Source organism: Psychrobacillus sp. AK 1817, from assembly GCF_008807035.1.
GTDB lineage: Bacteria > Bacillota > Bacilli > Bacillales_A > Planococcaceae > Psychrobacillus > Psychrobacillus faecigallinarum.
Map to the genome: position 1 here is coordinate 2,076,174 of NZ_CP031739.1, position 57,671 is coordinate 2,133,844.

Sequence of the window (57,671 nt, forward strand, 5' to 3'; positions counted from 1 at the left end):
TCCCGCAATCCATGAAGCAAGAGGTTATATAGAACAAGTAGAAGTGGCTAAGCGAATGCTCCAATGGTTGGAGGGAAGCAAACTCGTCACTAAGCAAGGGGAGGAACGAGTGCAGGATGCTTATTCGTTAAGATGTATCCCCCAAATCCACGGAGCTACATGGCAGGTTCTTTCCTATGTGAAGGAAAAGTTAGAGATTGAAATGAATGCGGCTACAGATAATCCGTTAATTGTTGAAGACGGACGTTCTGTTATTTCGGGAGGAAATTTTCATGGGCAACCCATCGCGTTTGCTATGGACTTTTTAAAAGTGGGTATGGCAGAGCTCGCAAATGTTTCGGAGCGTCGTATTGAACGATTAGTAAATCCACAGTTAAACAATGGGCTTCCTCCCTTTTTAAGTCCTGAGCCTGGCCTACAATCTGGAGTCATGATTATACAATATGCAGCCGCAAGTCTTGTTTCAGAAAACAAAACACTTGCCCACCCTGCTTCTGTCGATTCCATTCCATCTTCAGCAAACCAAGAGGATCATGTAAGCATGGGAACAATAGGTGCAAGACACGCTTTTCAAATTATCCAAAATACTCGTCATGTTATTGCTATCGAGGCTATTTGTGCTATTCAAGGTACTGAATATCGCGGGAAGGATCTTATGTCTCCAAGACTACTGAAGAAGTGGCAAGAACTCCGTTCATTCATCCCATCTATAAAAGAAGATCGCGTCTTTAGTAATGACATAAAACTTATGCAAGCATATTTAAAAGAAGAAACTATAAAAAGCAAAGTGCTTAATCATAGTTAAAATAATCTCTTGTATAGAATTGTGAAAAGGCATCCTCTACAGTGTTCCTTCTAGTCGCTAGTAGAAAAGCCTTTTCACTTTATTCAATCCTCTTGAACCATATTCGATTTATGGAATAACTCGCCCCCCTTAGACAGGGACCATGCATTCATCCTTCTCTTCTTTAAACGTTTCCTAGCCATTCACATATAATAAGATGAATAACATTTTAGGAGAGTGGTTCTTTGACACTTTGGATTGATGTGTCTGTTAGCAAGCGTCAGCTAAAGCTTTATGATGCAAGCAAATTACTTAAAACATACCCCATTGCAGTTGGAAAAATTTTAACTCCTACCCCTACAGGCAACTATATAATTATTAATAAAGAAATTGACCCTGGAGGTCCTTATGGAGCGTTGTGGATGGGTCTCTCAAAGCCCCATTATGGCATTCATGGAACTAACGACCCTAGCTCCATTGGTAAAGAGGTTTCGTTAGGTTGTATAAGGATGTACAACGATGATGTTATAGAACTTTCTTCTATGGTCCCTATTCAAACAAATGTATACATTCATAAATGAAAATTTCCAAGTAACTCGCTATATGTTACTAATTACAGACGAAGTGTAAGCCGTATATTAATAAAATTATATCTTCCAATTCACTATGCTAATTAAGTTCCCCTGTACAAATGATCCTACACTTTCCACTTCGTCCAATTTCTAAATATATTTTGTAAGTTTCTTCCCTACTTTTGACTTTCAACCCTTTTACCCTATTCCAATTCGTTTTAGCGATTCATATTAGCATATGACTTCTTGTTCCTACTGTTCCTTCTTATTTGTTCCTCTATGATTGTCTACATATCTTTGTTAAATTAACTTTTTCAGTTGTAATGCTTCCTAAATTTTTTTGATAAACCATAGATCACATCACTGTATGTATTTTGTACCTATTACTCCTTTTTAAGTTTACCTCTTGAAAAGAGAGGTAAGTAAATAAGAAAACTCATTTTAGGGATGACGTTTGTTAATTAAGAAAAAATTTCGGAGGTAATATATATGTTTGCTAAAAATAAACGCGCTAAAATCGGCGCTTTTTCATTGATTTCATTAGGCCTGCTTGGTGCATGTGACAATGATTCAACCAATAAAAACGATGAAGGTCCTGAAGATATCAACGTAGAGGAACAAAATATGGAACAAGAAGTGGATAAATAAAAGGTAGAGATAACAGACGAAGAGATAATGGATATGGATAAAGAATATTTTTTAAAAAATTCAATTAATTGGTTTAAGTTTATTCTTTATGGGTATTTAATAAAAGGAAATATTTTGTTTATCCACAGGATTAAATGAATAAAAAGAACAAAAAGTTATTGAATATACTTGAAAAATATTTAAAACATATAATATGTTTCATTTTTTTCAATTAGAAGTAAAAAAAATGTTTTTACATTAAAATGTTTCGACAAAATCCGCCTTTTTTTCTTACTGTGGATAAAATTACACACAGAACTCACACTAGAAGAGTAAGCATTTGAAATTCTTATAAACAGTTTATACACAACTTATCCATACATTACTGTGGATAAAAAGAACGATTGTTCTATCTGAGATTATTTGGTAAAGTATCTATTATAATAATTATTTAATAAGAAGAACTTTTCTCATATATTACTATTTAACTAACAGGAGGAAAAAACATGAGTAAAATGTCAGATGATTTATTATTAGAATCATATTTTACTGCTAAGGAACTAGAACTTTGCCCCGACTTTTTAGCTCTATTAGAAAGCGAAATTCAACGTCGCTCACTCAAGGTTGATTTATAGTTTTTATCTAAAAGTGAAACTTTCTTTCCATTCCTTCGTATATAGTATAAGGTAATACAGTAGACCCATACTATATCAGCTATTACTATTCAACGGAGGTTAATACATTGAAAAAATTGCTCGTCGCTTTACTTACCATCACACTTGTCTTTTCATCTGTCGGTAGCTTCGTCTTCCAAGATGATATTACTGCTGAAGCAAAAAAGTATAAATCCGGAAAAAAAGGATTTAACTCAAATAACAACTCTAATAACACTAATTCAAATATTCAAAAGGATAAAAAAGATGATACAACAGCAACAAACAAAACTACTAACAACACTACTCCTAAAGGAGGATTTTCTGCAGGGGGACTAATGAAGGGTCTTTTTGTTGGTGGTTTAGCTGGATTACTTTTTGGTAGTCTATTTGCTAATATGGGTATCCTAGGATCTGTATTAGGCTTCTTAATAAATGCAGTGGCAATCATTGTTATTATTGTGCTTGCACTTAAAATCTTCAACATGTTTAAAGACAAGAAGAAAAAAGAGGATCCACACACATGGAGAAACTAGTTATACCAGAACAAAATATTATTAATGCTATTTGCGTCCATTTTGGTCGTAAATTTAATACTACTCCTGAAGAGGTTGAAGTAGAACTAATCTTTGATGATGAGGTTGGTTTTTCCGCAGAAGCTTATATAAATAATCAGCAACATAACTTAAGCACATTAGACATTATCGAATCTCTTCGCCAAACAATGAGAGAATTTTTAAATCTAGATCCTATTACTACAGGAATCGAGCTTGTTTTTGATGAAGAAGAGGGAATTATCGCTATAGTAAGCTAAGAAAAAACCGAAGAATCTTTCTTCGGTTTTTTTCTTGGCTTATTTTTCCTAGCACTTATGTTTTTCATTGCACATTAAAAACCGATGGCTAAAATAGCCATCGGCCGTAAAGTTTAATTATTTTTGTGATCCGTTCATTTGTCCTTGAGCTTGAGCTACTAAACGCTTAGTAATTTCTCCGCCAACGGAACCGTTAGCACGCGCTGTAGATTCTCCTCCAAGTTGCACACCGAATTCTTGAGCGATTTCATATTTCATTTGATCAAGAGCTTGTTTAACACCTGGTACAAGTAGTTTATTGTTGTTGTTTGACATTTTTCTCACCTCCTTGTGAGATTAGATTGTGCCATTTGACTTTATTTATACCAACGAAAATAAGAGGAAATTATTGTTATTTTATAAACCACCGAAACAGAAATTTTTTCTTTTTTAAAGAACAGCTTTAATCAAGCATTATTTATTTATTTTTGGTTAAGCTTTTTATAGAAGTCAATCAATTTAATAATTCCTGTTTTTATGAAAAAGTACGAACTATCAAGATAGGAACAATGATATACAGATGCTTTTTTAAGAATATAATAATTGATTTCCACTCTAGACGGAGGCTTTCCGTGGGGTGATCGATAAGCCATCACCGTCGCATACACTCCTGTTGTGATGGTTTTTCTGCCTCACTCATCCCTCCGGAGTCGCCGCCTGGCGCTACTATCAACAAGTATGAAATGTACGTATTTAACTGGTAAAGTGCTATTAAAGTAATTAAATTATTCAATCTGATTTAAGAATGATTTTTATTTAAACGCACTAATTCGCAAGCTACTTATCTGTTTCTAAACTATTTTTAATTCACTCTTAGTACACTTTATATTCTTACATCATGAATTTCCTGCTCCGCCCATAAATCCCCACTATCAGGTAGAAGTTAAAGAAAACAATAGTTTTTAAAGGTTTTTGTAGCTAAAATAACAAAGCATTACCTTTTTAACTTTCCCCTACTATAAGAAGTATATGAGGTGTAAAAGCATATTTAGCAAACTTATTTAGTAATAATGCACGCTTTGTCACCCTATTTCATAACTTGTAGGGAAACGTTAAAAGGAGTGGGTATTAACATGATTAAAGTACAACCAATAGAAATAGAGGGCAATACTTTTATAGCTGTTTCAGTTGAACTTCCTAAAACTAACTTACTTACCGTGTCCAATGATAAAGGTTATATTATGTGTGGGGCACTAGACATAGGATTGCTCAATGAAAAATTGAAGGATCGTCAAATTATTGCAGGTCGCGCAGTTGGAGTTAAAACAATTGACCAGCTTTTAAACGCTCCATTAGAATCAGTTACATTAGAAGCAATAGAAATGGGAATCACTACTGGAATGGTAGGAAAAGACGCATTATTAAGAATGGTCTAGATAGGAAAATGACTTCGAGTAATTAGTAGGACCGGCAAAATGAATCACTTTTTCTTTCAAATAAAAATTGAACAGAATTTATCACTTCCATACCCTAAGGAAGTCGACGCCTTTTTATAAATTTCATTCATTTTTTGGTGTATCACCGATAATAGAAAAAGTGTCAGCAAGGAAATTCCTTACTGACACTCTTTTAAATTTTGCCGAATTAGTTTGTTAATAAGTTATCAATTTCTTCTTTCTTATCTTCGTTTCCTTTTGCTGGCTCCTCTACATCAGCAGGTTTTTCCACTGACGGCTGTGAAGTCGGTGCATCTACGTTAACATACAGTTTACCTGCTGCTTTTTGACGTGTTTCATTCGCAAAGCCATCAACTGTAATAACCTCAATTACCGCTCCATTAGCTACAGTATCAGCTGGTACTGTCCAATAACCTACATAATGTCCATTTCCAGTTTCCATCATTGGAAGTTCTGTAGCATTTTGTACATTACCCACATTTGTAAGCGGCATATGAATAACAAATGTAGATTTTAATCCTGGTTCACTGTCAAATTCAATTTTAACACTACGACCAGTTTTAAGGTTTAAATCAGTCGCTGGTTTCAGATTAGAAATCTCTGGAGCTATGGAGTCAGCAGTAACTTTAATTGTTTTTGTTTCTATGTTTCCTGCTCTGTCCTTCGCTTCTACAGTGATTTCATTTAATCCTTCCTCTAAAAGGACACGTTTAGAGAACTTACCGTTAGTTACTGTTGCAGGTTGTCCATTTACATGAACATACTCTAAATTAGCATCTGCAATTGTACCTTCAACAGTAACACTCTCACGATTTGTTTTCTCGCCATCAACTGGTTTAGTAATAGCTAGTTCAGGCTTTTGAGTGTCTAAAATAACAGTTACAGGAGCAGACTCTCCAGTTTCACGATCATCCAAATTAGAGACAACTGTAAATTCATTTTCACCTTCTGTTAATACTGCATCAATAGCAAATTTACCGTCAGTTCCAACTTCTGTAGATTCTACTACTTCACCATTTTGCTTCAACTCGATTGTTGTAGTTGGTGATGCAGATCCCTCTATTGTAATTTCTTCTTCATTAGTCACTAATCCTTCTTGAGGAGAAGTGATAACTGGGCCAACTACCTCGTAGCTTACACGAGCTCGTATCATGTAGTTACCCTCTGCGGTAGGTGAAGGCGACCATGCACCAGAAACTCCTTGATAGCTTCTGCCAGCATTTGTACCATTTTCATCTGTTCCTAAGCCTGGAGAATTTGGATTTGCAGTCGTTTGACGATAAACCATATAGAAATCTCCAGTTACTACGATGTTGTGTTCTGTTAGGTCAACAACAGTCCATTCACCATTTCGAAGTGCTGTCGCGTCTACAGGACCAGCTAGCATTTTACCTGGTGTACCATCAGCTCCACTTGCATCCCAAACTTCCACTGCAAATGCAGTTCCACCCGGTACAGGCCATTCAGTAGTCCAGAATTTAAACACACCATCTGTTACAATTCCACTTTCTTTTCCTTCAGGAAGTGACATTTTTACAGCCCATGCATTTCCAGCTGCATTAAATGCTCTAGCATTTTCTGCTGTTCCGTCATCATAACCAATTTCCCCACCTGGGTAAGTGTAGAAAGGCTCTAATGCGATATCTTTTGTAATTGGTTCACCGTCAATACTTACTGGAAGTTCTTGACCATGATATCCACGAGCGATAACTTTAAGAGTGTAGTCTCCTACATAAGCAGTGATAGAGTAGTTACCATTCTCATCCGTTACTACAGGAGTAATATTAGCATCCTCTACAAGCAATATAGTTGCTCCAGCGATTCCTTCGCCTGTAGCAGAATCTGTAATAGTACCACTAACAGTATTTTGCTCTACTTCGTCTAAAGTGAAGTTAGCTGTTGCAGTTCCATCTGCTTCAATCACAACTGATTTTTGCTCAGATGTGAAACCGTAAGCTTCAGCTTTCGCCGTAAATGTTCCAGCTCCATGAGTCATTGAGTAAGAACCATTTGCCGGATCTGTATATACAGAGCGACCCGATTCAAGAACACTTACTTGAGCACCCAGAGGTAGCAATGTTGGTACAGCTACATCTTCGACTATTGGTGGAGCATCTTTTACTTCAGGTAGGACTGGTTTGATCTTTTTAGGATCTACTGGTTCTTTTTTAACATCAATATCTTTTTGACTTTCTCCTTTATTTCCTGCATTTCCTGCATTACCTTTGTTTCCAGCATTGCCTTTTGATACTTTACCTGTTTGAGATACATCAGTTAAAGCGACATCATCAATGTACCAACCGTCTCTTTGTACACTTCCATCTGAAAATGCATTAAATCCGATATAGATACGTTGACCAGCATATGCAGATAAATCAACTTCCGCATCTTCCCAAGCAGTGGAAATTCCCGTAACCATTAATAATTGTTCCCAGTTTACTTGGTCAGTAGAAACAAATACATGGCCATAATCCCAAGCTCTTCCAGAAGATGCTTGTTCAAAGTTATGCCAATGCTTGAACTGAAGATAAGAGTTTCCTTCAGGTAAATCGATTGGCGGTGCTACAAGCGTGGCATTCATACTGTTTGCATAAAGACCATCTAGATTAGTAGCATATACTTTTTCACCAGATGCAGCATTTCCAGGGCCAGATGTTGGTACTCCCCATTCCCAGCTATCTTGGTTTCCAAAAGAATACCATCCAGTTGGTTGTGATTCAAAATTTTCTGAGTAACCAACAGTAATCCCTGGTTTTACTTGTACAGTATATTCATCACTAGTTACTTCGTTATTTCCAAAATCAGTTACAGTCCAAGTATATTTGAAGGCAGTACCTGTGATTAAATCTCCAGGAATCACTACTGAGTATACTCCAGACTTATAGTCTCCAGATGTGCGACCAGCTTCAATTTCTTGCCATGCACCATTAGCATCTTGGTAATTTAAAACTACAGAAGAAACACTAATATTATCTGTAACATTAGCAGTTAATGTTAAACTCATTCCTTCATAAGTTTCAGTAGGAGCAGAATGTTCAAGTACTGGCGCTTCGTTGTCATCGCCTTCTTGAGTTACTTGTCCTTTTAAAGTTCCAAGACCTGTAAGGATCGAGGAAACAGCTGCTTCAGCATCAACTAATCCATAGCCATAGCCATGGTTTGGAACTGCCGTATATTGGGTATCAGTTAATGGAATAGCTGTATTTAATAAAATTTCTTCCATTTCATCTACAGTCAGGTTTGCATTAACTTGTTTAAGCAATGCAGCTACACCAGATACCGCTGGTCCTGACATAGATGTTCCATTCCAACCACCTTCATAGCCACCACCTGGAATGGATGAACGAATGTTCACACCAGGTGCAGAGATATCAGGTTTAATCTCTGCGTATGGAGATGGACCACGAAGAGAGAAATTTGCAACTTTATTATTAATGTCGATTGCTCCAGTAGCAAAAGACTCAGGATAGTTAGCAGGTGCTGCTACAGAGCCTGCTCCTCCTGGATTTGTAAGAGTAGTATTACCCGCAGAAAACTCAGGGAAAATTTCTGCAGCACGCCAGTTATTTACAACGTCTCGATACCACTCGTCAAGTCCTGGTCCGCCGCCCCAAGAGTTATTTACCACATCCGGAGCTAAATCTACACGTGTATTTCCATTAGCATCAGTTGGGGCTAAAATCCATTGTGCTGCTTCTAAAAGGTCCGCGTCAGACCCACCAGATGAGGTAAACGCTTTAACAGCAATGTATTTAGCACCTGGGGCAACCCCAATTTGGTTTGAGCCATTTGGTTCGCTACCTACCATTGTTCCAGTTACATGCGTACCATGTTCCAAGTCATCATACGGTGTAGCACGAGCTGCTGAGGTTGCATCAAACCAGTTAAAGTCATGGGACACTTGTCCAGTAGCTTTGTTATAGCCACGGTACTTTTCTTTTAGAGCTGGATGATCCCATTGAACTCCAGTATCAATACTCGCAACAACAGTACCTGCTCCATCAATACCCATTTCCCAAACCTCTGGAGCCTTGACCCGTTCAATACTCCACTCTACATTTGCAATTTCTGCCTTAGGGATTACCGCATTTTCTGTTTTAGTGGTAAATAACTGTCGGGTTTCATTAGGAAGTATTTTCTCTACCTCAGGAAAAGTAGCTATTTTTTCGGCAATTTCTTTCGTTGTTGTTACCGACATACCATTAACGATGTAATAGGATTCTAAGTCACTAGCGTTTCCTTTTTCAACTTCCTTCTCAAGAAAATCCATCACAGTTTCTTGAGATTCCATAGAAGTAGACTTTAACTCTGAAACAACCGCTGAGCGCTGAACAAGCTTCGTATTATGAGCGGAAAGGTTTTTACCTTCGGCATTTTCCCTAGCCTCCGCTGCCACTCCTGCCGTATCAGCCTTTTCTTTAAATTTAATCAAAAAGGTTACTTTTTCATCCTGTTTAAAGCTTTCTAGCAATCTACTACTCAGTTTGTCCTGAACAGATATATTACTAGGACTCGACTCTCTCATAGATTGGTGCAGTTTGCTATTAGCCTCTGCACTAGCCACGTTTGGAGCGATCAGTGAAAATGTCATAAGTATAGATGCTGCGATACTAACGGCTTTAGTACGTTTAGTTCGACTATTTTTTCTACTACTCAACTTCCATTCCTCCTCTGATTTTTACTTCATGTCTTTCCCTGCCCGAATAAGTGTCTATACTTTTCTAAAAACACAAAAACACCCTTTCCCCCCTTCCTAATTAATTTAGGCAGAATTCCATGGTGTCTACGAAAGCTCTTGATGTAATTAAAACTATAAAGCAGTAAATATAAATATATTGTCGAAATTTGACACGAATTAGTACATTTTTTCTAATTTGATTGATTAAGACTACTTACAACTTAATTTAATTAGGTATAAAGAACTTTTTTATTTCTTTGAATTTTCAATGCAGGCTGTACTAATCCTTTGATATGTAAGAATTACCCTTTTATTGAAAATTTACATAAAATCTCTATTAACTAAAAAATAATTAAATACTACTATATTATTCTAAATATTTAAAATATTTTAAGCGGTAATTTTACTTAAAGGAAAAAAGAACTACTTAACTGTTCAAAGGAAACCCTTTTAGAATATAGCTTTACAGTTTCATAAAAAAGTACAACGATTATTAAGCACTATTTATTAAGAAGTTCTAAATACCTGTAACTCTTAAGATGTTTTATTATAGCTACCATTTCAACAGGATTCTCCATTCCATAATTTTAAGAAGAGCATCTATCTTTCAGAAAATCTGACAAATAATATTTCTCTTAGAAAAATCAAAAAGCGTTAAATACAAGGAATCTCCCTTGAATCTAACGCACTTCTAATATTATTCTACCTTTCAAACGGATTTACTAACGGCCACATACGTACCTTCTTCTTTTTAGAGAAATGTAAAATAGGTTTATCGGACTCGACTGGAATACCTTGAGATGAAAGCATTGTGTTTAAGCTAATATTTGCTTCTGCTTTCTGAAGTAACCAGGGCTGATGCAGAATATCACAGCGACGTAATTCTCCCCTCTTATTGACTGTATATAAGCAATAGCGTTCAGCCATCCATTTTTCAAATGAACTCGCTGGAGCATTATAAGGATCTGAAATTGGTCTGTAGCTACAATTTAATGCCGCTCCACAATTATCTAATCTGTTACTTTTATACTTAATAAAAGGATGATTGTAATCCACTTTCATCTCTGAAGTTACATAAGGTAGATGGTATAACGTCCTTGCCCCTCCTACCACAAGAATATTGCTAGCATCCATACTTAAGAAGTAAACACCAGGTTTTTCATCAATAGTTACATAAGTTCTCACATTAATTTCAGGAAAGTTCGCCATTCCTGGTAAAGGTGGGACACCTCTCACTCTACTCCCGGTAATACGAAAAGCTACAATACCCACCCAACCTGTTCCATTATAAGTATCTAATGTTAATTTATCAGGTATTAAGCTTTGAAGGACTTTTAAATCTACTGGATAATGAGCAAACAAAAGATTATTCCAAGTTTGTGTTATTATCCAAGGTATATCGGGCAAAGGCCAAAGACGATGACTTTCATCCCATTGAGCTGATTTATCGCTCAAGAAATTTCCCATGTCTTCTATCCTCTTTTCTTTTTAATTAATATATACCCAATATATAAATGGTTATACAAATTCCCATTTTTCTATGTATTATTAAGAATAAGATGCTATTTTTGTAAAATAAATTTACGCAAAAAAATAGCCCCACTTCTTCAACAGTGGGGCCCGATTTCACTTATGGAAACCAGATGAGAAAAACGAAGGGAGATCTTCTTCAGTGATTAACTGTTTCTCATATCGGTATTATACACCTCTAGGTGAATTTTTAAACCGCTAGTTATTTACATAGAAACCAAAATATTAAAGATAAAAAAATATTGAGATTTTCAATGTAAAAATTATGAATGATATAACGATTTTTTCATTAGTGACTGCCTATAACATCCATTTTTTTGTCCAAAACGACTATAGGCCTTTTTATTAATCAGAAAAGTTTTATTTTAATATTTTTACTGTAACTGTCTTGCGTCCCCAATTAATAGCATCTTCATAGGAAGGCATATATATATCAATTGTATTTCCTTTAATAGCTCCACCAGTGTCCCCAGCAATAGCCTCTCCATAGCCTTCAACCCAAACTTTTGAACCTAAAGGAATAACAGAAGGATCAACTGAAATAACCTTTTGATTTGGATTGGCATTTAAATCGATTCCAGTGGAAGTAATTCCGGAACACCCTTTACAGGAAGCAGTATATGCAGTAGAAGTTACTGTTATCTCTTTTTCAGAGGTTGACGCCACTGGTTTACTTGAACTAGTAGACGTTGAAGCCACTGGTTTACTTGAACTAGTAGAGGTTGAAGCCGCTGGTTTACTTGAATTAGTAGTGTTTGAGTTGCTGCTTGCAGGACTTTGAGCTGCACTTACCTGTGATTGTACTTTGCCTGCACTAACAACTAACTTGTCTCCAGGATATATTAAATCGTCTATTAGCTGGTTACTAGTCATTAGTTCAGTCACACTCATCTCATGTTTGCTGGCAATTCCAGAGATAGTGTCCCCTGAAACAACTGTATAAGTATCAGTGGATTCCCCTAATTTTAATTGTTGAGCTGGGTATATAAGTGTTGTATCGAGATCGTTCCATGCTTGTAAATTTTCCACACTAACATTATTATCTTGTGAAATGGACCAAAGTGTATCGCCTTTTTCTACCGTATGGACACTTGATGCAAAAGCTTGTCCTGCTGTCCCTACTGATAGTGCTGCTATAGCTGTTAGTGCTACAATGTGTTTTTTCATAAAATGAATTTCCTCCTTTTCACTAACGACTCCTAGCATAACACTTAAAGATGTCAAAGCTATTTCAGAATAGTGTTAAAGAGATAATAAATACATGACAGAACCCAAAGGAGTATTACAAATGGTTCCTTACATGAAATCTTTCTAAAAATTTCTAAAAATTATTTTATAAAGAAAAGCGCAAGCGCCTATGTCTGCCCCGACAAGCAAATGGGGTTATGCCATATGATTTATGAGAAAATCCTAAAAAACATTTCTATACAAAAAAGCACCTTCCCTTAAAAGGGAAGATGCTTGGCTAGAAAGTTTTATTGAAACTATACTTTAATGGTAAAAGCCGCCTTTGCCGTATCTTATATGAAAGTTTTAAACCACCACTCCTCAAAGTGGGTGTTCGCAGAAACCTTCTATGCATGTCTTCATTGTCTAAAAAGAGAACGAAGCTTGTCATTCCGGCTCTATATAAAACTCCCTGTTACAGCATAAAGGTTAAAACTTAATATTCATACGAACAATGCAGCTTATAGTCATATAATAAACCCCTTTTGCCTTAATTTCAAGTGAAATAATTTCTAGTCTTGCCAATTAAGTAAATGTGCTTAGTTAACATTTATGTATAATGGTAATACATACTTGGTTGCGAGGAAGTGAATAAAGATGCCTTATAGTCGCAAAAGAGAAGAATGGGAAGAGGACATAGATGATGAGGAATTGCAGCGCTTGGTTTTAGAAGCTCAAGCCGAAGCTCTTCAAAAGGCTGCGAGAGAAAAAAATAATCCAACTCGAAAGCGTCCTTTTCCAAAATGGATCTTTTACGTAATGGCTGCTGTATTATTCGTGAATACTTTTGGTCTTATTTTTCAAATATACTCCATTCCTGCAATTGAATTTTTAAAAACATCTGCGCGCCTTTCAGCTCAAGATGAAGTTTCGGCAGATAAAAAGGCTGTTGTAGTTGTTTTAACAGATGACAGTAAAGGTACTGGTTTTTCTGTTTCAAGTGAGGGAAAAATTATTACAAATAATCATGTAGTAGAAGGAAATAAAAATGTGACAGTTGGCTTCCCTGAGGCAGGCCGTTTTAAAGCAGAAGTTATCCAAACTTTCCCTGAAATCGATTTAGCAGTTTTACAAATCCCTGACGAAGTTGGTCTTCCATATTTAGACTTGGCAGATAGTATGTCGGCTAAGAAAGACGATCATATTACATTCATTGGAAACCCTCTTCGATTTACAAGTATTGCAAATGAAGGAACGCTTATTGAACCTTATCAATTAGTTGACTGGGAAGTGCCGGTCATGATGATGAAGGCACCAGTTTATAGAGGTAATAGCGGAAGTCCTGTATTCAATGAAAATGGCCTAGTAATTGGTGTAGTTTTTGCTACATTAAATCACGAGGAGCATGGAAAAGTCGGACTTTTTATACCTATAGATGAGTATTACAAGGTAACTAAATAAAGTGAAAAAATATTTTTATGTGAGTTAATCTCGCAAATCCCTTACCATAGGCAAACGACGCGAATGCGACGATGATGGCTTATCGCTCACCACGCGGAAGAAGGTGTCCACCTAAAGTGGAAATCGATTATACTTTATTCATTGTAAATATATAGATACCATTATTCACTTTTCTATTGTTCGTTTTTACATAAATAGAAATTATGAAATTGATTCAAAAAGAGAAGCCCACCACATAAGGTGAGCTTCTCTCTTTAGTTCAAATATTTTTTTCTCCAGTTCAATCGTTCTTTTTCATTTAACTGTTCTTCTAGAACTTCATCCCACCGATCCGTAAGCGTGTTCCATACTCTTGCAAAGAATAGGTCATCACTTTCGTTATAAACGATGTATTCTAAGCATGGGATGTCATCAATATACAATTCAGAAGATGTAATAATTTCGGAAATGATAATCAGCGGAGCGTCTCCTTCTGTCACTTCAACTTTAGATTCTTCAACCGCTTCTAATAACAACCTATCTTCTAATAGTAATTTCTTTTTTTCTTCTTTCGCATATCTATATACTTCAAGCAGCTCCTCGCCCTCAGAAGCAGGCTTAATTTCTCCTTTTAAAAAAGCTTCGTGGCTAGGACTATACAGGATATTTTGTGTGCCAGGTTCCTGCTCTTCTTCAAAGATCCCCTGTTCCAGCTGCTGGATTCCCTTGCTCGTTAAAGTAATAGAATCCTCTTCCTTCTCTATCAAACCTGATTTCTTCATGACATCTATTAAATCATCGATGAATAAATTCTCTACAAGTAATAGCTCACTAAGCTGCATAGAAGATGTGATATCTGTCTTTTGAAAGGAAATCAGCATTATTTTCATCAGGACATCCATCTTCGTACGCTTAATACGTTTGTACTCAACCTCAATTGTATGAATTGGAACACACCATAGAAAAGATTCCATTATTTTTAGTTTTGAATTCTGTTGAATTTCCTGCTTTAAACGATTTTGTAATGATTGCATCATTTAACTCCTACTCGGCTCCCTTGATCGATCATTTCAGGATTACGGAAGCCTTCCTTCTCTTTTACAATTCTTTTCAGACGGCCGTACATTTCTCTAGAGCTTTTTTGTTTAGCCCGTTTCGTGAACATTTCTACACTACCTACTAGGATTAACAGCTCTCTAGCCCTTGATAAAGCTACATTTAGTCGTCGGTAATCGTTGGCGAACCCGATATCTCCACTCTTATCTTGGTTGTTTCGTACCATACTCAATATGATGACGTCCATTTCCATTCCTTGAAATTTATCGACTGTTCCTGTTCTAAAATTTAAATGCTTTAAGTTCAATTCCTGTTGGATGAGACGATCAATTCTTTTTACCTGTTCCCCATAAAAACTAATGACTCCAATGCTTTTCTTTTCATGTTGCTCCATTTTTCCCTCTTGCTTAGCGGTTTCTGTTGCTTTATTCAAATCAATAAGAATTTTTCTAATGGAATCGAGCTCCGCCTGATTGAAGCGACTCTTACCGTTTTTCATACGTTCTTCAAAGTATCGCTTCTCATTAGGCATGTCCACCCAAAGAAGATGGTCTTTTCTTTTAACTATATTTGAATCCAGCAAATGATCGCGCATTGCATCTGAATCAGATAGACCGCATTGTAATCGGTAATTTTCTTCTTCATAGAATGGAGTAATAGTTTCCATAATACTCTCATGCATTCGATATTGAATGGCAAGCATGGTTTTATTGCTTTTAGGCAGGTTTTTGAACAATCGTTCGAATAGAGACTCCTTCAACAGCTTTTTCAATTCCTCTTTTTCTTCCAAGCTGTCACTCTCTTCCAAAATAGCCTGAAGAGTCTCATCCAATGTATCCTCCCCAACAAGTGGTGGTAGCTGATGATGGTCGCCAACTAGAATAATCTTCTTGCCCTTGAGCATAGGCAGTAGCAATTCCGGCGGGGTCGCTTTCGAAACCTCGTCAATAATCACTACATCGAAGGTTGGGTAGTTTTCCATGAATTCCTTACGTGCCGAAGCTACACAAGTTGTACCAATTACATTTGCATGACGGACATATAATTTACGGATTTCCTCTAAATCATGGTCATTCGCATCCTGTAGCAAGGAGTACCATTCGGCTTGAAGAGCTTGTGTAACCGGCAGACTATCCAATTGCTGTTTAAGCTTTCCTGCCTCTTGGACTAGTTCTACCATCTTTTCTTTAGATTTTTTTAAAGCCGTTTCTGGATTTTGTAGAATAATTTCATCCAAAGCCTTTAAATGTCTTTCTTGCTCCAAGCCCTGTGCATTCACTTTCTTGCTTTCTAATTCTTTTTCTTGGAGAATTGTTTCCTTCTCTATAACTTGAGTGTTTATGTTCTCCCAGTCACTCTTTTTATGAACGAGTTGTTCCATATAGGATGAAATCTTTTCAAATGTACTGGTAAGTATTTCTCGCTTCTTCTCCATGTCTGATAAGCTAGAACTCAATATGGCTAACATTGGAATATTTTCATACATCTCTATATCTTTATAAGTTTGTTGAATTTTTTGTTCTAACATTGCAAGACGATTCTTTTGAGTTGATCCCATATCGATTAATGTATTTGTCTGTTTTTGTAGAATGATTAATGCATTGTCCAATTCGCTACCTACTTGTGTTTTAATAGCTTGATACTTAGAAATAGAATTGTTTTTTGAAAATTGTACATTTGCTTGCTGCTTCAATACGTATTTTTCTCGAACGTACAAGCCCTCAAGTAAAATAGCTAATTTTTCAGTAGTAAGCTCATCCTCATCTGATGTCATAATATGCTTCAGTCGGTTCATAAATTGATGAATCTCTTTCACTGTATAGGTTGAATCAAATACGACTCCACTTCTTCCCATATTATTTTTTACATTTTCAACAGGGAACTTATACTTTCTTAACAGTTTTTCGATAAACTCGATTGCTGATCGCAATCGAGCATATAAATCTTGCCAATCCGCAGAAGATTTAATATTCTCAATCAACACATCTAGTTCTTCTATCTGTCGTTTTACAAGAGATGAAGGTGTAATTTCACAAAGCTCTATTCTCTCTTTCAATTCATCAACCTTACGAATTGTCTCAATTTCTTTCCTAAAAGTTTCTAAAGCCCCCAATTTCTTATGGAGCAGGTGATATTGTTCTCTCGTTTCTTCTATTTCTTTTTGTGTTCTCTGTAAGGAATCCATTGTCTCTTTAAACAAGATTTTTTCATGTGCATTTTCTATTTCTTTTGTCAGCTGACCTATTAGCTCAGTTACCTCTTGGGCAGTTGGATTTTCTTCTACGAATTTATCCATTTTTTCTATTTCTTCAGCCAGCTGTTCCGAGCGAGTACGAAGAGGTAGCAAGGAAGCCTCTATTTCTTCTCGTTCCTTTTTTAACAATACCAATGCTTTTTTTAGCTTTCTTATTTCATTATTATGTTCATCGTGCTTAGCCTGTGCTATGACTTTTCTTTCGATAGCTTCCTCTAAGCGTAGTTGCTCTTCTTTAATACTTTTCTCTTCTGAATAAATGTCGGCTAGTTGTTGCTTTAGAGTTTCCTCTTTAGAAGCTTGTTTCTCTAGTTCAGCCTTCAGTGTGGCTAGCGTTTGCTCTTTCCAATACTGGCCAACATTTTCTTCTATAAATCTTTTCCCTTCCTCTTCTATACTTTCCGTTCGGCCAAAACGCAAGATACGTATCTCTTTATTGGAAAGCAGTCTACTCAGAGCATTGTCTACTGCTAAGTTGGACTGTGATGCTACAAGTGTGCGAAGCCCTGCTTTAGCATTTTGCTGACATATTTCGGAGATAACTGTTGTTTTACCCGTCCCTGGAGGACCTTGTATCACGTAAAGATCCTCTGCTGACATTGCCCCAACAACTGCTTCCTGTTGAAACTCATTTAGGCGGTTATGAAATTCAAGTTCCTTTTGTTTATTTGTAATCCTAATAGTAGGGCGGTCCTCAAACAGAATTTTTTCAAGATTAGCATTTGCTGCCAAACCATTTTGCAGGTCTTCAAAACCCTTTCGCAGTCTACGTATTTGACTTAAAGTCGCAAAATTACTAAAGACCACTTCCTTGATCTTAGGGTGTAAACTATTTTTTCTTGCCATTTCTCTATATTTCGGTCTTAGCTCTATCTCAATTATATTCTTGCCACGGTCTGCCTTTAGAACATCACCTATATCATTTTGATAACCTTTAAAGCTAATACTTAGACCTTTTATTTTGTTCCATTCGTCCCCATTCACTTCACTGCCCATTAAAGAAACTCTACTAAAGTCTTCATTAAACTGAATTCTAGAAAAACTAGCAGTAATATCGGCAATATCGGCGTTTCGTTCCTGTATTTTTAAATAGCCTTCCCAGCTCGAGATCCGCTTTTTAACATATTCGGAGCGTTCTTCTGCCACAGGCAGCTCCCTTATTCTTGTATGTAGTTGTATAGGGAGTCCTGCACCATTATTTTTTCCGGTGACAAATGTAAGGCTTACCGGTAGTCTTCTATTCGTTTGGATAGGAACTCGAGCACCTCTTAAATGGAATCCAGTCGCCAAAAAACCATTATTCTGTAGCACACAGTCCATTACAGCTACTTTTCCACCAAGTTTTTCTGTAAGTGCGACATTCTCTATGTTGTCAAAATATAATGTAATAGATATATTTCCTTGATTATTAACTGGACGTTTCTCAATATAAACACGAAACTCTCTTTGTATATTAAAAAAGTCATGTTCATCAGTTGACCATTCCTGGATTCCTTTGCGAGCATTATTCGTTATCATCAGGTTGCAGCGCATTGTTTTTTCTAGGGTTGAAGCATTACTCATGAACAGACCTCCTTGGTTATTTTTTTAGTCCAACTTATATATGTTAGCATTTTTTAAGGAAATCTTAAATTATCATTTACCAATTTAATTTGGTGATATTTAGAAATAAACATTTTAGTAAAAAATTATTTTAAATAAATCCTTCTCAAAAATACCGCTATGCCCAATAACCTGAGGTTCAATCCTTTCCAAGGAAAGGTGGAATTAATAAACTAATTTTAGAGCAACAATTAAATTTAAAGCTTTAAATATTATATAAATATATTTTTAGAAAAATGTAAATTTTGTGAATTTTTTATTGATATTTAGATTATTTTTCCCTATCATTAAATATACAGTTTTCTAACTTAATATTCGGAAAACTAATAAAGTTATAGGAGGAAGGAAAATGCCAAAGAAAGCTGGAAGTGTATTAGACCCTGCTAGTCCTCAAAAAAACTCTAAAAAAATGAAGAAAAGTGGAACTGAGCCACCACTTTACAACTATGAAGCTATCGCACAAAGCCCGGATTTTAAAGCTTTAAAAAAGAAAAAAAGAAACTTTATTATTCCTATCGCCGCTTTCTTTCTGCTATTTTATATTTCTTTACCCATTCTGACTTCTTATACAACGATATTGAATAAGCCAGCCATTGGAGATATTACATGGGTTTGGGTGTTTGCCCTCGCTCAGTTCATAATGACTTGGGCTTTATGTATGATTTACGTGAGCAAAGCTAATGGATTTGATAAAGATGCTGAAGCAATAATTGAGAAAGAAAAGGCTGGTGACTATGTATGAATATGAGTGGAGTTGGTCTAATATTTTTTGTAGGAATTGTAGCTTTAACCTTATTTGTAACATATATTGCCTCCAAAAGAACAAACTCTGCAAGTGAATTTTACACAGCAGGTGGAGGATTGACTGGCTGGCAAAACGGTATAGCCATTGCTGGAGATTACCTCTCCGCTGCATCGTTTCTTGGGATCGCTGGTGCTATTGCTCTCTTTGGATTTGACGGTTTCTTCTACAGTATAGGTTACTTAGTAGCATACTTAGTAGTTCTTTATATTGTTGCCGAGCCACTTCGAAACCTTGGACGCTACACGCTTGCAGATATGATTACAGCACGCTTCAACCAAAAGAAAGTTCGAGGGGCCGCAGCGATAAGTACAATTACGATTGTTTTGTTTTATATGATTGCACAGCTTGTTGGTGCAGGGGCACTTATACAATTATTACTAGGCATTGACTATTGGGTTGCTGTATTAATCGTAGGTACTATGATGACAATCTATGTTCTTTGGGGTGGAATGGCAGCTACGAGTTGGGTACAAATTATCAAAGCAGTTCTGTTAATGATTGGGACGGTTGTCATTTCATTTTTAGTATTATTGGAGTTCAACTTTAATATATTTGGAATGTTCACCGAAATGAAAACGGTTACAGCGCAAGGTGAAAATTACTTAAATCCTGGTGTCAAATATACGAATGGCTTGGATACCATTTCTATGATGATTGCTTTAGTTTTAGGTACTGCTGGCTTGCCGCATATCCTTATGCGCTTCTTCACTGTAAAAGATGCTAAGACAGCTCGCTCTTCTGTTGTATATGCCACTTGGATTGTAGGTATCTTCTATGTGCTTACTATTTTCTTAGGCTTCGGGGCTGCGTATTTTGTAGGTGCTAGTGACATTATGGCAGCAAACTCGGCAGGAAACATGGCAGCGCCATTACTAGCAAAAGCACTTGGCGGAGACTTTCTCATGTCCTTCGTGTCTGCAGTAGCCTTCGCAACCATTCTTGCTGTTGTAGCAGGCCTTGTTTTGTCAGGGGCATCTGCATTTGCTCATGATATTTATGGACAAATTATCAAAAAAGGTAAAGCAACAGAAAAAGAGCAAATGAAAGCCGCTCGTCTTGCATCTGTTGGAGTTTCTGTACTTTCTATTATACTAGCTTTAGGTGCGCAGACGATGAACGTAGCATTTCTAGTTTCTCTTGCTTTCTGTATTGCGGCGAGTGCTAATTTACCTGTTATCATCTACACCATCTATTGGAAAAAATTTAACACTACTGGTGCTATGACTGCGATTATTACAGGTCTGGTAACTGCTTTAGTATTAGTTTCTTTGAGTCCAAACCTATGGGGAACAGACGGCACACATCTTTTCCATGGCACTGCTCTTTTCTCATTGACTAACCCCGCAATTATTTCAGTACCAGCCGGCTTTTTAGGTGGATTTGTAGGTGCCTTGATTGGTGCCAGGGCAGATCAGAAAAAATATGCCGAGGTGGATGTCAAAGCAAATATTGGTTTAAAATAATGAAAAGGCGAAGAGATAAAACTCTTCGCCTTTCTTTATTGTCTTAACGTGCGTCAGGAAATATACGATCAACTGTATCACGGAATTCATCAAAGAACCCTTCTACTGGTTCACCTTCTCTGATCTTTGTTCCGTACTCTTCCATTTTACCAACAAAATCAGGATCTAAAGAAACGTATACGTTTTCAAAGGTTAAATTACCTTTACCTTCTTTGGCTTTATCAGAAATACGAGTTTTTATATCCTCGCTCTCTTTCACTCCGTCCTTTAGCCTTACTGCAACATACGCATTTGTGTCCGTCACTAATACGTGAGCCGCATCCACTTCATCCAGTTCCGCAACTTTTGCTGCCACATCATCTGCTACATCAACTTTTTGGTCACCATTAGTGGAAACATCTTTTCCTTTTTCATCTCCAATATCTCCGTCATTACCAGTGTCAACAGTTGCATTTGGATCCATATTCTCATCTTTGTTTGTATCTGTTGTCGTTGTATCGGTTGTTGTGTCATCCTTCTTATCATCATTTCCACAGGCTGTTAGAAAACCGATTATAAGAATAGCAATTAATATTTTCATTTTTTTAATCATTTTATTTTCTCCTTTTCAATAAATTATTACAGTTGTATGATGTGAATTAATCTACACAATATACACCCAAACAAAAAATAGATTATTTAAATAATTTAAAATATACAAGTTATAATCTGTTATAATTTTTAGAGATGAAGAATTCTAACCTTTTCTAAACTGATAATATAGTTAAAAATTTTCTTTTAGCAGCGTTATTACTTATCTATTTACTATGCAAAAAAAAATATAAAAGAGGTGTTGTTATGAATACTGTTCTATTGGAAAGCTTAGAAGCTAGCTACGACGACATGGTAACGATTAGAAGGTATTTACATATGCATCCTGAGGTATCCTTTCAAGAAGTACAAACTGCTAAATATATTCAAGAATTTTATTTACAGCTTGGTATACCTTTCGATGCCAATATCGGTGGAAATGGTGTCGTGGCAAGAGTTAAAGGCTCAAAGACTGGAAAGACTATTGCTCTACGGGCCGACTTTGACGCTCTACCTATTCAAGATGAAAAGGATGTTCCATACAAATCTACCGTTCCAGGTGTAATGCATGCCTGTGGTCATGATGGACACACTGCTGCTTTACTTATACTTGCCCGTACACTCAATGAGATAAAGGAAGAACTTAGCGGAGAATATGTATTTATACATCAACATGCGGAGGAATATGCTCCAGGTGGAGCGAAGCCAATGATTGAGGCTGGTTGTTTAAAAAATGTAGATGTGATTTTTGGTACACATTTGTGGTCTCAAACACCTCTTGGTACGGTCGCCTACCGTTCTGGTCCTATCATGGCTGCAGCTGATCGTTTTATCATTAAAATTCAAGGTCGCGGTGGTCACGGTGCTAATCCGCATGATACGAAAGACGCCATCCTAGTTGCTTCTCAGCTAGTAGTAAATTTACAGCAAATAGTCTCTAGAAGAGTTAATCCCACGGAGTCTGCTGTCCTTTCTGTCGGCTCATTTGTGGCCGACAATGCATTTAACATTATAGCCGATTCCGTAAAATTGAGTGGGACCATAAGAACATTTACACCTATTGTAAGAGACTTAATGGAAAATGAGTTACGACGTGTGTTGGAAGGCACTTGTATGACAGCTGACTGCACTTATACGCTCACATACGAAAGAGGTTACCCTCCAGTTATTAACCATAAAGAAGAAACAGAATATCTTTCCTTAATAGCTAGACAGATTCCTGATGTTAAAGAAGTAGTAGAATCTGATCTTTTAATGATTGGCGAAGATTATGGATACTACCTTGAACAGATCCCAGGAACATTTTTCTTTACTGGAGCGATGCCTAATGGAGATGTATATCCTCATCATAGTCCAAAGTTTGACTTTAACGAGAAGGCGATGCTAACAGCAGCTAAAACTTTGGGGCTAGCAGCTATTAGCTACCAGGAACAATAAATGTAAGTAAAAAACTTTGCCTAAAGCAAAGTTTTTTTAAATAAATTTTTAGCAGATCAGCTCAATAGTTTTAAAATTTCCAATTTTCGATACAACACGTTAAAATATAAAAGAATGGGTAATGTTAAAAACATTACCATTTAATGAAACTTTTCCAACGTTAATTACGTAAAATTAATTAAATTCAGAAATTAGGGAGGTTTGTTTATTAATGGCTATTAATCTAGTAAAGGGACAAAAGATCGACCTTACTAAAGGAAGATCTTCCTTAAAGAGTGTAATGGTAGGACTCGGCTGGGATCCTGTCAGTCAAAAGAGTGGTGGGTTTTTAGGAGGTCTTTTTGGTGGAGGTTCTAGTGGTGCTGCAATAGACTGCGATGCTTCTGTTCTGCTTTTAAATGAAAATAATAAGCTCTCGTCTAAACAACAATTAATATATTTCGGAAACAAAAGTTCTAATAATGGAAGCGTCGTACATACCGGTGACAACCGTACCGGAGCTGGGGATGGAGACGATGAAATTATCAACGTAAACCTTAAAACGGTTCCAAGTTCCGTTCATAAGCTATTGTTTGTCGTTAATATTTATCAAGCAAAACAACGTAAACAAGACTTTGGCTTGATTAAAAATGCATTTATTCGTTTAGTAGACAATGATACAAAACAAGAATTGGTGCACTATAATCTATCAGACAATTATTCTGGAAAAACTTCACTTTTCCTAGGTGAACTGTATCGCGCTGGAGAAGAGTGGAAATTCTCTGCAATTGGAGAAGGAACAACCGACTCTGATATTACATCTATTGCAAACAAATATTTTTAAGGAGTGTTAAATAAATATGGCTATTAATTTATCAAAAGGACAAAAGGTAGACTTAACCAAAACTAATCCAGGCTTAACAAATATTATTGTTGGACTAGGATGGGATACTAACAAATATGACGGTCGCAACGATTTCGACTTAGACTCATCCGTCTTCCTATTAAACGGTAGTGGAAAATGCAACTCTGAAGCTGATTTTATTTTTTATAATAATACTTCAGGTAGTAATGGGGCAGTAGTTCATACTGGAGATAATCGAACTGGTGAAGGCGACGGCGATGACGAGCAAGTTAACATTGAACTGACAAAGGTCTCAAGCTCAATTGAAAAAATTGCATTTAGCATTACTATTCATGATGCAGACTCTAGAGGACAAAATTTTGGTCAAGTAAATAATTCATATGTACGAATTGTCAATGCGGACACTCAGGAAGAACTTATCCGTTACGACCTGGGAGAAGATTTCTCTATTGAAACAGCTGTCGTTGTAGGTGAATTATATCGCCACAATAACGAATGGAAATTTAATGCAATTGGAAGCGGCTATCAAGGAGGGTTAGGAGCTTTAGTTTCTGACTTTGGCTTAAACTAGTTAAATCTTTTCTAAAGCAAGGGTCTTTTTCCTTGCTTTTTTTTTACAAAAAGTAAATTTCATAGAATTTGGGTGACCTATAGCCCCTTCTTCATTTAAGGAGTGATTACCATGAGACATTTTAAGGGTTTGAGTGAAAATGAGATTAATAATTTTTTTCATATACCCCCTAACGAATTTTCGAAAACGACGGATAAGCTAAAATTGGGGATTGCACTAGGAGCTACTTTATATATCCCTGGCCTTATGAGTAATTTCTCCTTAAAGTTCGTTGAGAACTCTTTTGAAAATCTCACTAGCGGAATTATTTGTTTAGAGGATTCTATTTCAGACAACGATTTAATAGAAGCAGAAAATAATGTAGTGGAACAGTTACGCACGTTGGCAGAAGCAATCGAGGAACATTCAAGCTTACAGAATAACCTACCCCTACTATTTTTAAGAATTCGGAATACAGAACAGTTACTTAGGCTTTCTCGAGAGTTAGGAAACAGTCTTGGACTCATTACTGGTATTGTCTTTCCTAAATGTAATTCTAATAATGCTTCAGATTTCTTTTCATGCCTGGAATCTTTAAATAAAGAAAAATCCTTTTCGCTATACGGTCTACCTATTATTGAAACAAAAGAAATTATTTATAAAGAATCTCGACAAGAGGAGCTCCAAAAGCTATATGCAATATTCCTGCATTATGAACGTCTAATCTTAACGATTAGAGTTGGAGCAACAGATTTTTCTAGCCTCTTTAGCCTTAGACGCCCTTACAATCGAACTGTTTACCAACTACAGTTGATCGTAGATTGTTTGACAGAAATTCTAAATACTTTCAACAGATATGATAATAACTTTATAATTTCTGGTCCAGTATTTGAATACTTTGATACTAAAAGCGAGAAGATTTTATTTGAAGAGGTGCAATTGGACCTTTTGAATGGTTTCTATGGTAAAACATGCATTCATCCAAACCAAATAGACATCGTTAACGCTGTGTATCCTGTTTCTAAAGAAACTTTTGACGATGCTAGCATGATTGCAGGAAATCGATATGTAACTAATGGAGTTTTAAGAAGCCCTACTAAAAATAAAATGAATGAGGTAAAGCCTCATTATAGTTGGGCTATAAAAATACTAGCGCAAGCAGAGATATATGGGGTGCTAAATGAAAATGTTACCACACACGACTTTATCGGCTACATCAAGAACTTATAATTTACATGGAAATTTAAAGCTAACCATTGAGATTCAAAATAATCCGTATAACCTTTCACCTGAGCAACTTTTTGAAATGGGAGTAAGAATAAATAAAAAGAGGCAATTTCTATTTATTAGTCGCCTTCTCGGGAAGCACTTGGCAGTAGACCCTTCCCTTTCACTAGGTACGGGAACAGTTCTTGCTTCTATGTTAATGGAGAACGAAGGTTTATCTTCTCATCCTCAGTTAATGGATATTATTCATATGATTGATTCAGGGAAGCCTGACCGTGAACTTAGCCTAAGCTCTTTAAAATATAAAGTTAGATTACCGACAAATACGGTCTTTATAGGTTTCGCAGAAACTGCTACCGGATTAGGTCATGCTGTTTTTAATCATTTTGAGGAGGCGCAGTATATTCATACTACGCGAGAAGATATCGTCAATCTCACCCCTTCTTTTGTTTTTGAAGAAGAGCACTCACATGCTACCTCTCACCGAGTATACGCTTCTGAGAATTCGTTAAAAGAAGCAGAGACGATTGTGCTGATTGATGACGAGATAACCTCTGGCCTCACACTTTCCAACTTAATAATATCCTTAAATAAAAAGTTCCCAAAAAAACAATTTAAAATTTTATCTATTCTGGATTGGAGAAGTCTTGAGAATAAAAACAATTTTCACAGCCTAATGAATAAGCACGGGATTCATGCGGAAATAATTTCAATTCTCTCCGGTCAATTCACATTGCATAATACAGAGATAATCCATGAGGATATCATACCTTACCTACAAAGTAGAGAAGACTTCGATTTACCTTTAGAAGATGACTTTTCCTCTCAGTATACCGCTCCTTATTTTAGCGAGCATGCTATTTATAGCAATTTTACTGGTAGATTTGGTCTTACGAGTGAAAACCATGCAGCGATGGATGATTGGATACATAAATTGCTTGATACGCTGAAACTTGATAGGAATAAGCGAACGCTTGTTATAGGTTTAGGAGAAAATATTTATATTCCATGTCGTATTGCTCTCGCATTAGGTAAATACACTAAGATACAAACAACGACTCGTAGCCCGATTTTTGCAAAAAATAAAGAAAACTATCCTATTAAAAATAAGTGTAAATTTATATTGCCTGACTCTAACAATATTGAACAATACTTATATAACCTTACAGAGCATGAATTTGAACAAATCTTAGTGGTGGCCGAGTCTGTTAAAAACAAGGATACCTGGTCTCCGTTACTGAACTACTTACAAAGCAAGGGTCCCGTTACATGGTTATCCCTTACAGCTCCAACTAAAAGAGGTGGAATAAATGATGCTTAAAACTGCCGATTTAGTAAAAACAAGCTACTCGCCTGAAGATATAACCTTTCTCTTAAAGGATATGTCCAAAATTCAGATTGAATCCAATGTAGACACTCGAGAAAAGGCATTTTCTTTAGGACATCATTATTCTGAGTCTTTACCTATAGAATATCGCCCATCCGAAGAGTATCTTCATTTATACAATCAGGCTATGCTACAACTTTCCAGCTATATAGCTCAATTAGTAGGCATTGTCACCAGACGCGTCCATAAATATGCCAAAACGGATCACGTCGTCATTGTTTCTTTGGCGCGTGCCGGAAGCCCAGTAGGGATTTTAATGAGAAGATATGCCCGGTCATTTTTAGACTTAGACTGGCCACATTTTAGTGTGTCCATTTTAAGAGGAAAAGGGATTGACGAAAATGCTATTAAAACAATTCGTGAGTTATATCCTAATTATCACTTACAATTTGTAGATGGTTGGACTGGAAAAGGTGCTATTCAAAAAGAATTGACCAAGTCTATTCAAAAATTGAATCAGCAGGGTCTACATCTAAATGATGACCTTGCAGTCCTTTCCGATCCAGGGGGATGTGCAACTCTATATAGTACAAGAGAGGATATTCTTATACCGAATGCTTTTTTAAATTCCACAGTATCTGGTTTAATCAGTAGAACTATTTTAAATAACTCTTTTCAGTCGCCAGAAGATTACCATGGGGCCAAGTATTATGCTGATCTTGAGGAGGAAGATGTATCAAATGCTTTCGTAAATCAAATCTCTGCACACTTTTTGGCTCAAGAGAAAGCTATCTTAGCGCGGTCAAAAGAATTCCCTATTAAGAATGAAAGAACATGGTTAGGCATGCAGGTAGCTCAGGAAATAGCACATAAATATTACAAAAACTCTGACCTAACCAAAGTGAAGCCTAGCGTTGGAGAAACTACCAGAACGTTATTAAGGAGAAAGCCATACAAAATTCTATTAAGAGATGAAAGTGATGAAGCTGTTAAGCATATTTTAAGCTTATGCCAAGAAAAAAATATACCTATCGAAATAATTCCTGACCTTTATTATCGTGCTATCGGTCTTATAGAATCGGAGGAACTAATATGACTATTCTATTTGCAAGCGATTTAGACCGTACACTTATATATAGTAAAAAATCTAGAGGACACGAAGTAAGTGAACATGATTTAGCTATAGTCGAATGGCGCGAGAATAATCCCGCTGCATTTATGACCAAAGAGGGGCTGGAAATTTTCAAGGAACTTTCCTCCTCGATTGAATTTTTACCGGTTACTACTCGAACCAATAAACAATATGAACGTTTATTTGGATTATATAATCCACAGGAAAAACCGACATATTCTATTGTCTCCAATGGAGCCGTAATATTAGAGAACGGAAGGCCGATCCCTGAGTGGTCGGATAAAGTAAAGGAGGAGCTTGAGGCAGACTGTACATCAATTCCTCACGTTCTTTCACAAATAGAACCTTATATCCAAAGAGGTTCCATCTTGAACTCCTTACAGGCAGAGAACTGGTTTGTATATATGATTATCGATGAAGACAGGTTTACTGTTGAGGATTTTGAAGACCTTTCCCAACTATTTTTCAAACAAGGATTCACCTTGTCTAAACAAGGGAGAAAATTATACGTAATGCCTAATTGTATTAATAAATCGCTTGCACTGGAGTTTGTGACAGATCGTTTAGAGGCAGAAATTGTAATTGCAGCAGGCGATTCCTTGTTAGATTTAGATATGGTTTTGGGTGCTGATTATGGCTTTATCCCACAGCATGGGGAGGTTATTTTAAATAATAGGACCCTTCCCTCCCACGTTCAAATAACCGATCACACTGGTGTATTGGCAGGTGAAGAAATAATTAAAAAAGTATCTGAAATTTGTTATAATATGTATGAATAGGAGGTAAAACCCATGGTGAAGTTAAATCCAATAAGGATGCAGTCGTGGGATTCATCTAACATTGGGAAATGGCTAAAGAACTCTTTAGAGGATCCAAGTATAGTTACAATCGATCAAGATAGCCTGATGTATCCCCAGTTATTATGCCAATTTATTGGTGTCTCTTTAGATGAAGATGAATATTTTACTATTCTGCATACACAGATCAATGATTCTGATGGTAAGCTGATTAATCTTACTAATTCTCTTAATAAAGAAATTTCGTCTGATAAACTACGTGCTATTAATCAGCTTTTTGAAATCCATCGACAAGAAAAAGGACTTTCCCCTAATCGAATGGTTGCATTTTTGGAAGGTCATTTCTTGCTACCAAGGCTCAATGATAATGATTTAAATAGACGTATAAGAATTGTCTTAATAGATTTATTAAAACAGCTCCAATCCAACTACGTCGAAGGGACCCAGCATCATGAATACCGACGGATAACGATTGACATGATTAAATGGATATTCAATCATGTCGAACCTGTTCTAGAAAAACTAGATTTTAAAACCGGTCTACCCGGTTTCCTTTGGTACGGTGATGCCACCCCTAGCGAGAGATGGTTTCTGAAATATTTAGCAGCTTATGGATTTCATATAGTAATATTCAATCCCTGTGATGAATCCTGGCCTAAGCAAATGTTTGGAATAGATGAGGAGCATTCCTTTAAATTCCCAAAAATCGCAAATACGCCAAGTGAATTTCCAAGTGAAATGCCTAAAATTGCTGGTACAGTTGCCTTTAAAGCTACTCAAGAGATAAATGAACTCTTACATCACGATGACTCCGGCCTATATAAGCCCTTTCAGTTTAAATCACATTCAATAAATTCCGTAAGGCTAAAAACTACCGAGGATGAGGCATTTTTAATAGCCAAAGAGCGCGCCATGATTAGACCTCACTTTCAGGTAAGTAATCAGCTAGTAACTATTCCTGTCGTCTTTGCAAAATACATGGGAATTGACCGCAATCGAAAGCGTTTTTGGAACAACGTTCATTCCTTAACCTCTCGGGAAGATACCCATGTAATTCGTCAATTTCCATTCACTAAGGAACAGAAAACAAATCCCTTGTTCCATTACCGAAATGCTTTAAGTTCAGATGGAACATTAAATCCAGAGATTATGAAAACTTCTAACTGGTGGTCTTATGGTAAATTGCCAACTGGTACACAAACAGCCATCGGTGAAGCCATAGCTAAGCATGTTCGTGATCCAATTCTTATCCCCCAAGGTAATGAATCATTTGAGGAACTGCAACTATATGCATTTTCTCAATCCATGTATTTACCTAATTTTGTAATTCGTTTGTTTCAGACATTCGATTATCCTCAATTCGTCCCTACTATCTTCTTATATAACGAAGAAAAAGGACCGGAGTTGAGTAGAGCAGATGCAAACGCTTTATGTATGATGCATTATCTTGGTTTAGATATTATCTTAGTAAATCCTCAAGGACATTTGGATATCGAAAAGTGGGTCCAGGAAGGAATGTTTGATTTGCACTGGATGGACGATAGATCCTTCAATGAACCTTATAAGGAACAAAATGTTGTAAGTAAAATTTTCAAAAAATTTAGATGATATAGGGGCTGAAGTATTTTGGAACTGCAAAAATTAGAATTGGAACAGAAAGAACAACTTTTAGAGGAAAGCAATGAACTTAAAACACAATTGAAGAGAGACCCTCAGGTTTTACAATTGGTGGCGAAAATTGACCCTAAAAACCAGGTGGAGTTATTAGAGTTTGGTCGCGAACCTGCCAATGAAATATCTGCTTTTACGGGCCGTATTTTAAATACAATAAAATCTAGTAGTATGGAAGAATCCAGCGAGCTTTTAAAACAGCTAGGTAAAATTATGGATAAGTTCGATAAAAAAGACTTTGTAGAAAAGCCATCACTCTTAACCAAAGTATTCAAAAAGGGTGAAAAGCTAATCGAAAAGCTCTTCAACAAATATCAAACAATGGGGAAAGAAATAGACAAAGTCTACATTGAAATTACGAAATATGAAAAAGAGATGAAAACGTCTACCCAAACGTTAGAAGACCTCTATGATAAAAACTTCAACTATTTTATGGAGCTAGAGAAATATATTGTTGCAGGGGAATTAAAGGTTAACCAATTACGTCAGCAACTCCCTACCCTGCAGGAAAAGGCGGAAAAAGGAGATCAGCTTGTTTTAATGGAATTGAACTCCCTGCAAAATGCTATTGAATTGCTGGATCAAAGAATTTATGACTTAGAAATGGCCAAACAGGTTGCATATCAGTCTGCCCCTCAAATTAGAATGCTACAACGTGGCAACACTAAGCTTATAGGAAAGATTAACTCTGCCTTTGTCACAACGATTCCTATATTTAAAACCGGGTTGATAAATGCTATTTCCGCAAAGAGACAAAATCTGGTCGCCCAATCCATGAGTGAATTAGATCGTCGCACAAACGAAATGCTGCTAAGAAATGCGAATGATATTTCTAAGCAGAGTGTAGAAATTGCTAAGCTGTCTGGTCAATCTAGCATTAAAATTGAAACTATTGAGCAAACGTGGGATACGATTATGCGAGGGATGAACGAAACAAAAGCAATTGAGGAAGAAAATCGCAAAATGAGGGAACAAGGTCGTCTTCGACTAGAGGAACTACAAAAGAAATATGAAGACGGTCAGAGGAAATAACTAATTGTCTAATACTATCTAATTTTAAGGAGGAATTTGAATGTCAGTTATTAACCTATCTAAAGGACAAAAGATTGATCTTACAAAAACGAATCCTGGATTAACAAAAATCATGGTTGGATTGGGTTGGGATACTAATCGCTATAGTGGTGGTCATGATTTTGACTTAGATGCCTCTGCTTTCTTAGTTGATCAAAATGGGAAAGCACTTAGCGACAAAAGTTTCATCTTCTATAATAATCTTCAAAGCGAGGACGGCTCCGTTGTTCATACTGGGGATAATCGAACAGGTGATGGTGATGGCGACGACGAACAATTGTTAGTTAACCTACGACAAGTGCCAAGCGCTGTGCATAGGGTAGTCTTCACTGTTACCATCCATGACGCAGACACGAGAAGTCAGAACTTTGGCCAGGTTTCAAATGCCTTTATTCGAATTGTAAACGACGAGACACACGAAGAAATAGTTCGATATGATTTGGGAGAAGACTTTTCAATTGAAACTGCTCTCGTGGTTGGGGAGATATACAGACACGGTAATGAATGGAAGTTTAATGCAATTGGGAGCGGTTTTCACGGCGGATTAGCCTCTTTAATTACAGAGTTTGGTCTCAACTAACCTATGTAATAAATAGCATCGCACCATGAAAGATTGGTCTAGAATCAACACAAAATAAGCGCTCCAGTCATCTGAATAATATAAGAAATCTCTCGAGTTCATTTGAAACTTGGGAGATTTTTGTTTAAAGCCCTTTTTATTTTTGGATTACCTAATATGGATCGAATAATATTATGTGATTTTCTTTTCTTATTTGTAGGGATATATATAGGTATTTGTAATTTTCTTATTATTCCTTAGTTTGATAAAATGAGATTAAGATGAAAATTCTAAAATTGAAGACTTTAGTTTAAACCAGTTAATACTTTATTCCTCTTCTATGATGTGGACAATAGAGGTATTCAAAAGAAAGGAGTTTAAAACATGCGTAAAGATTTATCAGTAATTTTCCCTTCCTATCAATTATTTTCGGAATACCCTAATAATAAAGATAACAATTTCCTTACTTTTCATGATGCCCCTAATAATCAGTGGATACAAATCAATAAGGATGAAGTATCTTCTCGGGATTATGCACTACTTTCTTCTTTCTACACAGTAGTCGATTTAACGTTTCCTACTAATTATTCACTTTCCGAAAAATGGATTCGTTTCCTTCATGGATCTGGTGAACTCCCTATTGAAGCTGGTACTGAAATTCGTATTATACAACTTGTCGTAAAGAATAGTGACTTTCTAAATGAAGATTTAACTAAGGCAGTCCAATTGTTTTTTGAAGATGCTGTACAGCTGGTTTTCATCTCCAACGATAATGCCTTGCTTATTGAGCAAAAGTCTACTTATGTTCAATCTACAGAGGATCTTGCATCCTTTATCTTTGCTCTAGAAAGTGATTTCTTCATAAAAGCAGACCTCTTTGTCGGAAAGTTTAATACTGTAAACGAACAAACCCCTTCACGTTACACTTTGGAAAGAGAATGGTTCTCTAACGGTATCGTAAATTACTATCCAGGAAGAATTTATACGCTTGAAAATATATTCCCGACTATCTTAATAAAAGAAATGTCCGATAGCTTAAGACAAATCATTCACCAAGAGGTGCTCATCCCTATTGAATTCGATACGGAGTTACTGCAAACCGTACAAGCTTTTTTTGAAAATGGCTTTAACGCCTCTATTACTTCAAAAAAATTACATATTCACCGAAACACCCTTCATTATAGACTATCTAAATTTCAAGAAATCACAGGTATATCAGTCCGTGACTTTGACGGGGCACTTATTGTATATTGCGCAAGCTTGCTCGTAAACTATGAATAACAACATGCACAATATATTTCATTAAATCTTGTGCATATCATCCATATCAACCATTATTTCCTATTGGTAATCTTAAAGAAAGGTAAAAACAATTTTAGGGGGATTACTAATGGAAAAAATGGTTCTTGAAAATATCTTTAAAATTTACGATGACACTTCAACTGCAGTTTCAGACTTTAATTTACATGTTCAGGACAAGGAATTTATCGTTCTTGTTGGTCCATCAGGCTGTGGTAAATCTACAACTCTTCGTATGATTGCTGGACTCGAAGAAATCTCTAAAGGTGAGCTTCGTATTGAGGGTAAGCTAATGAATAATGTTGCACCTAAAGACCGCGACATCGCAATGGTTTTCCAAAACTACGCTCTTTATCCACATATGTCTGTCTATGATAATATGGCTTTCGGATTAAAGCTAAGAAAATTTCCAAAAGCAGATATCGACAAGCGAGTGAAAAATGCAGCAGATATTTTGGGACTTGAGCCTCTTTTAAACAGAAAGCCAAAAGCACTGTCAGGCGGACAGCGCCAGCGTGTTGCACTAGGTCGTGCAATTGTTCGTGACGCAAAGCTCTTCCTGATGGATGAGCCTTTATCTAATCTAGATGCTAAATTACGTGTCCAAATGCGTGCTGAAATTATTAAGCTACATCACCGTCTTAAAACAACTACTGTCTACGTTACACATGACCAAACGGAAGCAATGACGATGGCTTCTCGTTTAGTTGTTATGAAGGATGGTCTCATTCAACAGGTTGGAACGCCAAAAGACGTTTATGAAAATCCTGAAAATGTATTTGTTGGAGGCTTCATCGGGTCACCTGCTATGAACTTCTTCCAAGGGCACGTAAAAGATGGTTATTTTATTGCTGGTGAGCATAAGATTAAATTATCTCCGGAAAAGGCTTCCCTGTTAAATGGGCAAGGCTACAATGGGAAGGACGTTATATTCGGTATCCGCCCTGAACATATTTCTGCTGATCCAGAGGATCTTACTCGCACACCAGAATCTGTTGTAAATGCACATGTAGATGTATGCGAGTTAACTGGAGCAGAGTTCATGGTTTATTCTACTCTAGGAGAACAGCAGTACGTTGCTCGTATCAATGCAGATTCACTTTTAGAAACTGGGCAACACATCCAACTTACATTTGATATGTCAAAAGCACACTTCTTTGACAAGGAAACGGAAAGTCGTATTCGATAAAATAAAATTGGCCCACAGCCCATTAAAGGGGTGTGGGCTTTTATAATAGGTAGACCCTTGCCCTTATACAACAATTATCTATAAAAAACTCTCCTCAAAATAAAGAGCCTCGAAAACTTTACGACCCGGAAAAGTTTTCGGGGCTTCTATTCAAATTACCTATAGTTGTTTTCCGTTACATCGGACGCTTTCCGGGAGCACGGCATCTATCTCCTCGTCGCTTTGCTCCTGCTTAGGCTTTTACGCTCGCGCTGCTCCCCCAAGAGTCGCCGCCTCCTCTTTCAAACAATTAGAATGGAGAGATTTCTTACAAGAAATCAGCTAGCTTTAATAAGAAGTAAAAACGTGAAATCAAGTTACCGATTTCAAGTTTTTTCATTAATTGACTAGTTATGCTCCAGCATTTTCTTATACTTTTTATTTTCTCCCCCTAGTGTATGTCCTTGAGGCTTTATTCCTTAATGATAAACTCTTCCGATAACGGCACCATATTCTCCTTTATCTTCTTCCCTTCCCACGCAGTTACTTTTACTTGATAGCCTTTAATGTTTTTAGGCAACTTAAGCTTTGTGGACATTTTCATCGTTTTACCTTTTGGGATTGTTCTTGAGCTTTGGTCTTGATCAACTACTTTTCCGTTTTCATCTATTAATTCCATTAGCACTAATATATCTTGATTTTTATTTCTAGTGTTAACAACCTCTACGGCAGCAGTAATCTTTTTTCCCTTTGTTAGCTTGTGTATTTCCTTTCCTTTCTCATCCTGGAATTTTACACTCACGTCCATTGCATATTCCGGATTCTCTGCTTGCTGCTCCCAATGAATACTATATACTTTCTTTGACTTACCATCTGTAGCAATGACTGTAATAGTAGAAACTTTTCCCTCATCAATTATATTTACCTTAGCTTCTGTTTGATTTGCTATAGCTTGTAAGCTTGATCTTTCTAGTTCCGGTAAGCTATATCGGCTCTTTCCTGGCGAGAAATCAGAAATAGCTTTTCCACCAATTAGAATAGATTTTAGCGTTGCATCTGTTTCGGGTACTGCAATCATTTGCAGCTTGTTGCCTAGTGCGTAATAAATGCTTCCGTTCATCCCTACCGCCATATTATTTATAAAGCGATCTACGATAACTTTACGTGACAGAGTTTCTGGATCAATAGCAACTAACTTTCGGGAAAGTGTAGTATAGAGCATTCCATCTGGTGCCCATTCTAGTCGGTAAGGTAGCCATTTACTGCTATTATATAAGCTTGGATGAATGGTTTTGCTCTTAACAACTTCCAGCGTTTCTGGATCTATCGCAAATATCGTCCCATCTACTATGCCCCATAGGTTACCATCTGGCCCAATAGAGATTTCTCCAATCATTCTCGGAGTTTCGTCTATTCCAGGAATAGTAGGTGTAAATTCTGCTATTTTTTGTGAAGTAGCTACATCCCAAACAAATATCTTAGCCTCTTTTGCTTTTGGGTCCAAGCCTAGCCCACCCCAAATGGACGTGCTACCATATAGTTTCCCGTCCTTATAGGCTAATCCAATAATACTTTGATCTTCTACTACATTTCTATATTGTGACCATTTACCAGTATTTTCATCAAATATGGCTAAAACTCCACCTAATACACCGTAATCTGGTACCGTACCGACAAATAGCTTATTATCTCCGGATGTCATCGTAAATGGTCTATCTTGATGGTCCGTTATATCATATTCAAGTTTAGGATTACTATTTAAATCTATATCCTTGCTTGGATCATAGCTATACATCATAGCCCCAACATAAGTTCCATAATATACTTTGTTGTTTAGAAAGCCGATACCTTCTGGTTGGGCAAAGGAAGGTATATTCACTTCTCTTTCATTGGTAAATGGGTTGTATATACTTAGTCCACGTTGGTAGCCACCCATATATAATTTGCCGTCTTGTCCAGCTTCTAGCGCCTGAATCTCTACGGATTGAGAGGCAATATTCATGTCAATAAACGTTATCTCATTATTGACCGGCTCATATAATATATATTCGCCATACTGCGTAATCATTGCAAGAACCGTCTCTCCATTGCTTAAAGTTATCCATGCCATATCTTTTACTCGGACTGTGTCAGGCAATAAAGGAATACCTTCAATTTCTTTTGTTTCATTTTTACTAGAATCGTACTGATACAATTTCTTTTCAAACTTAAAGTAAATTAAATTATTATCGTGTGGAGAAGGTTCTGAAATCATATTGCTGTAACTAAACTGATTAATCACTTCGTGCTTCTCTATATCTAGAACTAGCATAGTTACCGATCCAGCAGAAACAAAAAGCTTATCATTTACGATAAAAATGTTTTCTATCATTCCATCCAGACCTGAGTGACCATCAATTATAATTTCTTCTTTTTCCCCTGTTGATCTATCAATTTTTATCAAATGCTTTTTAGTACCTACTCCAACATAAATGGATTCGTCATCTACTCCAATACCTCTGGCATATTGCTGTCCTTCCTTCGCACTACCAAAGTTACGGAAAACACCGCTTTCTATGTCGTATTCAAATACACCTGCATGGGGATAAGTAGATCCATAAATCTTCCCGTCCGTTGTCCCTTCTAAATCCCATACCCAGTCATCAGATGGATTGACCCCTAATTCTTCTACTTTCTTCTCTTCGGGTAAATATCGATAAAGCTTACCATCCCCGGTCCCTGCAAAATACACATTTTGATCGGAACCGACAGTGATTGCCCATAAGGCTTCTGTTCCTTCTATTACTTTAGAAAATTTAAGCTCTCCTGTCTCCGCATTTAAAACAGAAAAGATGCCCGGAAGGCCGTTAGAATGATAATATACCTCATTTTCTCCGAGACTGTTTTTTTGAATGACTGCTGCTTGTCCTAGCTGCACGTTAACCATTTCACCTAAATCGACTGGAGAAGCATATTCTCTTTCTAAAGGAATATCTTCCGCTGCTTGCTCCCAAGATACGTCGTCAAAGTAAGCTTCTGTTAAGCTAATTCCTCCTGAGTAGAAAGCTAATCTTGCATATGCTGCATTCATAGGAACCTCAGTGAAGACTTTTAGTTCTGCCCACTTGTTTTTAGGTAAGTTTCCGAATAACTCTGTTTTGACATTGTTTGTGAGCTTTCTATTATCTTTGTCGTAATAGTGCACCTCATACACAATATTATGAGTTTGCTTTACCACATTTGTCATGACCTTTGCAGTATAGGATTTACCTGGAATGACTGATACTCTGTCACTAAATATCCTACTACCTGCTTTGTCTGATTCGTCTTTAAAATGTAGGCTGTGAAGCCCTGTGTGAGAAATGGTGTTGATAATAGTTGCTGGAGTACTACTGTTATTTTCCATTGACCAGCCCGGTATAGTAGACGGGTCATTATTTGCCTCTTCAAATCCGGCGTTTCGCACCTCAATTGGCACTTCCTCCGCATGAGATATGGATAGAGGTGCAAAGTTCCCTAGTGCTACACTGGTGCAAATCACTGTAGTTATCATAATTTTCAAGAGCTTTTTCATTTATTCTTCCTCCCATATTTATAGTTTTTAACACTAGTATTCTAGGATTCTTGCGCATACTATCACGAATAAATTAATCCTGCTTATGATCAGTAGTTAGATTCGGGAACATGGAATGGATAACAAATGAAACTTCGAGCATATTTCATTTCTCGCTAGTTAAATCCTTCAAATAAATTCCGTAAGTCTTCCAAATATCGAAGTCTAGTTTTTTATAGAAATCTACTAGTATCGTCCAATCAATAATAATAGTTTCGATTTTTCTTTCCTGTAAAATCACTATCGCAGCCTGTACAATTCCTAATCCATATCCTTGCTTTTGTTCACTAGAATCTACTCCAAGTGGTCCTATTCCTCCGACCTTAGTTGTAAAGGAGGGGCTCCAGTAAACATTCTGAGCAATAGTTGGTGATGCATCATCATTGATTCGACAAAAACCAATGATACCTCCATTCTTTTTGAGAACTACAAACTCTCTGCCACTCCCCTTCGATTCAAAATATTTTATCGCCTCATATTCCCATCTACCAGGAAAAGACTTGTTTAAAAAGGTTAGAAACTCTTCCTTTTCCTCCGCTTGTAGAATTGAATAGGAAACTGTATTGTCTTCTGGCATGGAATAGTTCTTACTAAGGTGATTAATCAGGTCATATGTGTCGATTCTTTTCAAATAGCCCTTCTTTTCCGCCCATTGTTGCGTCTCTTCATATTGAAGAGGGACTCCAGAGAAATAATGAAAAGGATCTCCGCCCAGTTGAATTTCTTCTATGCCATTATCAATTAGTGTTTCTTCCGCCTTACCAAGTAACTTTGTTCCTACTCCTTTATTTCGATAATTTTTATCAACCAAGAGGACTTGAATCCATCCCCTTTTTGAATCCATTTTTATATCTACTTGCTCTTGCCACTTTTTAGCTATAATAAATCCTATTAAGTTGTTTTGTTCATCTACCGCCATGGCGCAACCATCTTCTAGAACATTCTTGTCTTCCAAACTGTTTTGGTTAAAAAGCTTCTGACGCATTGGATATCTTCTCCTAACTCTTTGTTCCAGAGCTTTACCATTTCCTCTAGCCTACTAGCTTCCCAAGGTATTACTTTCATTTCACGTCACCCTTTCTACTACTGTCCGAATGTCTCTTGCATACGTTTAATAGGGTCATCTTCCATGTCGCTACTCCACTCAACAACCTGGTTTACTTTCTTCAGCTCTTGTTTTAGTTCCTGATAATCTATATCTTGGACGGATGTATTATTTTTGATAGCTAAATTTGCTGCAACACTTGCGGATTGTCCAAGGATCATGAAAACGGGCTCCATGCGGATTGAGCCATATGCGATATGTGAGCTTGATAGGCAAACTGGAACGAGCAGATTAACACACTCTTCTGACTTAGGGCGTATTGATCGATAGGAAATCTCAAAAGGAGAAATTGGGACCTGCACATCCCCCTCATTGACACACCTACCATCAATCACTACACGTCTACAGTTATGTGAATCCATATGGAAGGATGCTAATCCAACAGGGTCTTTAACAAGGGATTGTCCAAGACAGTTATGGTCTGTCATAACATAATCTGAGATCATTCTCCTTGCTTCTCTAATATATAGCTGATGTGGCCAATGTCCCGTTTCTTTAAATTCATCCTTTGGAAGCCCCCAAGATGCTACCTCCTCACGAATTGAATGTGGAACTCTTTCATCATTAGATAGAAAATAGAGCATTCCAAGATCATAGTTTACGTGATTTTGAAAAATTTCCTCCCGTTTTTCGTAGCTACCCTCCGGCCATTCATAATTGTTTCCTATATTGTCAGTCGAGATTGCCCCATGGTTATTCAAATCTGACTTATCATTTGGAAGTGGAGTATGAAGTTTCATAGCGTCCCATACGCCAGACTTAATATAACGTAATAATAGCTCATAACGTTGAGGCTCATATTTAGGGGGTTTTGGAAAAGGAATACGATTTTTAGGGTTATTCGTTAAACAAATTCGAAAGTTGTAAGCTTGAATCCGATGATCCCCCTGTCCCTGGTATCCTAGAGACTCTTTACTGTCCTCGCTTATACCTGGTAATATTCCACTTTCCTTCTGACCCTCTATCACATATGGATCAATCCACTTCTCAAATTTATGGTGTGGTGCTCCAAACTGTACGCCATTGTAGATTTCTTTATAGGTGGCATTAGATTCTCTCCCTACAAAAAAGGACACACCAGATTGAGCTAGTAAATCGCCTTCATAGCTACAATCCATAAAGATTTTTCCTTTAAAACGATTATTACTCTCCATTACTATGTCAATTATTTTTTCATCCTCTTTAATGACTTTTTGTAAATGCTCATTAAGAAACACGGGAATATCGTACTTATCCATCCATGAGGCAAATATAGATTGAGCAGCCTTAGGTTCGAATCTCCATTGCTTTTCTTTGTTATAGTATCTAGCTATCTCATCATAAAACTCTTTAGCGATCCCACCTATTGCACTCTCTGCGCCAAGATCTGTAGCACCTAACCCACTAGCAGTCATCCCACCGATATTTCGACTGAATTCTACCACTGCAACAGTCAATCCATTTCGTCGTGCCTGGACAGCGGCAGTTAAACCTGCTGGAGTTCCACCGTATACAATTAAATCCTTTTCTATTATTTTAAAGTCTAATTTCGGCAATGTTGGCTTGTAATAGTATAGTGATTTAAAATCCATTATCTTACCTCCATCTTTTATTTATCGAGCCATTCCTGTAGAGTTTTCTCTGCAATAGTTTTTACATAATAGAAGTAGAATTTGGACATTTCCTCAGAATTATATGATTGGTTATTATCCTTTGAATAAATAGATAGTAGTGTCTCTACCTCAGTAAAATCCCACTCGTCAAAAAACTGACCTATCTTTTGTAAATAGTTTAAAATCTCCTGAACCTCTACGATATTTGTAACCTTCTCGGGGTCTACTACTCTAGCCGGGAATAACGGAATGTTCCATTGAGTGTGAGGTGCAATGATTTCTTCTAACAATAGAAACGTCCGCTTGAACTTCTTCGGATCCTGATAGCTTTGGAAATATAAGTCTAACGCTCGTTCTAATTCCTCGCCCCAAGTAAGCTTCGTATATATATAATTATTGAAATGTTGGACCCACTTCCATGGATTTCTTTTGTCCATTTCCGAGGAATGTTCTTTCAAATGTGGTGGTACAATCAGATTTAACATTCCTGTTACGTTTTGCTGCTGATAATCCTTTAGGTCTTCATCAATTCTTCTTGCTAGGGGTGGGAATAACTCGCTTAGCATGAAATGGTCACTATAATATTCTAAAACGGTTAGATTTCTACCGTTCTGTATGACTTGTGCGTTCCAATCCTTTAATGCGTGGCTTGCTCTTTGCTGATTAATCTCTTGGGATTTTATACTATCGGCGTAATTTCTACCCCAGTACGCAAATAGAATATCAACTTCAGACGAGACATTAGTGTCATTTCCACGTTCTAGCATATTCCACGAAAGTCCAGCATTGTAGACTATATGCTCTACCTCTACTGACTGGCCACTACTCTTTAATGATTTATTTAAATTTTCAGTAAATAAAATATAGCTCGATATAAAGTCCAACCCATTCTTTTCTTCCAACCCCACATCCTCTGGCCACAAGGATATTCTAGAGATGACTTCATTCTCTTTACAAATGTCTACAATCTTATCAATGACTAGCTCCTGTATTGCTTGGTCTTTTGTGAAGAAAGAGAGGTTTTCTTGTCTACCACTTTCTATTTCTATCTCGTTTAATAAAAATTGCAGTGAATGACCGCCTAACGTTACCTTCACACCTCTTTTTTGTAACGTAGGAGCGACATAAACTTTTACTTTTTCCCATAAAAAGAAAGTAAAAAAATATTCATTATGACCATTTTTTACTCCCCAATCAATTAATGAGTTAATAAACATTGGATCATCAATCGTTTCAATAATATTTCCTCTTCTTTGAAAGAGAGGATCAAAAGTAATAAATTCTTCTTGTTGTTGAAGCTGCTCATCGTCTAAATGTTCTTCGTCCAAATTAGTCCAGCTATACCCTAGATACATTTCACAATACTTATAAACTCCATATAACACTGAACGTGGTTCCTCACCAATAATCCATATGTTGGTACCTTGTTTTACTATGGCATAGCCATCTGACTTTAAATTCAAGCTTTGTTTGATCCTAATAGATAAACCTTCATATTGTTTTCTAGTAACTAAAAAAATTTGCTTATCGTCTAGTAACGGATCCTCTTCCCAATTCCCAGTATATTGAACGGAGCTTTCCATACCAGCCTTTCTTAACAGTCTTCTAAGCTCTTCTATTGCAAATAGAATAGTTTCTTGCTTGTAAAAAAAAGTAATGACATTCATCTCTTCACAACCTTATGGCTTAATTTCTATTTGTCGGGCTATAGTAAAAGACACATGTTTTCTCTTGATAAACGGAGACACGTGCCTTTTTAATCTATAATTTAATTGGTTGTTTTAGTTTGCTGGATTCATATGCGGCCAAGGCAACCTCTAGTGATTTTAAGCCGTCATAGCCAGTAACCGATGGCTCTCTTCCCTCTTTTACACATCGAATAAAGTCCTGTATTAATCCAAAGTCCATGTCATTTCCATAAAAAACATGCTCAAGAGACTTTACTCCACTAATAAACATACGGAAATGCTCCTTAAAGGCATCTACCTTAACAATTTGTTTGGTACCAATAACTTCTATTGTTGCATCACCCCAAGCAGGATACTCAGAGAATCTTGACCAACTTGGATCATGAGAGGCTATTACTCCGTTTGCAAACTCTAACGTCAGTAAACCAGCATCATCTATTTCAATATGATGAAAATAAGAGTCAACTATAGCAGACACTTCCGTAATTTCCTCGTTCACATACCAACGCATAATATCCACCATATGTACAGTATGATCAAGTACTGCTCCCCCTCCAGCCTTTTCTTCCTCTATAAACCAGCCACCAGGGTTTTGTCCTCTGTTAGTCGTACGAAAAGCAATAATATCTCCTAACTCTCCCTTTTCAATCATCCCTTTTAAATGTTGAATCGGAGAACTAAATCTAACTGGGTACGCTATTTGCAGAATGACGCCTTGTTCTTGGCACACTTGTATCATTTCCTTTGCATCTTCTATGTTAGTGGCGATAGGCTTTTCACATAAAATATGTTTTTTTGCTTTTGCGGCACTTATCACCATCTCTTTATGGCGAATATTTTCACTACAAATGATAACTGCGTCCATCTCTAAGGAAAGAAATAATTCCTGATCCATATAATATTCTGTATCAAACAAAGCAGCTGCCTTTTGCCCTCTCTCCACCAAATCATCAAAAACAGCAACAATCTGCACATCTTTAATTTTTGTTAGTGCATCAGCATAACTGTTTGCATGCATATGAGCAAAACTCATCATACCTACCTTCATATAAGTGCACCCCCAGCTACAAAATTCTTATAATATCGCACTTTGTCCATAAGCACAGCATCTATCTTCTTAGCAGAGGAGACTAAATCGTTAGCAGAGTATTGTAGCGGGAGTAATTGCCCCCTCAAATTCTCACTATCAAATTCAACTATCTGTTTGATGCCACTCCATTCCAATTCAATACGATTAACATTAGCAAACGTAAATTCCACATGGGCCATGACTCCACTTTCAAAACGGATCATCAGAATAATATGCCTTATTACAGTCTCAAGCTTACTCTTTTTTATGTGTTTCTCTTTAGGTTCACCAAATAATAAGGACAGGACGTAAAGGTCATCTGCTATAAGCTGGGGGTTATTCCCTTTGGATATTCTTCGAAAACGAAACACACCGTTTGATGTAATACCTTTTTCTATAACTTCTTTTATCTTTTGATAAAATGGATGACACTCTAAGTCAAAATATACTTTAGCATTACTATCCTCATTCACATGCTTAAGTAAGTCTGACGGAATATAAAACTCATGTCCTCTTTTTTCTAGGGCTCTTAAATTTGACTCTGTCGCATCCATCACAAAAGAACTTTTTTTACTATTAATCATCACTTGTTGTTCAACAGAATGAAGTTTATCTGCCTGCGCTAATTCTATATTGTTAAAGCTACTCAAAATAACACTCATAATGTTTCACTCCTTCATTTCAACAGCTTTCTCAGACGGCGTACAGCTTCCTCGTTAGCCATTTTTACATCCTCAAAACCTTCATACTCGATTGAGAGCCAATCCTGGTAACCATATTTTTTTAACCCCTCTACTATATAGGCAAGATCAACTTTCCCATCTCCTGGGATAACTCCAATTAACTCTTTTCCTTCTGTAGAACGGAATCCTTTTACGCTTTCATGAATGGACTTTTCTCTAAAATCCTTAAAGTGAACATGAGCAATTTCTTGCTTAAGTCGATCAAATGCTTTCGTAGGCTCCTCATGGACTAATAAGAAGTTACCCGTATCAAAGGTTGACTTCACATACGGACTGTTGACTGCTCTAAGAATTTCATGAATTTGTAGACTTTTTCCTGCTAGTAAACCATGGTTCTCAACAGCTAAGACTATCTTTTCTTGTTCAGCTATTTTTGCACTTTCTTTTAAACCTTCAATTATCCAATCAAAACATTCTTCGTAGATAAGACCCTCTCTAATATCCCCGCAGAAAACACGAACAGTATTAGCATTCAATTCTTTGGCCACACGAATGCCCTCAATTACCTTCTCGACCTCAGCTTTCCGCTCAATCTTTTTTTGATGAACGAAATTATTCGTAATATCATAAGCTGAAACTTCTAGATTGTTTCGCTCTAAGTTCTCGACAATTTCCTTAATTTCTTCATCTTTATTTGCTGGGTTTTGCCAGTAAATATCTAACAGCTCTACCCCGTCCAAGGAGATCGTTTTTGCATACTCAATAAATTCTGTTACTCTCCAACTCTCTCGTTGGAGAGTAGAAGCTAAACTATACATACTTATACTGATTTTCATCATCTGACCCCCTATCTATCACTCCAACCAATTCTTTCTTACAAACTCTAGTTTCTTTTCTTCATGAAAGGGATTTACCTCATGTGCGTATTGAGGATAGATTTCAATTTCCTTATTTGATGTTCGTAAATGATTATAGGCTGCAAAGACAGTAGAGGGAGGGGTAACAGGATCCTCCAGTCCAATAGATATTAAGGTCGGGCAAATAATAGAATCACAAAAGTGGACACAATCTATATAGCCTAGTGTTTGCATTACTGATTCATAGGTTTCATATTGCGGATCTGTATACTTAAAATAATTCACAAACTCCAGATAAGGACCTGCTTGAGAAATCTCTATTGCTCGCTCAAAGTTTGCTAGGAATGGATAATCTGCAACAACTAGCTCTACCCCTTGATCCAATCCTGCAAGACCTAGAGCTAATCCTCCTCCTTGGGAACTTCCAAGAAGTCCAATCCTCGTTGGCTCAATTGGAGTTTCAGACGACCTTATCCAATTGAGCTGAAATAAAAGATCCTTATACACGTTCGTATAATAATAATTTTCAGGCTCATGAATACCATTCAACATCCAGCCCAGTGTCCTACCCCCATTGTTATATTTAGCATAGTCCGGAGAACTACCTTGTGCGCGGACATCAAATGCATAAACTGCAATGCCCATAGAAACCCACTTTACGTAATCCAAAGGTAATCCACGGCTACCTGTGTAACCATGAATACTCAGCATTACAGGACACTGATCTACTCCCTTTGGTTTTATGGCCCACCCTTTTAACGGTGTACCATCCCAGCTTACAAACAACAAATCCGCGACCTCCATTGTAGGAATCACATACTCCTTCCAATCGATTGAGACCTTCGGCTGCAAGCTATTTATTTGTTGCTGTTGTTCGACCCAAAATTCACCAAAATCTGACGGCTTGTGAATAAGCTTTGGTTGATATACTTTAAGTTGGTTTAATGGGAAATCTGCGATTTGTCTACCCATATTTTCAAGCCCTTTCTCTAATTGAACCAAATGCTCACAAATAAACTTCTTTACCAGTTTGAGCCGACTCATAGATAGCATTTAACATTTTCATTACTTCTACCCCGTCTTCAACAGGAGCAACAGGAGATTTGCCTTCCAAGCAACATTCTACAAAATGATTAATTTCATTTGTAAAGGATCCAGCGAAGTCAAAGCTTTTATTGTCAACCTGAGGAAGTATATTCAAAATCGTATCGTTCTGCTCTGTTACAATAACCAGCTCTGGTTCTATTTCAGCTCCACCTTTGTTTCCATACAATTTCACGCTCAGTTGATCCTCCTTTGCCTGAAGCGTAAAACTCACATCTACAGCTAAGGAAGCACCGTTTTCAAAACGAATCAATGCATTTGCTAAATCTTCTACATTATTTAAAGAGGAATCATAATCAGCAGCCTTGTAAAAGGAAAGATTCTTAATATTACTGCGGTTACCTAATTTCGAGTAGGTATTGCCGCTAACTGAAATCGGACGTGGTTTCCCCATCATATACCAGCATATATCAATCATATGAACACCCAAATCCATGAGAGCTCCTCCCCCGGATTTAGACTTATCACTAAACCAGCCACCTGGATTGCCTAACCTTCTTAAACAAGAAGCCTTTGCATAATAAATTTCTCCTAAATAATCTTGATCTATAAATTCTTTTAAGAGATTCGTGTTATCACCATGTCTTCTAACAAAGCCGACTAGTAAAACCTTTCCAGATTTTTCTGCTGCAGCTTCCACTGCTAAAGCCTCTTCTACCGTCATACATAATGGTTTCTCAACTAACACATGTTTTCCAGCTTCCATTGCTGCAATAGCTATTTCAGCGTGAGTATTATTCCATGTACAAATACTTACAGCATCCACATCTTTGTTGGCTAATAACTCTTTATAGTTAGAATACAAATGAGTGACCCCATATTGGTGTCCACACTCCGTAAGCCTTTGTTCATTTTGATCACATAATGCTATTAGTTCTACCTGCTTATGTAGGATATAAGGGGTAATATGAAATTGCGAAATAGACCCTCCACCAATTACACCAACCTTTAACATTAAAACTCTCCTCTCAACTTATAAAAATCTACCTATCGAAAACTAATAAGCTTCGTCAAAGTTTTCGATTTCTTATTAATCAAATCTTTATATGCAGCTGGCGCCTGATCTATGTTCACTTCTTCTGTTATAAATGAATCAATCTTAATACGCTTTTCTTTTACTAGTCTTAAATATTCCGCTACATTTCTTCCCTCTGTCCACCTTACATATCCATAAGGATAGTCCACCGCCTGCTTCTCATAGACAGGATCATATCTCCCTGGCCCCCTGCCCTGGATATAAGAATTTGAGCCTCTTTTCCAAACATTAATTCCCTAGGGAAATCCGGCTCGACATCTCCTACAATAACTATTTTTCCTTGACCGCGTATCCACTCTAAGCTTTGTCCTGTAAGTCTAGTTCTCTTGCCGCCTGTACAAAGCAGTACAGCATCTGCTCCTCTGTTGGCAGTGTGCTTTTTAATCTCTTCTTCCATCTCCTCTAGCTTAGAAAAGGAAGTAATTCCTGACTCTTCTGTTAACATAGCTCCTCGCTCTGCTTGTGTATCGAAAGCAATAACATCGTAAGCTGCAGCATGAGCAATCTTTGCAATCATTTGCCCTAACAATCCAAGACCAACAATCACTACTATTTCTCCAAAGGCTAATTTAGCTACTCGAAGTGCATGAATAGCGATTGCTCCAATTCCAGCTAGAGATGCTTCTTTTGGATCCATCCCCTGTGGCACTTTCGCACATAAGGTCATTGGCACACATAGATACTCGGAATGTCCTACGTAAGGTGCTCCATAGCAAGCGACTATATCTCCTCTTTGAAAGCCGGTTATACCATCACCGCATTCCTCCACAATACCAACTGCGCTATAGCCTAAGGAAATCTCTCTTTCATTGCTTGCTGTTATTAAGCTTAGCTCCGTTCCTGGAGAAATCGCACTGTACAACGTTTTAATCAAAAGAAAGGAAGGCATAATATCCATTTTGGGTCTGTCCTCTATAAAAACCTTTTGATCTTTAGCAATAACTGACTTCACTTCACTCACTCCTTACTTCAAAACCTATTCAGTTAGGCTTCATTATTTCAAACCTGACATTTGTATTCCTTCTGTGAAATATCGTTGGAAAAACAGGAAAATAAGAAAGGTTGGTATAAAGGAAACTGCTGAACCAGCCATTTCTATTCCAAAGTTACCTTCCTTCCCTAGCATGGACGCCAATCCTAGTGTTACTGGGAACATTTTTTCCTGCGTTAAATAAATTAGTGGTTGAAATAAATCGTTCCAGTTTGATATAAAGGCAAATGTTCCTACAGTAGCTACTACTGGAATAGAAAGTGGCAAAATAACTTTAAAGAATATTTGTAAATCATTTGCTCCGTCTATATAGGCAGCCTCTTCTAAATCATTTGGTATTCCCTGTAAAAACTGTCTTACTAGGAATACTCCCATGATTCCCCAAAGCTCAGGAACAATGAGTGCCCAATAGGTGTTGATCCATCCAAAATCAGAGAACATAATATATTTTGGAATGATTAGCAATTGCTGAGGAATCATAATAACCCCCATAAATACCCAAAATATAAATTCTCTCCCGAAGAATTTTTTCTTCGCAAAAATATATCCTAAAATTGCACAGAAAATCATTTGACTAGCTACCGGGATAACTGTGATAACTATGGAGTTGAAAATCCATCTGACAAATAGACCGTCTCTCATAATATATAAATAGTTTTTTAGAGTTGGTTCATCTGGTATCCAAAAAAGTGGATCTAGTTGGGCATACTCTACATTTTTAAAGGAGCCTAAAATCATAATGATAAAGGGCATGAGAAAACAAAACCCTAACAATAACAAAGCAATGTAGGAAATAACCTTTTTCATAGTTTTTCATCCCCCTTCTAATAGAGATTAGATTCTTTCCCTAAGAACCTTCTTTGTAAAAGAGAGATCATTAGGATGATGAAGAATAACACATAGGAAAGTACTGCTGCATAGCTTAAATTTAAGCTAGTAAAGCCTTGATTGTATAAGTAATAAACAATCGTCGTCGTTGCATAATTTGGACCGCCACCTGTTAATAGGTAGGCAGAGTCAAAGATTTGGAAAGAGCCAATGGTTGTCGTAATGGCAACATAAAAGTGTATAGGCTTCAATAAAGGAAAAGTTACCTTCCAAAAGATTTTAGTAGTGGATGCCCCATCCATTTTGGCAGCTTCATATAAACCCTTATCTATTGATTGAAGTCCTGCAAAATAATAAATCATTGTGCTGCCTGCTACTTTAAAAACGCTTAGTGCTGCTAACACTGGTAAAGCCTGGCTAGAATCAGATAAAAATAATTGAGGCTCAATGCCTATTAAGCCTATTAGATAGTTAATCATCCCTTCTTCTGTTCCTCTAAATAACCAACCCCATATACCGGCAATAATTACAAAAGAGGTAACAACCGGCAAGAAAAATATCCCTTTAAAGAATCCAGCCATCTTTACTCCTGAATTAATAATTAAAGCAAGTATCAGTCCTACAGCCATTGTTGGTACTATATAATATACGGAGAATTTTACTGTGTTCCATATGGCTTTCCATGCGAGCTTATCGCTTAAAAAATATTCCCAATGTTTAAGACCTACAAATTCTGGATCTCCAATTACCTTCCAATCCATAAAAGTCAAATAGAAGCTCAAAAGGAATGGATACACTTGGAAAATAGCAAAATGTATTAATATGGGGATAAGAAAAATATAGACGATCGCATTACGATCCCACTGTCTTTTTAATCTTGCCCGAAGAGTCATCCCGCTTTTCTTGGACACTAAAGGCTTACCTAATGTATTTACCAGTGTAAACACCCTTTCTTATGTAAATTAATCAATAGAGAGCTTGATCTGTTTTAGATCAAACTCTCTATTAGATTTATTTTACTTTTCCTTTAATCGCTTCAGCTGCTGCATCCGCTGCCTCTTTTGGAGTTTTCTTGCCTTCCATCATTGTTTGAAGCTCCGCTTGGATTAACGGCATGATGTTACGTCCTTCTGGATGTATAACCCCCGGCATTGCAAACTCAGTATAAGTTGCTAGCTGAGCTAGATACTTCTGCTCTCCAAAGATATCCTTTGCAGATTCACGTGTTGGAATGTACTGAGTAACCTGATTAAATTTACGTTGGTTTTCTGCACTCGTCATAATTTTTACAAATTCAGCTGCCGCATCTGGATTTTCTGAGTTAATAGGTACTACGAACATACCAGTAGTTCCATAAGTAACTTGTTTTTTGTTCTTTAATGGAGGTGCAATAACAAATTCAAATGTATCTTTACTTAACATACGGCTAATTGATGCCCCAGATCCTTGAACAGAAAGCATTTTACTGCTATCCCATAAAGCGTCGTGCTCTAATGCAGTAATAGAATCCTTTGGAATCCACTCATTTTTATACATTTTGTTGATAAATTCGAAGGCTTCTACTCCAGCATCGCTGTTAATCATTACTTCATTGTCAGCTGTAAGCACTTCTCCACCTGCTTGCCATAGATATGGATACAACGTTCCATTCATCGAACCACCGCCTTGGAAGCTAGATGCATAATATCCTTTTTCTTTTGCTTTTTCAGCCCATTTTTCAAATTCTGCCCAAGTTGCTGGAAGCTTTGATGGGTCTTCTCCAATTTCTTTAATTATGTCCACGTTATATAGGAATGTATATGCTTCCTGAAGAATTGGTAATCCATATACCTTATCCTTCCAAGTAGTTGAAACTAATGCACTCTCCACAAAATCTTCCATGTCATTATCTTTTAAATATGGATTAAGATCCAATAACATCCCCGCTTCGGCATATTGCGGCATTTGGTCAGGAATAGCATAGAATACATCTGGCCCATTATTAGCTGCTAAAGCAGTCAGCACTTTTTGGTCACGATTCGCCCAAGGTATTTGTTCAAAGTTCACTTTCACTCCAGTAGTTTCTTCATAAGAACTAATTATTTCCTTCCACATCTTACCTTCTACTTCCTGGTCACCTGTAAAAGGGTGTGCCCAAACTGTTATTTCCCCTGAGAAACCATCTTCTTTATTTCCTGCTTCTCCGGAAGTTTCTATCTTTTCACCCGCATCCGAAGCATCTTCCTCACTACAAGCTACCATTAGAGCACTAAATATTAATAACAATAAAAAGAACCACAGCTTTTTCATTTCATTTACCCCTTCCCATTTATAACGATTTTCTCTTAGAGCGGACAACTAGCTATTTTTAAAAGACTACCTCCCTTCAAATAAGCTAATCCTTTTAATAAGAAAAGTAGCCAGTGCCTATGTCTCTAGCAAATGGAGCTAATCACTTAACTAGAAAAATACTCAATAAAAAGTTCTACTTCTTATTCCGTAAAATAGTAAGCGCTGTCATAGCAAAATTATTAATTTTTTTAAATATTTACTTTTTACTCACCTTTGAATATACTGAAATTACTAAATTATTAATTAACTTTTAATTAATCTTATATGATTAGTAATAAAGAGACAATGTCTATAAATAGTCTTTAATTGATAAAATGTTTTATTTAGTAAAATTAAATCAATTTCATAATTCCTATTTTTTTAAAAAACACGAACAATCGAACTATGATATAAGCCTTTTGCGATGGCTTATCTGTTTCACTCATCCAGCAGTCGCCGCACCTGTCGCTACAATCAATAAATTAGGAATCTTCGTGTTTAATTGGTAAAGAACTATTTACGAAATTAACTCAATTTAATATTAAACTTTTAAATTTGAGAATTGAAAGGCGTGATATATTCTGAATTGGGATAGCTTTAATAACATCGCCTATAGGATGTTTTCACTGATCTATTTAAATTTTTTATGGATTTTTTTTAGCATTGTAGGGTTAGGGGCTTTTGGTTTATTTCCTTCTACTATCGCTTTGTTTAGTACTATTAGAAAACTGCTAAACAAAGAGAACTATGAATCGATTAAAATTTTCTCTACGTATTGGAGATTTTTTAAAAAGGATTTCTGGAAGGCAAATGGCTACGCCTTAATTTTTGTTCTCGTGGGTTATTTTCTAGTTTTTGACTTTCAATTTATTCTGTTAAATGATGGTCAATTTACTTTTTTAATACCAATTCTATTTTTTATTCTTCTCTCTAGTATTCTTATTTTATCGTTTTTCTTTCCTGTTTATGTTCATTTTGACTTAAAGTACATTGAGTACATAAAGCAATCTTTACTCATAGCTATTACCTCTCCATTAGAGCTTTTAGGCATTTTAGCAAGCACAGTTGCTATGTATTTTTTTCTTACATTTTTGCCTGGGGCAATCCCGCTTTTCTCTGGAAGCCTACTTGCCTACGTCATAACCTTGTTGAGCTTTAGAGCCTTCAGAAGGATCGAGAAAAGACAAGAAAAGAACAGAAGCGCAGATTCTATCTCTTTGAATGATAGTACTAAGTTTGAGGAAGTCCCTTCTCTAACTAAAGAGAGCTCAATCTATTAATAAGATTAAGCTCTCTTTTTCTTTATTTTAATTTTTCTTCAATTGCCTTGGCTGCTGCATCTGCAGCTTCTTTAGGAGTTTTCTTGCCTTCTAACATTGTTTGTAGTTCCGCTTGTATTAAAGGCATAATGTTACGCCCTTCCGGATGAATGACCCCTGACTGTGTAAATTGAGTGTAAGAGGCCAATTGTGCTAAATATTTTTGATCATCGTAAATATCCTTTGCCGATTCTCTAGTAGGAATGAATTGGGTTTCTCTATTAAACTTCCTTTGATTTTCTGCATTGGTGATTACCTTTATAAACTCTGCAGCGGCATCTTTATTATCTGAATTAACTGGCACAACAAACATTCCAGTAGTACCATAAGTAGCCTGTTTTTTATTTTTTAATGGCGGTGCTATCACAAACTCAAACGTCTCTTTTTCTAGCATTCTACTAACTGATTTCCCTGCCCCTTGAATAGACAGCAGCTTTCCGCTATCCCATAATGCATCATGATCTAAAGCAGTAATAGAGTCCTTTGGAATCCAGCCGTTGTTATAAATTTTATTGATAAATTCAAATGCCTCTACTCCGCTTTCGTTATTAATCAACACTTTGTTATCTTCTGTAAGAATTTCACCGCCTGCTTGCCATAGATAAGGGTAAAGTGTCCCATTCATTGAACCTCCGCCTTGAAAGCTAGAGGCATAATAACCTTTTTCTTTAGCTTTAGCAGCCCATTTTTCAAACTCTTCCCAAGTGGTAGGAAGCTTTGAAGGGTCTTCTCCAATCGCTTTCACTACATCCACATTGTACATAAAGGTCTCGACAGATTGAAGAATTGGTACACCGTACATTTTCCCCTTCCATTTAGTAGGGATTAAAGAGCTTTCTACAAAATCGTCCATATCATTGTCTTCCAAATAAGGGCTTAGATCTACGAGCATCCCTGCTTCTGCATATTGAGGCATCTGATCGGGAATGGCGTAAAACACATCGGGTCCATTATTGGCAGCAAGAGCAGTCAAAATTTTTTAATCGCGATTAGCCCAAGGGATTTGTTCAAAATTAACTTTCACACCGGAAGTCTCCTCATATGAAGCAATTAACTCTTTCCACATTTCTCCTTCTTTTTCTTGATTGTCAGTGTATGGATGAGCCCAAACGGTTATTTCCCCTTTGTCATTAGAACCAGACGTTTCAGACTCATCACTACAAGCAACTAGTAATAAAGTACAGAATAGAAACAAAGAAAATAACTTTTTCATTTCACTTTCCCTCCTAACTATTTGTATTCAGATTACATTTCTTTATTTTCATAAAAACCAATCTTCTCAAATTCCTCCTTTCATTTTCATCCGACTGTTCTCAAGGATAGTAAGCAATAATACAATTTACACTAAGGGATATATTAACAAAAATTACAAATTCTAAATCAAATAGTGATCTAATAGTATATGATTGACTAGAAAGAAACAATGTCTAGAAATGGTCTGTAATTCCCCCATATTAAATAAAACGACATTATTGTGAATGAATTCAGAGCGTGACAAAATAACCCAAGAGTTTCACATCCCAGGTATCAATGGCCTTTTCCGAGTGTAACACTCGCGCTTAAACAAATCTTTATCATCTGTCTCTGCATGGAGGGAGAAGGGTGTAACCATGCACGTAGAAAGCGTAGTGCCTAACGAAAAAAGACTATAGACAGTTTCAAATTTCTTTGAATTTGCCTATAGTTTGCAACATCATTAATAATGATACTTCTTTATAATCCTATAAAATATCCAACCAAATTTTAATGGCAGTTCCTAAAATGAGTAATGCAAGTATGAACTGTAGAACTTTCGTATTCATTCTTTTGCCTGCTTTGGCTCCAAGTGGTGCTGCTATTAAACTAGCTACAATCATAATAACTGCAGGATAATATTCAACCTGTCCCGTTGATACTTTACCTATTGTCGCACCAATAGAAGATATAAAAGTAATTGCTAAGCTTGTAGCAATTGTCATTCGTGTTGGTATTTTTAATACTACTAGCATAATTGGCACTAACAGAAATCCACCTGCTGCCCCTACAATTCCCGATCCAATTCCTACTATAAAAGCTAAAATAGCTGCTAAAAACTTGTTAAAGGTGACTTCATTTAAAGGCTTATCATCCACCTGTTTTTTTGGTACAAACATCATGACTGCCGCTATTAACGCTAAAATGCCATACACAATGTTAACTGTCTCCTCGGTTAATCCCTTTGAACCGAAGCTACCTACAAAACTACCTATTAAAATAGCTCCACCCATATAAATAATAAGTGACTTATTTAAATATCCACCTTTACGGTAAGCCCATACACCCGCTATAGAGGCAAAGAGCACCTGTACTGCGCTAATCCCTGATACCTCATGTGATGTAAATGCTGTAAATCCGAACATGACTGGTATATATAATAGCATCGGGTATTTAATGATTGATCCCCCAATGCCTAGCATACCAGACACATATGAACCGACAAATCCTATAAGAAAAATTGTAATGATCCAAGGTATATCCATATTTATTCCTCCTTTTAAGAAAAGACAGACAAACTTTGAAAACAGCTTTTGTTTCCTTATTTATGAAAAAAGGGGACCACTCTAGGGTCCCCCTATCCACTTATGCTTTTTGAATCCAAAACTTTAGAACTCCAGCTTCCTCTAATTGCTCTAAAATAGTGTGACCTCCAGATGAAGCCCAGGCAGGAATATCTGCCAAAGCTCCTTTATCGGTTACATGTACTTCTAATATTTCACTGGACTCAATTGTATCCATTGCCTTTTTAGTACGAACGATCGGCATTGGACAAGCTAAACCTTTTGCATCTAATACTTTTGTTGAATTCATTTTTCATTTCTCCTTTTAGTAAATAGTTTTTTTTTAGACTAATTAGCGTACAGCACAACGGTTTGGACCTATTTCCATTTCTGTTTGTTCTTCTGAGGTCGGCGTTATTTTCCCCATATTGACTTGACGGATTTCTTGATAGGCATTAGGTTGTGGAGGAAGATTATCAGTAACAATGCTACGGAATTTATTTTCATCCTCAATATTTAAACCATGGTTTTCTAAAAACAAATCTCCTAATCTTTTCGCAACAGTTCCATCTACATTTAATTCATCAATTATCATGAAGTGAGCAGGTAGAACGATTAAATCATCTGAAAGCTCGCGATAGCGTGTATACAATGTTTCTCTTAAATCTCCAACCCAGTCTTCTGCCAGACCAGCTAAATCTGGGCGTCCTATGGAATCAATAAATAAGATATCACCTGTTAATAAAAACTTGTTATCTACAATAAAAGAAGTAGATCCTATTGTATGCCCTGGTGAATAAATTGCTTGGATAGCAATAGTTGTATGACCAATTTCCACTTTTTCACCATCTACTAACGGTGTGTAGTCAAATACGACTTCTACTGCGTCCTTTGGTGGCAAGTAATAAGTAGCACCTGTCTGCGCAGCAATTTGACGGCCACCAGAAATATGGTCTGCATGTAAATGCGTATCAAAAATATGTGTAATCTTTGCTTTTTTACTTGCTGCGAAATTGATAAATACATCAGCCATGCGAGTAGCATCTATAATTGCCGCTTCCCCATTAGAGATAACCATATAAGATAAGCAGCCTTTTCCTAAACGAACAAATTGGTAAAGTTCGCCTCCATCCTGTAGGTCACTCACTTTAATTGGCTCGAGGTATTCACTCCATGCCTTCATCCCACCTTGTAGATAAGCAGCGTCACGTCCTGCATCTGAAAGCATTTCTGCTACCATAATGGACGACCCTTCCTTCGCACAAACGACTAAAATCTCTTTGTCATCAGGTATCTGAGGTAGAATTTCTTCTACACCATCCAGTAATTCAAAATAAGGTATATTTAAGTATTTAAATTTATGTCCTTCTATTTTCCAATCAGCAAATGCATCCGTGTTACGTACATCTAAAATGAATAGATTTTCATTATTAATTACTTTTTTTGCAATTATATCTGCTGTCCATTTAGTTACTGTCATGTCCAAATTACCCCCATAGGTATTATTTTCGTTAAAAATTTTTAAGCATTTTGTACGGTTAGAAAGTCAATGTCGGAGACGCGTCTTTTGCAAATTCTAGAAACGTCACTGCTCCTCCCACTTCGATACCATTAACAAAATCCTCCTTTGTTAATCCCATTACATCCATAGTCATTTGACAAGCAATAAATTTAACCCCTAATTCCTGCGACATTTCCACCAGTTGAGGAATATTAGGTATATTCGCGTTTTTAAACCCTTCCGCTAGGCTCTCTCTGCCTTCAGGCATTGGTAATGCCTGCATTCCTTGTTTATGGATTAAATTCAACCCTTCGAACGTAAAAAATATTGCTACCTCTTTTTCTGTTGCTGCTGCAGCTGTTGCTATATTGAACACTTTATATGCATCAAAAAGTCCACCATTACTTGCTATGATTGCTACTTTGTTTGTCATCATTTTTCCTCCTAAATTGTTTTTTTAACGCTTCCGCTCCACTCTGTCATACCTGGTATGACATTCCAAACTTTTGCAAATCCATTTTGCACTAGTGTTTGTGCTGCAAGATCGCTTCGCTTGCCTGTTCTACATATCACATAAACCGGCAAGTCTTTATCAAGTTCATCCATTCTTTCTTCTAACTCGCCCATTGGAATAGACTTAGCTCCATCTATGTGTCCAAAAGCAAACTCAGCAGTCTCGCGAACATCTAAAATTGTTCCTCCATCTGCCACTTTTGCTATTAGTTCATCCAAGGCAATGATTTCTTGATGCTGATTTTCTTCCATAGCCTCATTTGAACATTTACGAATGTAATGCTTTAGTACATCCCCATCTTCAATTGTTCCAATGTATTGATGCCCCACTGTTTTAGACCACGCGGCAAGATCTGCCTTAGAGCCCTTGTCCGTAGCTGAAACTTCTAAAATTTGACCATCTTCTAAACCAGCCATGACCTTTTTTGTCTTTA

The 57,671-nt window shown here is 36.8% G+C and carries 51 protein-coding genes and 1 other RNA gene (2 of these 52 cut by a window edge); 23 read left to right on the forward strand and 29 right to left on the reverse strand.

The window, feature by feature from the left end:
• From hutH to D0S48_RS10315, 6 genes are all read left to right on the forward strand, one after another.
• Window positions 1–805, forward strand: partial view of a histidine ammonia-lyase gene (hutH, locus tag D0S48_RS10295; RefSeq protein WP_151111536.1) — the 3' portion only. It extends 707 nt beyond the left edge of the window; the window shows 805 of its 1,512 coding nt (coding positions 708–1,512); its start codon lies off the left edge, out of view; it ends in the stop codon at window positions 803–805.
• A 224-nt stretch (window positions 806–1,029) separates the two neighbouring features.
• Complete coding sequence (locus D0S48_RS10300) at window positions 1,030–1,365, forward strand: L,D-transpeptidase (RefSeq protein ID WP_144538506.1); 336 nt, start codon at window positions 1,030–1,032, stop codon at window positions 1,363–1,365.
• Window positions 1,366–1,845: 480 nt separating this feature from the next.
• Window positions 1,846–2,004 carry a hypothetical protein gene (locus D0S48_RS20630; RefSeq protein WP_154311746.1) on the forward strand — a complete coding sequence of 53 codons (159 nt, stop codon included), beginning with the start codon at window positions 1,846–1,848 and terminating at the stop codon, window positions 2,002–2,004.
• A 485-nt stretch (window positions 2,005–2,489) separates the two neighbouring features.
• On the forward strand, window positions 2,490–2,618 hold the full coding sequence (locus D0S48_RS10305) for a sporulation histidine kinase inhibitor Sda (RefSeq protein WP_144538505.1): 129 nt from the start codon (window positions 2,490–2,492) through the stop codon (window positions 2,616–2,618).
• A gap of 107 nt (window positions 2,619–2,725) precedes the next feature.
• Window positions 2,726–3,172 (forward strand): hypothetical protein, encoded by a 447-nt coding sequence (locus D0S48_RS10310; RefSeq protein ID WP_144538504.1) that lies wholly within the window; start codon window positions 2,726–2,728, stop codon window positions 3,170–3,172.
• The gene (locus D0S48_RS10315; RefSeq protein ID WP_144538503.1) at window positions 3,160–3,450 is read left to right on the forward strand and encodes a DUF2653 family protein; all 291 of its coding nucleotides are present in this window, start codon (window positions 3,160–3,162) and stop codon (window positions 3,448–3,450) included. Before D0S48_RS10310 ends, D0S48_RS10315 begins: the two co-directional genes overlap by 13 nt.
• Before the next feature lie 117 nt (window positions 3,451–3,567).
• Here the strand turns inward: D0S48_RS10315 and D0S48_RS10320 are convergent, their stop codons facing one another.
• A complete protein-coding gene (locus D0S48_RS10320) occupies window positions 3,568–3,765 on the reverse strand; it encodes an alpha/beta-type small acid-soluble spore protein (protein ID WP_144538502.1) in 198 nt (65 codons plus the stop codon).
• Between the two features lie 797 nt (window positions 3,766–4,562).
• Between D0S48_RS10320 and D0S48_RS10325 the strand changes: the two genes are divergently transcribed.
• Window positions 4,563–4,865 (forward strand): YunC family protein, encoded by a 303-nt coding sequence (locus tag D0S48_RS10325; RefSeq protein WP_144538501.1) that lies wholly within the window; start codon window positions 4,563–4,565, stop codon window positions 4,863–4,865.
• 208 nt (window positions 4,866–5,073) lie between these two features.
• Here the strand turns inward: D0S48_RS10325 and D0S48_RS10330 are convergent, their stop codons facing one another.
• The 4 genes from D0S48_RS10330 to ssrS form a co-directional block, all read right to left on the reverse strand.
• Complete coding sequence (locus D0S48_RS10330) at window positions 5,074–9,477, reverse strand: S8 family peptidase (protein WP_151113786.1); 4,404 nt, start codon at window positions 9,475–9,477, stop codon at window positions 5,074–5,076.
• Between the two features lie 789 nt (window positions 9,478–10,266).
• Complete coding sequence (locus tag D0S48_RS10335; RefSeq protein WP_151111537.1) at window positions 10,267–11,031, reverse strand: YqjF family protein; 765 nt, start codon at window positions 11,029–11,031, stop codon at window positions 10,267–10,269.
• 423 nt (window positions 11,032–11,454) lie between these two features.
• Window positions 11,455–12,261 (reverse strand): 3D domain-containing protein, encoded by an 807-nt coding sequence (locus D0S48_RS10340; RefSeq protein ID WP_144538499.1) that lies wholly within the window; start codon window positions 12,259–12,261, stop codon window positions 11,455–11,457.
• 330 nt (window positions 12,262–12,591) lie between these two features.
• A non-coding RNA gene (gene ssrS / locus D0S48_RS10345) (6S RNA) lies at window positions 12,592–12,787 on the reverse strand.
• A 131-nt stretch (window positions 12,788–12,918) separates the two neighbouring features.
• Between ssrS and D0S48_RS10350 the strand changes: the two genes are divergently transcribed.
• Window positions 12,919–13,722 (forward strand): S1C family serine protease, encoded by an 804-nt coding sequence (locus D0S48_RS10350; RefSeq protein WP_144538498.1) that lies wholly within the window; start codon window positions 12,919–12,921, stop codon window positions 13,720–13,722.
• Window positions 13,723–13,976: 254 nt separating this feature from the next.
• Here the strand turns inward: D0S48_RS10350 and D0S48_RS10355 are convergent, their stop codons facing one another.
• Both D0S48_RS10355 and D0S48_RS10360 read right to left on the reverse strand, forming a co-directional pair.
• Window positions 13,977–14,735 carry a hypothetical protein gene (locus tag D0S48_RS10355; RefSeq protein ID WP_144538497.1) on the reverse strand — a complete coding sequence of 253 codons (759 nt, stop codon included), beginning with the start codon at window positions 14,733–14,735 and terminating at the stop codon, window positions 13,977–13,979.
• Window positions 14,735–18,574, reverse strand: a complete 3,840-nt coding sequence (locus tag D0S48_RS10360; RefSeq protein WP_151111538.1) for an AAA domain-containing protein — start codon at window positions 18,572–18,574, stop codon at window positions 14,735–14,737. Before D0S48_RS10360 ends, D0S48_RS10355 begins: the two co-directional genes overlap by 1 nt.
• Before the next feature lie 448 nt (window positions 18,575–19,022).
• Between D0S48_RS10360 and D0S48_RS10365 the strand changes: the two genes are divergently transcribed.
• Together D0S48_RS10365 and D0S48_RS10370 are read left to right on the forward strand one after the other, a co-directional pair.
• On the forward strand, window positions 19,023–19,355 hold the full coding sequence (locus tag D0S48_RS10365; protein ID WP_144538589.1) for a DUF485 domain-containing protein: 333 nt from the start codon (window positions 19,023–19,025) through the stop codon (window positions 19,353–19,355).
• Window positions 19,356–19,357: 2 nt separating this feature from the next.
• A complete protein-coding gene (locus tag D0S48_RS10370) occupies window positions 19,358–20,881 on the forward strand; it encodes a solute symporter family protein (protein ID WP_144538588.1) in 1,524 nt (507 codons plus the stop codon).
• 43 nt (window positions 20,882–20,924) lie between these two features.
• Here the strand turns inward: D0S48_RS10370 and D0S48_RS10375 are convergent, their stop codons facing one another.
• Complete coding sequence (locus D0S48_RS10375; RefSeq protein WP_144538495.1) at window positions 20,925–21,473, reverse strand: YhcN/YlaJ family sporulation lipoprotein; 549 nt, start codon at window positions 21,471–21,473, stop codon at window positions 20,925–20,927.
• Between the two features lie 245 nt (window positions 21,474–21,718).
• Between D0S48_RS10375 and D0S48_RS10380 the strand changes: the two genes are divergently transcribed.
• The 12 genes from D0S48_RS10380 (at window position 21,719) to D0S48_RS10435 (ending at window position 34,554) form a co-directional block, all read left to right on the forward strand.
• A complete protein-coding gene (locus D0S48_RS10380) occupies window positions 21,719–22,888 on the forward strand; it encodes a M20 family metallopeptidase (protein WP_151111539.1) in 1,170 nt (389 codons plus the stop codon).
• Between the two features lie 211 nt (window positions 22,889–23,099).
• A complete protein-coding gene (locus tag D0S48_RS10385) occupies window positions 23,100–23,711 on the forward strand; it encodes a TerD family protein (protein WP_144538493.1) in 612 nt (203 codons plus the stop codon).
• Between the two features lie 16 nt (window positions 23,712–23,727).
• Window positions 23,728–24,303, forward strand: coding sequence for a TerD family protein (locus D0S48_RS10390; protein WP_151111541.1), 576 nt, complete (start codon window positions 23,728–23,730; stop codon window positions 24,301–24,303).
• 111 nt (window positions 24,304–24,414) lie between these two features.
• Complete coding sequence (locus D0S48_RS10395) at window positions 24,415–25,512, forward strand: HpcH/HpaI aldolase/citrate lyase family protein (RefSeq protein ID WP_144538491.1); 1,098 nt, start codon at window positions 24,415–24,417, stop codon at window positions 25,510–25,512.
• The gene (locus D0S48_RS10400) at window positions 25,463–26,830 is read left to right on the forward strand and encodes a phosphoribosyltransferase family protein (RefSeq protein ID WP_225321600.1); all 1,368 of its coding nucleotides are present in this window, start codon (window positions 25,463–25,465) and stop codon (window positions 26,828–26,830) included. The genes D0S48_RS10395 and D0S48_RS10400 overlap by 50 nt, the downstream gene beginning before the upstream one ends.
• Window positions 26,820–27,932 carry a cysteine protease StiP family protein gene (locus tag D0S48_RS10405; protein ID WP_225321601.1) on the forward strand — a complete coding sequence of 371 codons (1,113 nt, stop codon included), beginning with the start codon at window positions 26,820–26,822 and terminating at the stop codon, window positions 27,930–27,932. Before D0S48_RS10400 ends, D0S48_RS10405 begins: the two co-directional genes overlap by 11 nt.
• Window positions 27,929–28,747, forward strand: coding sequence for an HAD family hydrolase (locus D0S48_RS10410; RefSeq protein ID WP_151111544.1), 819 nt, complete (start codon window positions 27,929–27,931; stop codon window positions 28,745–28,747). The genes D0S48_RS10405 and D0S48_RS10410 overlap by 4 nt, the downstream gene beginning before the upstream one ends.
• Window positions 28,748–28,759: 12 nt before the next feature.
• Window positions 28,760–30,373, forward strand: coding sequence for a YceG family protein (locus D0S48_RS10415; protein WP_151111546.1), 1,614 nt, complete (start codon window positions 28,760–28,762; stop codon window positions 30,371–30,373).
• Window positions 30,374–30,391: 18 nt separating this feature from the next.
• Complete coding sequence (locus D0S48_RS10420; RefSeq protein WP_186318158.1) at window positions 30,392–31,468, forward strand: toxic anion resistance protein; 1,077 nt, start codon at window positions 30,392–30,394, stop codon at window positions 31,466–31,468.
• A gap of 40 nt (window positions 31,469–31,508) precedes the next feature.
• Window positions 31,509–32,087: a TerD family protein gene (locus D0S48_RS10425; protein WP_144538487.1), complete on the forward strand. Its 579-nt coding sequence runs from the start codon at window positions 31,509–31,511 to the stop codon at window positions 32,085–32,087.
• A gap of 363 nt (window positions 32,088–32,450) precedes the next feature.
• Window positions 32,451–33,347 (forward strand): PucR family transcriptional regulator, encoded by an 897-nt coding sequence (locus D0S48_RS10430; RefSeq protein WP_151111548.1) that lies wholly within the window; start codon window positions 32,451–32,453, stop codon window positions 33,345–33,347.
• A gap of 109 nt (window positions 33,348–33,456) precedes the next feature.
• On the forward strand, window positions 33,457–34,554 hold the full coding sequence (locus D0S48_RS10435; RefSeq protein WP_144538485.1) for an ABC transporter ATP-binding protein: 1,098 nt from the start codon (window positions 33,457–33,459) through the stop codon (window positions 34,552–34,554).
• 451 nt (window positions 34,555–35,005) lie between these two features.
• Here the strand turns inward: D0S48_RS10435 and D0S48_RS10440 are convergent, their stop codons facing one another.
• From D0S48_RS10440 to D0S48_RS10500, 14 genes are all read right to left on the reverse strand, one after another.
• Window positions 35,006–38,086 (reverse strand): NHL repeat-containing protein, encoded by a 3,081-nt coding sequence (locus D0S48_RS10440; RefSeq protein WP_151111550.1) that lies wholly within the window; start codon window positions 38,084–38,086, stop codon window positions 35,006–35,008.
• 145 nt (window positions 38,087–38,231) lie between these two features.
• Window positions 38,232–39,110, reverse strand: a complete 879-nt coding sequence (locus D0S48_RS10445) for a GNAT family N-acetyltransferase (RefSeq protein ID WP_225321602.1) — start codon at window positions 39,108–39,110, stop codon at window positions 38,232–38,234.
• Between the two features lie 98 nt (window positions 39,111–39,208).
• Window positions 39,209–40,801, reverse strand: coding sequence for an FAD-dependent oxidoreductase (locus tag D0S48_RS10450; protein ID WP_151111552.1), 1,593 nt, complete (start codon window positions 40,799–40,801; stop codon window positions 39,209–39,211).
• A gap of 17 nt (window positions 40,802–40,818) precedes the next feature.
• Window positions 40,819–42,489: an alpha-glucuronidase family glycosyl hydrolase gene (locus tag D0S48_RS10455; protein WP_151111554.1), complete on the reverse strand. Its 1,671-nt coding sequence runs from the start codon at window positions 42,487–42,489 to the stop codon at window positions 40,819–40,821.
• 94 nt (window positions 42,490–42,583) lie between these two features.
• The gene (locus tag D0S48_RS10460) at window positions 42,584–43,558 is read right to left on the reverse strand and encodes a Gfo/Idh/MocA family protein (protein ID WP_151111557.1); all 975 of its coding nucleotides are present in this window, start codon (window positions 43,556–43,558) and stop codon (window positions 42,584–42,586) included.
• Window positions 43,555–44,241, reverse strand: coding sequence for a hypothetical protein (locus tag D0S48_RS10465; protein WP_151111559.1), 687 nt, complete (start codon window positions 44,239–44,241; stop codon window positions 43,555–43,557). The genes D0S48_RS10460 and D0S48_RS10465 overlap by 4 nt, the downstream gene beginning before the upstream one ends.
• A gap of 14 nt (window positions 44,242–44,255) precedes the next feature.
• Window positions 44,256–45,098, reverse strand: coding sequence for a sugar phosphate isomerase/epimerase family protein (locus D0S48_RS10470; RefSeq protein WP_151111560.1), 843 nt, complete (start codon window positions 45,096–45,098; stop codon window positions 44,256–44,258).
• 18 nt (window positions 45,099–45,116) lie between these two features.
• A complete protein-coding gene (locus tag D0S48_RS10475) occupies window positions 45,117–46,091 on the reverse strand; it encodes an acetylxylan esterase (RefSeq protein WP_144538477.1) in 975 nt (324 codons plus the stop codon).
• A gap of 34 nt (window positions 46,092–46,125) precedes the next feature.
• Window positions 46,126–47,178 (reverse strand): Gfo/Idh/MocA family protein, encoded by a 1,053-nt coding sequence (locus D0S48_RS10480; RefSeq protein WP_144538476.1) that lies wholly within the window; start codon window positions 47,176–47,178, stop codon window positions 46,126–46,128.
• A 32-nt stretch (window positions 47,179–47,210) separates the two neighbouring features.
• Window positions 47,211–47,408 (reverse strand): hypothetical protein, encoded by a 198-nt coding sequence (locus tag D0S48_RS21330; protein WP_370455669.1) that lies wholly within the window; start codon window positions 47,406–47,408, stop codon window positions 47,211–47,213.
• A complete protein-coding gene (locus D0S48_RS10485; RefSeq protein ID WP_370455670.1) occupies window positions 47,384–48,211 on the reverse strand; it encodes a zinc-dependent alcohol dehydrogenase in 828 nt (275 codons plus the stop codon). The genes D0S48_RS21330 and D0S48_RS10485 overlap by 25 nt, the downstream gene beginning before the upstream one ends.
• Before the next feature lie 42 nt (window positions 48,212–48,253).
• Window positions 48,254–49,057 carry a carbohydrate ABC transporter permease gene (locus D0S48_RS10490; RefSeq protein ID WP_144538474.1) on the reverse strand — a complete coding sequence of 268 codons (804 nt, stop codon included), beginning with the start codon at window positions 49,055–49,057 and terminating at the stop codon, window positions 48,254–48,256.
• Window positions 49,058–49,074: 17 nt separating this feature from the next.
• Window positions 49,075–49,971, reverse strand: coding sequence for a carbohydrate ABC transporter permease (locus tag D0S48_RS10495; protein WP_151113792.1), 897 nt, complete (start codon window positions 49,969–49,971; stop codon window positions 49,075–49,077).
• Between the two features lie 118 nt (window positions 49,972–50,089).
• Entirely contained in the window at window positions 50,090–51,367 is a 1,278-nt protein-coding gene (locus D0S48_RS10500) for a sugar ABC transporter substrate-binding protein (RefSeq protein ID WP_151111564.1), read from the reverse strand.
• 638 nt (window positions 51,368–52,005) lie between these two features.
• Between D0S48_RS10500 and D0S48_RS21335 the strand changes: the two genes are divergently transcribed.
• Window positions 52,006–52,668: a YesL family protein gene (locus tag D0S48_RS21335; protein ID WP_151111566.1), complete on the forward strand. Its 663-nt coding sequence runs from the start codon at window positions 52,006–52,008 to the stop codon at window positions 52,666–52,668.
• A gap of 22 nt (window positions 52,669–52,690) precedes the next feature.
• On the opposite strand, the gene D0S48_RS10510 is transcribed toward D0S48_RS21335, so the two are convergent.
• The 7 genes from D0S48_RS10510 to D0S48_RS10535 all read right to left on the reverse strand — a co-directional run.
• Window positions 52,691–53,680 (reverse strand): ABC transporter substrate-binding protein, encoded by a 990-nt coding sequence (locus D0S48_RS10510; RefSeq protein WP_225321603.1) that lies wholly within the window; start codon window positions 53,678–53,680, stop codon window positions 52,691–52,693.
• A 6-nt stretch (window positions 53,681–53,686) separates the two neighbouring features.
• On the reverse strand, window positions 53,687–53,920 hold the full coding sequence (locus tag D0S48_RS20955) for a hypothetical protein (RefSeq protein ID WP_225321604.1): 234 nt from the start codon (window positions 53,918–53,920) through the stop codon (window positions 53,687–53,689).
• Between the two features lie 508 nt (window positions 53,921–54,428).
• Window positions 54,429–55,205, reverse strand: a complete 777-nt coding sequence (locus D0S48_RS10515) for a sulfite exporter TauE/SafE family protein (RefSeq protein WP_151111568.1) — start codon at window positions 55,203–55,205, stop codon at window positions 54,429–54,431.
• A 100-nt stretch (window positions 55,206–55,305) separates the two neighbouring features.
• Window positions 55,306–55,533 carry a sulfurtransferase TusA family protein gene (locus tag D0S48_RS10520; RefSeq protein ID WP_151111570.1) on the reverse strand — a complete coding sequence of 76 codons (228 nt, stop codon included), beginning with the start codon at window positions 55,531–55,533 and terminating at the stop codon, window positions 55,306–55,308.
• 42 nt (window positions 55,534–55,575) lie between these two features.
• Complete coding sequence (locus D0S48_RS10525; RefSeq protein ID WP_144538468.1) at window positions 55,576–56,703, reverse strand: MBL fold metallo-hydrolase; 1,128 nt, start codon at window positions 56,701–56,703, stop codon at window positions 55,576–55,578.
• A 58-nt stretch (window positions 56,704–56,761) separates the two neighbouring features.
• Entirely contained in the window at window positions 56,762–57,157 is a 396-nt protein-coding gene (locus D0S48_RS10530) for a DsrE/DsrF/DrsH-like family protein (protein WP_144538467.1), read from the reverse strand.
• Between the two features lie 11 nt (window positions 57,158–57,168).
• Window positions 57,169–57,671, reverse strand: the 3' portion of a protein-coding gene (locus D0S48_RS10535) for a sulfurtransferase TusA family protein (RefSeq protein WP_144538466.1). Its footprint extends 61 nt past the window's final position; only the last 503 of its 564 coding nucleotides appear in the window; the start codon falls outside the window, past its right edge; its stop codon occupies window positions 57,169–57,171.

Excerpts from the sequence above, each read along its gene's own strand:
- D0S48_RS10460 (WP_151111557.1), bottom strand. The coding sequence starts at position 43,558 with ATGAAGGTAGGTATGATGAGTTTTGCTCATATGCATGCAAACAGTTAT.
- D0S48_RS10360 (WP_151111538.1), bottom strand. The coding sequence starts at position 18,574 with ATGAGTAATGCTTCAACCCTAGAAAAAACAATGCGCTGCAACCTGATG.
- D0S48_RS10340 (WP_144538499.1), bottom strand. The coding sequence starts at position 12,261 with ATGAAAAAACACATTGTAGCACTAACAGCTATAGCAGCACTATCAGTA.
- D0S48_RS10380 (WP_151111539.1), top strand. The coding sequence starts at position 21,719 with ATGAATACTGTTCTATTGGAAAGCTTAGAAGCTAGCTACGACGACATG.
- D0S48_RS10350 (WP_144538498.1), top strand. The coding sequence starts at position 12,919 with ATGCCTTATAGTCGCAAAAGAGAAGAATGGGAAGAGGACATAGATGAT.
- D0S48_RS10435 (WP_144538485.1), top strand. The coding sequence starts at position 33,457 with ATGGAAAAAATGGTTCTTGAAAATATCTTTAAAATTTACGATGACACT.
- D0S48_RS10400 (WP_225321600.1), top strand. The coding sequence starts at position 25,463 with ATGAAAATGTTACCACACACGACTTTATCGGCTACATCAAGAACTTAT.
- D0S48_RS10500 (WP_151111564.1), bottom strand. The coding sequence starts at position 51,367 with ATGAAAAAGCTGTGGTTCTTTTTATTGTTATTAATATTTAGTGCTCTA.
- D0S48_RS10315 (WP_144538503.1), top strand. The coding sequence starts at position 3,160 with ATGGAGAAACTAGTTATACCAGAACAAAATATTATTAATGCTATTTGC.
- D0S48_RS10355 (WP_144538497.1), bottom strand. The coding sequence starts at position 14,735 with ATGCAATCATTACAAAATCGTTTAAAGCAGGAAATTCAACAGAATTCA.
- D0S48_RS10525 (WP_144538468.1), bottom strand. The coding sequence starts at position 56,703 with ATGACAGTAACTAAATGGACAGCAGATATAATTGCAAAAAAAGTAATT.
- D0S48_RS10320 (WP_144538502.1), bottom strand. The coding sequence starts at position 3,765 with ATGTCAAACAACAACAATAAACTACTTGTACCAGGTGTTAAACAAGCT.
- D0S48_RS10440 (WP_151111550.1), bottom strand. The coding sequence starts at position 38,086 with ATGAAAAAGCTCTTGAAAATTATGATAACTACAGTGATTTGCACCAGT.
- D0S48_RS10465 (WP_151111559.1), bottom strand. The coding sequence starts at position 44,241 with ATGAGTGTTATTTTGAGTAGCTTTAACAATATAGAATTAGCGCAGGCA.
- D0S48_RS10450 (WP_151111552.1), bottom strand. The coding sequence starts at position 40,801 with ATGGATTTTAAATCACTATACTATTACAAGCCAACATTGCCGAAATTA.
- D0S48_RS10415 (WP_151111546.1), top strand. The coding sequence starts at position 28,760 with ATGGTGAAGTTAAATCCAATAAGGATGCAGTCGTGGGATTCATCTAAC.
- D0S48_RS10365 (WP_144538589.1), top strand. The coding sequence starts at position 19,023 with ATGAAGAAAAGTGGAACTGAGCCACCACTTTACAACTATGAAGCTATC.
- D0S48_RS20630 (WP_154311746.1), top strand. The coding sequence starts at position 1,846 with ATGTTTGCTAAAAATAAACGCGCTAAAATCGGCGCTTTTTCATTGATT.
- D0S48_RS10410 (WP_151111544.1), top strand. The coding sequence starts at position 27,929 with ATGACTATTCTATTTGCAAGCGATTTAGACCGTACACTTATATATAGT.
- D0S48_RS10480 (WP_144538476.1), bottom strand. The coding sequence starts at position 47,178 with ATGTTAAAGGTTGGTGTAATTGGTGGAGGGTCTATTTCGCAATTTCAT.
- D0S48_RS20955 (WP_225321604.1), bottom strand. The coding sequence starts at position 53,920 with ATGAAAAAGTTATTTTCTTTGTTTCTATTCTGTACTTTATTACTAGTT.
- D0S48_RS10385 (WP_144538493.1), top strand. The coding sequence starts at position 23,100 with ATGGCTATTAATCTAGTAAAGGGACAAAAGATCGACCTTACTAAAGGA.
- D0S48_RS10335 (WP_151111537.1), bottom strand. The coding sequence starts at position 11,031 with ATGGGAAATTTCTTGAGCGATAAATCAGCTCAATGGGATGAAAGTCAT.
- D0S48_RS10515 (WP_151111568.1), bottom strand. The coding sequence starts at position 55,205 with ATGGATATACCTTGGATCATTACAATTTTTCTTATAGGATTTGTCGGT.
- D0S48_RS10325 (WP_144538501.1), top strand. The coding sequence starts at position 4,563 with ATGATTAAAGTACAACCAATAGAAATAGAGGGCAATACTTTTATAGCT.
- D0S48_RS10330 (WP_151113786.1), bottom strand. The coding sequence starts at position 9,477 with ATGACATTTTCACTGATCGCTCCAAACGTGGCTAGTGCAGAGGCTAAT.
- D0S48_RS10455 (WP_151111554.1), bottom strand. The coding sequence starts at position 42,489 with ATGAATGTCATTACTTTTTTTTACAAGCAAGAAACTATTCTATTTGCA.
- D0S48_RS10530 (WP_144538467.1), bottom strand. The coding sequence starts at position 57,157 with ATGACAAACAAAGTAGCAATCATAGCAAGTAATGGTGGACTTTTTGAT.
- D0S48_RS10405 (WP_225321601.1), top strand. The coding sequence starts at position 26,820 with ATGATGCTTAAAACTGCCGATTTAGTAAAAACAAGCTACTCGCCTGAA.
- D0S48_RS10425 (WP_144538487.1), top strand. The coding sequence starts at position 31,509 with ATGTCAGTTATTAACCTATCTAAAGGACAAAAGATTGATCTTACAAAA.
- D0S48_RS10375 (WP_144538495.1), bottom strand. The coding sequence starts at position 21,473 with ATGATTAAAAAAATGAAAATATTAATTGCTATTCTTATAATCGGTTTT.
- D0S48_RS10520 (WP_151111570.1), bottom strand. The coding sequence starts at position 55,533 with ATGAATTCAACAAAAGTATTAGATGCAAAAGGTTTAGCTTGTCCAATG.
- D0S48_RS21335 (WP_151111566.1), top strand. The coding sequence starts at position 52,006 with ATGTTTTCACTGATCTATTTAAATTTTTTATGGATTTTTTTTAGCATT.
- D0S48_RS10305 (WP_144538505.1), top strand. The coding sequence starts at position 2,490 with ATGAGTAAAATGTCAGATGATTTATTATTAGAATCATATTTTACTGCT.
- D0S48_RS10470 (WP_151111560.1), bottom strand. The coding sequence starts at position 45,098 with ATGAAAATCAGTATAAGTATGTATAGTTTAGCTTCTACTCTCCAACGA.
- D0S48_RS10475 (WP_144538477.1), bottom strand. The coding sequence starts at position 46,091 with ATGGGTAGACAAATCGCAGATTTCCCATTAAACCAACTTAAAGTATAT.
- D0S48_RS10445 (WP_225321602.1), bottom strand. The coding sequence starts at position 39,110 with ATGCGTCAGAAGCTTTTTAACCAAAACAGTTTGGAAGACAAGAATGTT.
- D0S48_RS10430 (WP_151111548.1), top strand. The coding sequence starts at position 32,451 with ATGCGTAAAGATTTATCAGTAATTTTCCCTTCCTATCAATTATTTTCG.
- D0S48_RS10495 (WP_151113792.1), bottom strand. The coding sequence starts at position 49,971 with ATGACTCTTCGGGCAAGATTAAAAAGACAGTGGGATCGTAATGCGATC.
- D0S48_RS10370 (WP_144538588.1), top strand. The coding sequence starts at position 19,358 with ATGAGTGGAGTTGGTCTAATATTTTTTGTAGGAATTGTAGCTTTAACC.
- D0S48_RS10390 (WP_151111541.1), top strand. The coding sequence starts at position 23,728 with ATGGCTATTAATTTATCAAAAGGACAAAAGGTAGACTTAACCAAAACT.
- D0S48_RS10490 (WP_144538474.1), bottom strand. The coding sequence starts at position 49,057 with ATGAAAAAGGTTATTTCCTACATTGCTTTGTTATTGTTAGGGTTTTGT.
- D0S48_RS10395 (WP_144538491.1), top strand. The coding sequence starts at position 24,415 with ATGAGACATTTTAAGGGTTTGAGTGAAAATGAGATTAATAATTTTTTT.